54 protein-coding genes (2 of these 54 running past the window's edge) are annotated in these 57,671 nt (G+C 38.7%); 25 read left to right on the plus strand and 29 right to left on the minus strand.

The annotated features are described in order from the left end of the window. Together AAEY68_RS00985 and AAEY68_RS00990 are read left to right on the plus strand one after the other, a co-directional pair. Window positions 1-384: the end of a TonB-dependent receptor gene (locus AAEY68_RS00985; protein ID WP_350585362.1), read on the plus strand. It extends 2,844 nt beyond the left edge of the window; the window shows 384 of its 3,228 coding nt (coding positions 2,845-3,228); its start codon lies off the left edge, out of view; its stop codon occupies window positions 382-384. Between the two features lie 341 nt (window positions 385-725). Further along, window positions 726-3,890 (plus strand): TonB-dependent receptor, encoded by a 3,165-nt coding sequence (locus tag AAEY68_RS00990; protein WP_350585364.1) that lies wholly within the window; start codon window positions 726-728, stop codon window positions 3,888-3,890. A gap of 50 nt (window positions 3,891-3,940) precedes the next feature. Here the strand turns inward: AAEY68_RS00990 and AAEY68_RS00995 are convergent, their stop codons facing one another. After that, entirely contained in the window at window positions 3,941-4,372 is a 432-nt protein-coding gene (locus tag AAEY68_RS00995; RefSeq protein WP_350585365.1) for a MarR family winged helix-turn-helix transcriptional regulator, read from the minus strand. A gap of 152 nt (window positions 4,373-4,524) precedes the next feature. Between AAEY68_RS00995 and hmgA the strand changes: the two genes are divergently transcribed. After that, window positions 4,525-5,826, plus strand: coding sequence for a homogentisate 1,2-dioxygenase (hmgA, locus tag AAEY68_RS01000; RefSeq protein WP_350585366.1), 1,302 nt, complete (start codon window positions 4,525-4,527; stop codon window positions 5,824-5,826). 2 nt (window positions 5,827-5,828) lie between these two features. Beyond that, a complete protein-coding gene (gene maiA, locus AAEY68_RS01005) occupies window positions 5,829-6,458 on the plus strand; it encodes a maleylacetoacetate isomerase (protein WP_350585368.1) in 630 nt (209 codons plus the stop codon). Window positions 6,459-6,469: 11 nt separating this feature from the next. On the opposite strand, the gene AAEY68_RS01010 is transcribed toward maiA, so the two are convergent. Further along, the gene (locus AAEY68_RS01010) at window positions 6,470-6,703 is read right to left on the minus strand and encodes a TIGR02647 family protein (RefSeq protein WP_007582405.1); all 234 of its coding nucleotides are present in this window, start codon (window positions 6,701-6,703) and stop codon (window positions 6,470-6,472) included. Window positions 6,704-6,841: 138 nt separating this feature from the next. On the opposite strand from AAEY68_RS01010, the gene AAEY68_RS01015 reads away from it, so the two are divergent. Further along, window positions 6,842-7,144 carry a DUF1496 domain-containing protein gene (locus AAEY68_RS01015; protein WP_008134362.1) on the plus strand — a complete coding sequence of 101 codons (303 nt, stop codon included), beginning with the start codon at window positions 6,842-6,844 and terminating at the stop codon, window positions 7,142-7,144. Window positions 7,145-7,198: 54 nt separating this feature from the next. Next, entirely contained in the window at window positions 7,199-7,507 is a 309-nt protein-coding gene (locus AAEY68_RS01020) for a VF530 family protein (protein WP_197180195.1), read from the plus strand. 51 nt (window positions 7,508-7,558) lie between these two features. Here the strand turns inward: AAEY68_RS01020 and AAEY68_RS01025 are convergent, their stop codons facing one another. Next, on the minus strand, window positions 7,559-9,178 hold the full coding sequence (locus AAEY68_RS01025; RefSeq protein ID WP_350585369.1) for a diacylglycerol kinase family protein: 1,620 nt from the start codon (window positions 9,176-9,178) through the stop codon (window positions 7,559-7,561). A 350-nt stretch (window positions 9,179-9,528) separates the two neighbouring features. On the opposite strand from AAEY68_RS01025, the gene AAEY68_RS01030 reads away from it, so the two are divergent. The 6 genes from AAEY68_RS01030 to AAEY68_RS01055 all read left to right on the plus strand — a co-directional run bounded on the left by AAEY68_RS01030 (window position 9,529) and on the right by AAEY68_RS01055 (window position 15,193). Further along, complete coding sequence (locus AAEY68_RS01030) at window positions 9,529-10,053, plus strand: sigma-70 family RNA polymerase sigma factor (protein ID WP_350585371.1); 525 nt, start codon at window positions 9,529-9,531, stop codon at window positions 10,051-10,053. Beyond that, window positions 10,050-10,733, plus strand: a complete 684-nt coding sequence (locus AAEY68_RS01035) for an anti-sigma factor (RefSeq protein ID WP_024593134.1) — start codon at window positions 10,050-10,052, stop codon at window positions 10,731-10,733. Before AAEY68_RS01030 ends, AAEY68_RS01035 begins: the two co-directional genes overlap by 4 nt. Before the next feature lie 158 nt (window positions 10,734-10,891). Beyond that, window positions 10,892-12,484, plus strand: a complete 1,593-nt coding sequence (locus AAEY68_RS01040) for a DUF4331 domain-containing protein (RefSeq protein WP_024593133.1) — start codon at window positions 10,892-10,894, stop codon at window positions 12,482-12,484. A gap of 11 nt (window positions 12,485-12,495) precedes the next feature. Continuing rightward, a complete protein-coding gene (locus AAEY68_RS01045; RefSeq protein WP_024593132.1) occupies window positions 12,496-13,005 on the plus strand; it encodes a cadherin-like domain-containing protein in 510 nt (169 codons plus the stop codon). 53 nt (window positions 13,006-13,058) lie between these two features. Then, entirely contained in the window at window positions 13,059-14,084 is a 1,026-nt protein-coding gene (locus AAEY68_RS01050) for a hypothetical protein (RefSeq protein ID WP_024593131.1), read from the plus strand. Then, on the plus strand, window positions 14,081-15,193 hold the full coding sequence (locus AAEY68_RS01055; RefSeq protein ID WP_350585372.1) for a HupE/UreJ family protein: 1,113 nt from the start codon (window positions 14,081-14,083) through the stop codon (window positions 15,191-15,193). Before AAEY68_RS01050 ends, AAEY68_RS01055 begins: the two co-directional genes overlap by 4 nt. A 66-nt stretch (window positions 15,194-15,259) precedes the next feature. Here AAEY68_RS01055 and AAEY68_RS01060 read toward each other — a convergent pair whose 3' ends face one another. The 7 genes from AAEY68_RS01060 to AAEY68_RS01090 form a co-directional block, all read right to left on the minus strand. After that, window positions 15,260-15,886, minus strand: a complete 627-nt coding sequence (locus AAEY68_RS01060; protein WP_101217048.1) for a TetR/AcrR family transcriptional regulator — start codon at window positions 15,884-15,886, stop codon at window positions 15,260-15,262. Window positions 15,887-15,982: 96 nt separating this feature from the next. Beyond that, on the minus strand, window positions 15,983-17,401 hold the full coding sequence (locus AAEY68_RS01065; protein ID WP_197173709.1) for an efflux transporter outer membrane subunit: 1,419 nt from the start codon (window positions 17,399-17,401) through the stop codon (window positions 15,983-15,985). Next, entirely contained in the window at window positions 17,398-20,532 is a 3,135-nt protein-coding gene (locus AAEY68_RS01070) for an efflux RND transporter permease subunit (RefSeq protein WP_007582390.1), read from the minus strand. The genes AAEY68_RS01065 and AAEY68_RS01070 overlap by 4 nt, the downstream gene beginning before the upstream one ends. 12 nt (window positions 20,533-20,544) lie before the next feature. Then, window positions 20,545-21,714, minus strand: coding sequence for an efflux RND transporter periplasmic adaptor subunit (locus AAEY68_RS01075; protein WP_024593129.1), 1,170 nt, complete (start codon window positions 21,712-21,714; stop codon window positions 20,545-20,547). A gap of 289 nt (window positions 21,715-22,003) precedes the next feature. Next, on the minus strand, window positions 22,004-23,305 hold the full coding sequence (gene paeA, locus AAEY68_RS01080) for a polyamine export protein PaeA (protein ID WP_007582388.1): 1,302 nt from the start codon (window positions 23,303-23,305) through the stop codon (window positions 22,004-22,006). A 147-nt stretch (window positions 23,306-23,452) separates the two neighbouring features. Then, window positions 23,453-24,142, minus strand: a complete 690-nt coding sequence (locus tag AAEY68_RS01085) for a transporter substrate-binding domain-containing protein (RefSeq protein ID WP_350585373.1) — start codon at window positions 24,140-24,142, stop codon at window positions 23,453-23,455. Between the two features lie 129 nt (window positions 24,143-24,271). Beyond that, window positions 24,272-25,381: an arginase family protein gene (locus AAEY68_RS01090; protein WP_007582386.1), complete on the minus strand. Its 1,110-nt coding sequence runs from the start codon at window positions 25,379-25,381 to the stop codon at window positions 24,272-24,274. Window positions 25,382-25,835: 454 nt separating this feature from the next. Between AAEY68_RS01090 and udp the strand changes: the two genes are divergently transcribed. Then, the gene (gene udp, locus AAEY68_RS01095) at window positions 25,836-26,591 is read left to right on the plus strand and encodes a uridine phosphorylase (RefSeq protein ID WP_007582384.1); all 756 of its coding nucleotides are present in this window, start codon (window positions 25,836-25,838) and stop codon (window positions 26,589-26,591) included. Between the two features lie 66 nt (window positions 26,592-26,657). Here udp and cdd read toward each other — a convergent pair whose 3' ends face one another. Both cdd and ppc read right to left on the minus strand, forming a co-directional pair. Next, entirely contained in the window at window positions 26,658-27,584 is a 927-nt protein-coding gene (cdd, locus tag AAEY68_RS01100) for a cytidine deaminase (protein ID WP_350585374.1), read from the minus strand. A 136-nt stretch (window positions 27,585-27,720) separates the two neighbouring features. After that, window positions 27,721-30,366 carry a phosphoenolpyruvate carboxylase gene (gene ppc, locus AAEY68_RS01105; RefSeq protein WP_007582382.1) on the minus strand — a complete coding sequence of 882 codons (2,646 nt, stop codon included), beginning with the start codon at window positions 30,364-30,366 and terminating at the stop codon, window positions 27,721-27,723. Window positions 30,367-30,486: 120 nt separating this feature from the next. On the opposite strand from ppc, the gene AAEY68_RS01110 reads away from it, so the two are divergent. The 5 genes from AAEY68_RS01110 to AAEY68_RS01130 all read left to right on the plus strand — a co-directional run bounded on the left by AAEY68_RS01110 (window position 30,487) and on the right by AAEY68_RS01130 (window position 34,327). After that, window positions 30,487-30,885 (plus strand): thiol-disulfide oxidoreductase DCC family protein, encoded by a 399-nt coding sequence (locus AAEY68_RS01110; RefSeq protein WP_197117103.1) that lies wholly within the window; start codon window positions 30,487-30,489, stop codon window positions 30,883-30,885. Continuing rightward, complete coding sequence (locus tag AAEY68_RS01115) at window positions 30,882-31,604, plus strand: SDR family NAD(P)-dependent oxidoreductase (RefSeq protein ID WP_007582379.1); 723 nt, start codon at window positions 30,882-30,884, stop codon at window positions 31,602-31,604. The genes AAEY68_RS01110 and AAEY68_RS01115 overlap by 4 nt, the downstream gene beginning before the upstream one ends. A gap of 9 nt (window positions 31,605-31,613) precedes the next feature. After that, window positions 31,614-32,222 (plus strand): flavin reductase family protein, encoded by a 609-nt coding sequence (locus tag AAEY68_RS01120; RefSeq protein WP_350585375.1) that lies wholly within the window; start codon window positions 31,614-31,616, stop codon window positions 32,220-32,222. A 101-nt stretch (window positions 32,223-32,323) separates the two neighbouring features. After that, the gene (locus AAEY68_RS01125; RefSeq protein ID WP_350585376.1) at window positions 32,324-33,544 is read left to right on the plus strand and encodes a M24 family metallopeptidase; all 1,221 of its coding nucleotides are present in this window, start codon (window positions 32,324-32,326) and stop codon (window positions 33,542-33,544) included. A 123-nt stretch (window positions 33,545-33,667) separates the two neighbouring features. Continuing rightward, complete coding sequence (locus AAEY68_RS01130; RefSeq protein WP_350585377.1) at window positions 33,668-34,327, plus strand: DsbA family oxidoreductase; 660 nt, start codon at window positions 33,668-33,670, stop codon at window positions 34,325-34,327. Between the two features lie 591 nt (window positions 34,328-34,918). Here AAEY68_RS01130 and AAEY68_RS01135 read toward each other — a convergent pair. The 10 genes from AAEY68_RS01135 to AAEY68_RS01180 all read right to left on the minus strand — a co-directional run bounded on the left by AAEY68_RS01135 (window position 34,919) and on the right by AAEY68_RS01180 (window position 44,099). Next, window positions 34,919-35,680 carry a hypothetical protein gene (locus AAEY68_RS01135; protein ID WP_024593124.1) on the minus strand — a complete coding sequence of 254 codons (762 nt, stop codon included), beginning with the start codon at window positions 35,678-35,680 and terminating at the stop codon, window positions 34,919-34,921. 4 nt (window positions 35,681-35,684) lie between these two features. Next, window positions 35,685-36,737 carry an AAA family ATPase gene (locus AAEY68_RS01140; protein WP_024593123.1) on the minus strand — a complete coding sequence of 351 codons (1,053 nt, stop codon included), beginning with the start codon at window positions 36,735-36,737 and terminating at the stop codon, window positions 35,685-35,687. Then, window positions 36,721-37,887 carry a DUF262 domain-containing protein gene (locus AAEY68_RS01145; RefSeq protein WP_024593122.1) on the minus strand — a complete coding sequence of 389 codons (1,167 nt, stop codon included), beginning with the start codon at window positions 37,885-37,887 and terminating at the stop codon, window positions 36,721-36,723. Before AAEY68_RS01145 ends, AAEY68_RS01140 begins: the two co-directional genes overlap by 17 nt. A gap of 735 nt (window positions 37,888-38,622) precedes the next feature. Further along, window positions 38,623-39,585 (minus strand): DUF2971 domain-containing protein, encoded by a 963-nt coding sequence (locus tag AAEY68_RS01150; protein ID WP_024593121.1) that lies wholly within the window; start codon window positions 39,583-39,585, stop codon window positions 38,623-38,625. 135 nt (window positions 39,586-39,720) lie between these two features. Beyond that, a complete protein-coding gene (locus AAEY68_RS01155) occupies window positions 39,721-39,999 on the minus strand; it encodes a peptidylprolyl isomerase (protein WP_008171402.1) in 279 nt (92 codons plus the stop codon). A gap of 102 nt (window positions 40,000-40,101) precedes the next feature. Continuing rightward, window positions 40,102-40,524, minus strand: coding sequence for a thiol-disulfide oxidoreductase DCC family protein (locus AAEY68_RS01160; RefSeq protein WP_024593120.1), 423 nt, complete (start codon window positions 40,522-40,524; stop codon window positions 40,102-40,104). A 27-nt stretch (window positions 40,525-40,551) separates the two neighbouring features. Continuing rightward, complete coding sequence (locus AAEY68_RS01165) at window positions 40,552-41,079, minus strand: response regulator transcription factor (RefSeq protein WP_024593119.1); 528 nt, start codon at window positions 41,077-41,079, stop codon at window positions 40,552-40,554. Beyond that, a complete protein-coding gene (locus AAEY68_RS01170) occupies window positions 41,076-42,317 on the minus strand; it encodes a sensor histidine kinase (RefSeq protein WP_029751212.1) in 1,242 nt (413 codons plus the stop codon). The genes AAEY68_RS01165 and AAEY68_RS01170 overlap by 4 nt, the downstream gene beginning before the upstream one ends. A 61-nt stretch (window positions 42,318-42,378) precedes the next feature. Next, window positions 42,379-42,783: a nuclear transport factor 2 family protein gene (locus tag AAEY68_RS01175; protein ID WP_024593117.1), complete on the minus strand. Its 405-nt coding sequence runs from the start codon at window positions 42,781-42,783 to the stop codon at window positions 42,379-42,381. An 8-nt stretch (window positions 42,784-42,791) separates the two neighbouring features. Next, the gene (locus AAEY68_RS01180) at window positions 42,792-44,099 is read right to left on the minus strand and encodes a metal-dependent hydrolase family protein (protein ID WP_024593116.1); all 1,308 of its coding nucleotides are present in this window, start codon (window positions 44,097-44,099) and stop codon (window positions 42,792-42,794) included. A gap of 153 nt (window positions 44,100-44,252) precedes the next feature. On the opposite strand from AAEY68_RS01180, the gene AAEY68_RS01185 reads away from it, so the two are divergent. Continuing rightward, on the plus strand, window positions 44,253-45,332 hold the full coding sequence (locus AAEY68_RS01185; protein ID WP_010553987.1) for a ketoacyl-ACP synthase III: 1,080 nt from the start codon (window positions 44,253-44,255) through the stop codon (window positions 45,330-45,332). Between the two features lie 70 nt (window positions 45,333-45,402). After that, window positions 45,403-45,798 (plus strand): SMU1112c/YaeR family gloxylase I-like metalloprotein, encoded by a 396-nt coding sequence (gene gloA2, locus AAEY68_RS01190; RefSeq protein WP_350585378.1) that lies wholly within the window; start codon window positions 45,403-45,405, stop codon window positions 45,796-45,798. A 38-nt stretch (window positions 45,799-45,836) separates the two neighbouring features. Here the strand turns inward: gloA2 and AAEY68_RS01195 are convergent, their stop codons facing one another. Continuing rightward, entirely contained in the window at window positions 45,837-47,201 is a 1,365-nt protein-coding gene (locus tag AAEY68_RS01195; protein WP_007582357.1) for a leucyl aminopeptidase family protein, read from the minus strand. An 87-nt stretch (window positions 47,202-47,288) separates the two neighbouring features. Then, window positions 47,289-47,711 (minus strand): hypothetical protein, encoded by a 423-nt coding sequence (locus tag AAEY68_RS01200; protein ID WP_007582356.1) that lies wholly within the window; start codon window positions 47,709-47,711, stop codon window positions 47,289-47,291. Between the two features lie 112 nt (window positions 47,712-47,823). On the opposite strand from AAEY68_RS01200, the gene AAEY68_RS01205 reads away from it, so the two are divergent. The 3 genes from AAEY68_RS01205 to AAEY68_RS01215 all read left to right on the plus strand — a co-directional run bounded on the left by AAEY68_RS01205 (window position 47,824) and on the right by AAEY68_RS01215 (window position 52,570). After that, window positions 47,824-47,994, plus strand: coding sequence for an oxidoreductase-like domain-containing protein (locus AAEY68_RS01205; protein WP_010553991.1), 171 nt, complete (start codon window positions 47,824-47,826; stop codon window positions 47,992-47,994). A 309-nt stretch (window positions 47,995-48,303) separates the two neighbouring features. Continuing rightward, complete coding sequence (locus tag AAEY68_RS01210; protein WP_024593114.1) at window positions 48,304-50,886, plus strand: TonB-dependent receptor plug domain-containing protein; 2,583 nt, start codon at window positions 48,304-48,306, stop codon at window positions 50,884-50,886. A gap of 250 nt (window positions 50,887-51,136) precedes the next feature. Then, on the plus strand, window positions 51,137-52,570 hold the full coding sequence (locus AAEY68_RS01215; protein WP_024593113.1) for a tetratricopeptide repeat-containing sulfotransferase family protein: 1,434 nt from the start codon (window positions 51,137-51,139) through the stop codon (window positions 52,568-52,570). Here AAEY68_RS01215 and AAEY68_RS01220 read toward each other — a convergent pair. Further along, window positions 52,518-53,471 (minus strand): alpha/beta fold hydrolase, encoded by a 954-nt coding sequence (locus tag AAEY68_RS01220; RefSeq protein ID WP_024593112.1) that lies wholly within the window; start codon window positions 53,469-53,471, stop codon window positions 52,518-52,520. The two genes, AAEY68_RS01215 and AAEY68_RS01220, sit on opposite strands and share 53 nt — an antisense overlap. A gap of 128 nt (window positions 53,472-53,599) precedes the next feature. On the opposite strand from AAEY68_RS01220, the gene rlmF reads away from it, so the two are divergent. Both rlmF and ltaE read left to right on the plus strand, forming a co-directional pair. After that, window positions 53,600-54,532, plus strand: coding sequence for a 23S rRNA (adenine(1618)-N(6))-methyltransferase RlmF (gene rlmF / locus AAEY68_RS01225; RefSeq protein WP_024593111.1), 933 nt, complete (start codon window positions 53,600-53,602; stop codon window positions 54,530-54,532). A 40-nt stretch (window positions 54,533-54,572) separates the two neighbouring features. Continuing rightward, window positions 54,573-55,577, plus strand: coding sequence for a low-specificity L-threonine aldolase (gene ltaE / locus AAEY68_RS01230; RefSeq protein ID WP_024593110.1), 1,005 nt, complete (start codon window positions 54,573-54,575; stop codon window positions 55,575-55,577). Here the strand turns inward: ltaE and AAEY68_RS01235 are convergent. The 4 genes from AAEY68_RS01235 to AAEY68_RS01250 all read right to left on the minus strand — a co-directional run. Continuing rightward, window positions 55,551-56,144, minus strand: a complete 594-nt coding sequence (locus tag AAEY68_RS01235) for a thymidine kinase (RefSeq protein ID WP_007582344.1) — start codon at window positions 56,142-56,144, stop codon at window positions 55,551-55,553. The two genes, ltaE and AAEY68_RS01235, sit on opposite strands and share 27 nt — an antisense overlap. Before the next feature lie 82 nt (window positions 56,145-56,226). Further along, on the minus strand, window positions 56,227-57,018 hold the full coding sequence (locus tag AAEY68_RS01240; RefSeq protein WP_350585379.1) for an amino acid ABC transporter substrate-binding protein: 792 nt from the start codon (window positions 57,016-57,018) through the stop codon (window positions 56,227-56,229). Window positions 57,019-57,093: 75 nt separating this feature from the next. Beyond that, the gene (locus AAEY68_RS01245; protein ID WP_007582340.1) at window positions 57,094-57,564 is read right to left on the minus strand and encodes a methylated-DNA--[protein]-cysteine S-methyltransferase; all 471 of its coding nucleotides are present in this window, start codon (window positions 57,562-57,564) and stop codon (window positions 57,094-57,096) included. Further along, window positions 57,564-57,671 carry the final stretch of a DNA-3-methyladenine glycosylase 2 family protein gene (locus tag AAEY68_RS01250; RefSeq protein ID WP_350585380.1) on the minus strand. It continues 1,245 nt past the right edge of the window, so 108 of the gene's 1,353 nt are visible here — the last part of the coding sequence; its start codon lies beyond the right edge, outside the window; the stop codon is at window positions 57,564-57,566. Before AAEY68_RS01250 ends, AAEY68_RS01245 begins: the two co-directional genes overlap by 1 nt.

Raw genomic sequence — 57,671 nt, forward strand, 5'->3', positions numbered from 1 at the left:
TCTTGGAATGAATTAGAAACGCTTCTAAATCGTGCTGGTATATCAGAGCGTGGTGAAATTTTAGGTCGTAACTCAGGAACTCAACCTTGGGTAACTACTATGGATGTAAGTATCAAACAAGAAATACCTGGCTTTGCTGAAGGTCACAGTGGTGAAATTTACTTCATGGTTGATAACTTTGCAAACTTATTAAATAGCGATTGGGGTGTTGAAAAACGTTTAGGTTTTTCTGACCAAGCTGTATATGACTTTGAAGGTCTGGATGCTGAAGGTCGTTACAAAATTGACCCTCGACACGACGGTGCTGACGTTCGTAACTATAGCCAGTATGTAACTAGTTCTTCTGCATGGCAGGCTAAAATTGGTATTAGCTACAAGTTTTAAGTCTTAAAACTGCATCAATAACTTGTTAAGTTATTTGTAAGTTACAATAAACCCATTGCAGATTTGTAATGGGTTTTTTATATTCACCCCTACAATTTCACATGTTTGTCATAAAGCCCACGTAATATATACCCCGATATAGAGTTATTGCTCGAAAAAACACTCAAATAGACAAAAATAGTACTATTTATTAAAAATATATTGCAGTTGTATTTTATTTGTAACGAATAAATAAGGTACACTAGTAACGGATTTTGAATAAATGAACTTCAACTGTTTATTTTGAAAAATTTTAAAATAAAAATATAAAAATTTAATTAATAACTACACGGGAAAATTAAATGAAAACTCAACTTCGCAAAACAGCTCTTTCACTTGCTATCGCAGCATGTGTTGGTGTGAGTGGTGGCGTATTCGCTAGTGACACAACGTCATCAGTTAAAGGGCAAATCTCTGGCCCTAACGGTAATCCTGCAGCAAATACTAAGCTAATATTAGTTCATGAGCCAACAGGTACCCGCAGAGTAGTAACAACAAACGATACAGGTACATACAATGCCACAGGCCTTCGTGTAGGTGGTCCTTACAAAATAATTATTGATTCTGATGTTTACCGAGATGTTCAAATTGAAGATGTTTATCTTTCACTTGGCGAAACTAGACAGCTAGATCAACAACTATCTAGTAACAGCATGGAATCTATTGTTGTAACTGGCTCCCCAGTTCTATTCAATTCATCTGCAAATGACTCTTACTTTGGACAAGAAGCAATAACTACAACACCTAGTATAGGTCGTGATATAAAAGATATTGTTAGAAACAATCCTCTGGTTGTAATTCAGCCTGGTAGCGAAAGTTCAATGACGATCGCTGGGTCGAATCCTCGCACAAATTCAATAACTATTGACGGCATCCCACTAAATGATGATTTTGGTCTAAATGGCAATGGCTACCCTACTCAACGTAATCCTTTCCCTCTAGATGCACTAGATCAAGTTTCAGTATCTGTTGCTCCAATTAATGCAAAATCAAGTGGATTTACTGGTGGTAACGTAGATGCCGTATTCAAATCAGGTACTAATGAACTGCACGGCAGTGTTTTTTATGAAAAATTAAGCAGCGATTGGGCCGGCTCTCCAAAAGATGCTTCTGGTGAAAAGCTTGAATTAGATTTTGAAGAAAAAAACTATGGCGCGTCTTTTGGTGCTCCAATAATTGAAGATAAGTTGTTTATTTTTGCTGCTTATGAAAAATTTGAATCACCGCAACAATTAGAATATGGCGTAGCTGGTTCAAATGTTGGAACAAATAAAACAACTGTAACTACTGCCGATTTAGAGGCAGTTAGAGCCATAGCTAATGATGTATATGGTATTAGTGATATTGGTGAATCAGATGTACAACCTCAGTTAAATGATGAAAAGTACATTGCAAAAATTGATTGGAATATCAATGATTACCATCGTGCTAATTTCGTATATATGCACAGTGAAGGTAATAGCACTCGTAACATGACTAATGGTAATACAGAATTAAGATTGAGTACCCAGTGGTACAACAACGCTCAAAAATTAGACAACTTCAGTTCGACTTTATATTCAGATTGGACTGACGAATTCTCAACGCAAATTAGCGTAACTCAAAAGTCAGTTGAAACTGGTGCTATATCTCTTGGTAATTCATCTAATCTAGGCGATATTACGATTGAAAACCTTGATGAAGATGGTGATGGTGAAGAAGGTGCTATTGCATTTGGCTCTGATGAATTCCGTCATTCCAACACTCTAGAAAACGACTTGTTTACAGTTAAGTTCGATGGTACATACCTTTTAGATGAACACACTATAGAGTTTGGTATCAAATATGATGTACTAGATATTGAGAATCAATTTTTACCTGGTTCAAAAGGTGTTATCTCATTTAATAGTTTACAAGATTTTAATGACCAAATAGCATCTGAATATAGTTATAGTAATGGTACTGGTAATAATCCTGCAGCTGTAATTGCTAAGTTTTCACGAAATGATATCGCTTTATATGTAAATGATACATGGGATTACAGTGACGACTTAATATTGTCTGCTGGCTTACGTTATGAGCGTTTGGGCTCTGACGATAAACCGATTTACAACGCAGGTTTAGAAACTCGTACTGGTTTTAGTAATACAAACAACCTAGATGGCGTAGATATAATACTACCTCGCGTTGGTTTTACTTATACACTCAATGAAGATGTAACCATAAGAGGTAGTGCTGGTCGCTATGCTGGTGGCAACCCTAACGTTTGGATATCTAACTCTTACTCGAACGATGGTATTAGTAGTCAGTCTTATTCAGGCCGTGACATCCCTATACCTACTAATGCATTAAATAATCCTATTGATGCTGCCATAGCAGCAGTAGATTCAGGTACGGAAGGTTCTCCGTCAAACTTCATTGACCCTGATTTTGAAATCCCTTCACAGTGGACATTCATGTTAAACAGTGATGTTAATTTAGATATTCCATACCTTGGTGAAGGTTTTGCTTGGACAACTACAGCTATTTATACTAAAAAGGAAAATAGCGCTGAATGGATTAATGCTGCTATATTAGACAACGATTCTGTAGTTGGTAGCACGATCGACGGCGCATTACCTTTCTATAATACATCTGACCTTGAGATAATGTTAACAAATGCTGATGACGATGGCAGATCTGTTATCTTAAGTACTGGTATATCTAAGTCTTGGGATAACGGCTTCAAGTTTGATGCGTCTTATACAAACCAAGACATTACAGATGGTAACCCTGGGAGTTCATCAACAGCACGTAGTAACTACCGCTTTGGTCATTTTGGAGACCATCAAGAAACTCAAGTTGGTGTTTCACCTTATGAAACTGAGCACAGATTTGTAATCAATCTAGGGTATACAGCTGAATTAATTGAAAATTATAAAACCAAATTTAACTTATTTATTGAACGTAATTCTGGTTCAGCTTATAGCCAGCTAGTAAGTTTAGAGAACTTAACTGGTGGACGTTTCTTTGACCAAGACTTAATTCAACCTTCTGGTGGCACAACATATGGCGGCAACTACTTACCTTATGTTCCAACAGCAAATGATCCAAATGTGATTTATGCTGATGGTGTTAGCGAAGCTGAAGTTTTAGCTCATTTTGATAGTCTAGGGCTTTCAGGTTCTGCTGGCGGTTTTGCTGATAGAAGCCAAGGAAAAACACCTTGGGTGACTACAATGGATTTGTATGTATCACAAGAAATCCCTGGTTTTGCAGATGATCATCGTGGCGAGTTTTATTTCGTTATAGATAACTTATTAAACTTAATTGATTCATCTAAAGGTAAGGTTTACCGCCAGAATAACAACTCAAGAGATGTTGTTGAGATGGATATTGACCAAGCTACTGGTAAATACATCATTGGTAACCCTATAAATGATGACTTTACTTTTGAAGCGGAAGATTCAACTTACAAAATTAAAGTAGGTGTTCGTTACACTTTCTAATTTAGCTTATTAAATTAGTTAATATTTAAAAGCCCACTTTGTGGGCTTTTTTATGCCTTTAATTTGTTATTTAACTTTTCAAAAATACTCACTAACACTTCGTATTCCTCGTTGGTTAAAGTGCTCAGTAATTGTTTTTCCCAATTAAGTGCATCGGGTGCTATTTGCTCATATAAGTTTTGCCCTGCTTTGCTCAGTACAAGTAAGGCCGCGCGTTTGTCTTGCTCATTTAACTCACTTCTCACTAAACCTTTATCTATTAAAACTTTTACCGCTCGCGACACGGTCGATTTATCCATATTTGCTTGTCTGCATAACTCTTTTGCATTGCTTTGCCCATACTGCGCTAAATTAGCAAGTATTCGCCACTGAGGAATATTTAAACCGTATTTAGTTTGATAAACCTCTGCAAAGTCGTTACTTACGCGTGTTGCTATATTTGTTAATTGATAGGGTAAAAACGTTGCTAAATCAATTTTCATTTTTGGTTATCCCTGCTTTATTGGGTTTACTTTGGTGTTCATTAATATTTACGCAGGTGCGCAGTTGCACATTTGATATTAGTCTCACTTGAGAGTATCTTAACTGAAATAAAAATAATATTAAACCAACCCCCCTCTCACAGGAGTCAGTAATGGCGACACAATTAAGTTATATGACAGGTTTTGGTAATGAATTTGAAACACAAGCGCTACCCGGTGCATTACCGATAGGACAATTTAGCCCACAAAAGGTTAAATACGATTTATACACTGAGCAATTTAGTTCGACTGCATTTACGGCTCCTCGTGCTGCAAATCGTCGCACTTGGTTTTACCGCCTTCGTCCTTCGGTAGTGCAAGGTGATTACCAAGCAATTGATAACGGCTTAATAAGAACAGCCCCAATTACTGAAGCCGTAACACCACCAACAATGCTACGCTGGAACCCTATAGATATGCCTTCAGAGCCTACTGACTTTATTGACGGGTTAGTAACGATGGCAGCTAATGGCAGTGCTAATGGGCAATCGGGTATTGGCATTCATGTATATGTCGCTAATCAGTCAATGCAAGGGCGTTACTTTTGCAATGCCGATGGCGAAATGTTGTTTGTCCCTCAGCAAGGTGAGCTATTACTGCATACCGAGTGCGGTAAGTTAAGCATTAAACCTGGTGAAATTGCTGTAATTCCCAGAGGAATTAAGTTCGCTGTTGATTTAATTGACGATACCGCGCGTGGTTATATTTGTGAAAATTATGGTCATGCGTTAGAGCTTGCAGAACGAGGCCCAGTGGGTGCTAATGGCTACGCTAACGACAGAGACTTTCAATACCCCGTTGCTGCCTTTGAAGATAAAGAAGGTGACTTTGAGCTTGTTTCTAAATTTAACGGTAATTTATTTAGCTGTGAAATAAAGCACTCCCCTTTTGATGTAGTTGCATGGACGGGTAATAGCTCACCCTATAAATACGACTTATCGCGTTTTAATGTAATGAATACAGTGAGCTTTGATCACCCCGACCCTTCCATATTCACTGTGCTAACCTCTCCTTCTGCTACTGAGGGTATGGCAAATGTCGATTTTGTGATATTTCCACCGCGTTGGATGGTAGCCGAAAATACATTCCGCCCGCCTTATTATCACCGCAATATTATGAGTGAATTTATGGGCTTGATTGAGGGTGTGTATGATGCAAAAGAGCACGGCTTTGTACCTGGTGGCGCAAGTTTACATAATTGTATGTCGCCACATGGACCTGAAGCCGACGTATTTGAAAAAGCCTCAAACGCAGAGCTTACACCACAAAAATACGAAAACACTTTGGCCTTTATGTTTGAGTCGCGCTATATAATTTCACCAACAAAATATGCATTAGAAGGCAAAGATCGCCAACCAAATTACACCGATTGCTGGCGTACTATTAAAAAACAATTTACAGGTTCACAGGATTAATTATGAAATTATACAGCTACTTTCGCTCATCAGCGGCTTATAGAGTGCGTATAGCGCTTAACTTAAAAGCAATTGATCATGAACTTGCTATTGTTAACCTTTTAAAATCGGAGCAACTAGGGGAAGAATACTTAGCAACTAATCCGCAAGGCTTACTCCCTGCACTTGAAACCGATAATGGTGTATTAGCACAATCGCTTGCAATACTGGAATGGCTTGATGAAACTTATCCGCAATCGCCATTAATTACAGGAACTGCGTGGCAAAAAGCACAAATAAGAAACTTAAGCTTTGCCATTGCCTGCGATATTCATCCTGTTAATAATTTACGCGTGCTGAAGTATTTATCGAACGAATTAGGTATTGATGACGAGGCTAAAAATAAATGGTATCGACATTGGATAGAAGTGAGTTTTGAAAAAATAGAACTGATGCTAAACGAAAATGACGACTACTGTTTTGGTAACCAACCAACACTTGCTGACATTTGTTTAGTGCCGCAAGTATTTAATGCAATTCGTTTTAACGTAGATATGAGCGCTTACCCAAAAATTGCAGCTATTTACGAGCATTGTAATAAATTAGCTGCATTTAATGATGCTGCACCGCAAAATCAACCCGATGCAAATTAAGCTAATTTAGATTAACTTTGTAGCGCGCTATGAATAACCGTAATGTGCTCAATTAAATCTAAGCCCAGATCAGTTAAATACCCGCCATCTGGGCTATCTATGATCCCTTTTTCGAATAAGCGTTGCGCTGCACTAAGCAAGCTTGGCTCTGCGTCTGAATGTAATTTAATACCCTGCATTTTGCTGTCGCGAGGAAACTTTGCTAATAGTGTGAATTCTTCGATCATTGTTTGATTAAATTGCATTGTGTGCACCTTTTTATTTGAATCTAAGTTGTTCTGTGAGTAACTAAGTTTATAATTAAAATCACTTTGTGTACTTTACACTAGCACGTTTTTTAGCTTAATGTATTATTTTTAACCCTCCCTATTTAAAGGCCTCTAATGCGTAACTTTTTAATTCTATGCTTTTGTTTTAGCAGCTTATCGTATTCAATACTTAGTGAAGCTACAACCCTTAAAACCCATTCAATTATTGATGCAAACCAGTTTGTAAATGAAGAATCAAACTGTTGGTACGACAACAAACGCTACAGCGAAGGCGCATTAATACAAATTCACTCATTTACACTTTTGTGCGGTGCTAAAACACCCCAGCACAGTAACAGCCAACTCATTTGGCTTAAAATAGATAAACAAGGTAATGCTATTTACCCAACAGCTCCTAAAACAATCACTGTGAATTAGCGCTAAAAGCTGATTTGAGCTACAATGCACGCAGTTTAAATAAGTAGTATGGCTATGGATAATCAACCTAAAAACCCTTTACATGGGGTAACGTTAGAACAAATACTTGTTGAGTTAGAACAGCGACTTGGCTGGAGAACACTTGGCGAGCAAGTAAAAATTAAATGTTTTACTGATCAACCGAGCATTAAATCGAGTTTAAAGTTTTTGCGTAAAACACCTTGGGCTCGCGATAAAGTGGAAGCACTTTATATTCACACTATAAATAATAGACCTATTCGTAGACCAAAAAGTGCACCAAGAGAAACATCTTCTCAAGCACCGGATACAACAGGGTTTGTTTGGCCATCAATTAAAAAATGATGTAAAAAAAGGAGCTATTTCAGCTCCTTTTTTGATTGCAATTAGCGCGATTTATTGCTCTTTGCAAATCACATGTAATGAGGCCGGCTCAATAGTAATAACGAGTTTGTGAGCTGTTTTAACTTCCCCATCAAGTACGTACTTAAGCTCTCCTTCGCCTGTAACCTCAACTCTTTTAGCATTTGTATGATGCGAATTTATAGCTAAATGTGTTTGCGTTAAGCTACTAAACATCAGCTCCGCGATACTCAATATTGTCGTAGAATTTTCACTATTTGGTGTTAGCCAATTTACATCCAGAAGCCCGTCACTATGATCTGGCTGCCCACCACCTTGAGCCAATAGCGTTGTAAAAGGCGCGGCATTTGCCACAATAAAGCTATTTGTACATATTTCTTTCGGTTCATTATCATCGAGTTTTACACTAAGTAGCTGTGATTTTTGCTCGCCAAAGGCTTCAAAAAAACCGTTTAAATAGGCAAGCTGCCCCGATTTATTTTTAGACTCTCTATCTGCTTTTTCAATCATTGATTGCTCAAAACCAATACCTGCAAGTAACAGTACTAATTCGTTATTACAATAAGCGGTATCTATTGTGCTTGTTTGACCATCTATAATTAAGTCACATGCTTGCTCTACAGGAATAAATTTAGAGCTAATCCCCATCAATACATGCGCAAGTGCGTTTGCAGTGCCCATTGGTATAATACCTAGCTTACATTGTGTATTTACAAGTACGCTTGCAACTTCGGCCACGGTACCGTCTCCCCCACACGCGATAATTATATCTGGATTTTGCTCAATCGCTTTTTTAGCAAGCTCAATACCGTTAATATCTTTTGAGGTAGTGAGTACTTCTAAATCGTAATAGGCCGATAACCGCGCAACAATTAAGTGCTCTTTTTCTTGCCACAAGCGCGTGCCCGATACTGGATTTGCAATTAACACGGCTTTGTTTTTGATCAGTAATTCGCCTTTTTTATGTCGCTTAGCTAAATGGCGAAGTTGATGCTTATTTAAGTTTGCGGTTTCGCGGGTTTCTTTTATTTGTGCGAGAATTTGATGTACATCAGCATCTTTATTTTGACTCAATAAGTAAGCTGCCATTACAAATACCGAGCGTCCGCGCCCTAAAGCACAATGAACAACCACACGGCGGTTTTCTTTAATATGGTGATGTATCCAATTAATAGCCTGATTTAACTGCGAATGGGTAGGAATACTATGATCGAGCACCGGAATGTTTAAGTAATTAATATTCTCTTGTGTTGAACTCCACTCAAGGCCGTCAAACTCACACGTTACGTCTAAAATTGCCGTAATTCCGTTATCTTTTAATGTGTCTATGTCTGAGGGAAATAATCGGCAAGCTAAAAATAGGTTATCGTTTATTTGTTGAATTGGCGGTACTTTGTCGTGCTTACGCGACCAGGCATTATAAATTTGCACACCAAATAAAAATGGTACAAATGCCCAACGTATATAAAAAGGGATCACGCCATTTTCACGCTTTCTGAATATTTTTGCAGCGTTAAAAATATACGCAGTACTCACTAATAAAAGTGACAGTGCAGTCCAATAAAAAACAATAGCAAAATAAACAGAGTTTACTTCCCAACCAATAAAAATAAGTAGTAGCGCTAATAGTAAATAACCAATTGCAGCCCACATAGGCTCTCCTTTGTGAAAATAATTCCGATTTATAAACTTAATTTAAACGGCTTTATGTAGTCTTTTGCAAATATCACGCCATGTAAATGCCATTTAAAATTCAAACTCGAAAAATAAGCCATTGATATATAGTGTTATTAAAAAATTAAAATTAACTACAATCCGCTCTTTGTGCATTTTTTACAAACCTGTGAATAAATTATACCTATACGTTTATATTTCAAACACTGATCGGTTATCGCTTGTACTAACGTATAAAACAGCTAGTCTAAAAAGCAATTGAAGTTTTTTTGCATCCAAATCACGCCCTCAACCGTTTACTCAATGATAATAAGAAAAACAGGACCCTTATGGATAACGATGATTTACTCCCTCTTTTGTGCGCAACAGCTCAAGGAGACAAAAATGCTTTCTCGAGTTTGTATCAACAAACTAGCGGCAAACTTTTTGCGATTAGTTTAAACATGCTCACAAATAGAGCACATGCTGAGGAAGCACTACAAGACGCTTTTATAAAAATTTGGCATAACGCATCTGAATATAACGCCTCTAAAGGCACTGTTATTAGTTGGATGATAAGTATAGTTAGGTATAGAAGTCTTGATTCGCTGCGCTATCACAAGGTACGAAAAGAACAGTCGCTAGGCGATGATGAATATGAGAATGAAAGCATTGACATTAATTACGATGAAGAAACAAAACTAGTTAATTGTATCGAACAGCTTGAGCCGCAACAAAAACAAGCTATTCACTTAGCTTATTATAAGGGGCTGAGTCATAGCGAGTTAGTGGATCATATAGAAACGCCATTAGGTACAGTTAAAAGCTGGATCAGGCGTGGGCTTATGCAGCTACAAAGGTGTTTAACATTATGAATTATAATAAGCCCGAATTATTAGACGCGCTTGCTGGGCAGTACGTGCTTGGCACACTTAGAGGGCTTGCCCGTAAGCGTTTTCAGCGTCTGTTACTTAACTCAAATCAAGCACGTGAAGCAACAAGTCTATGGGAGCAAAACCTAAACAACTTAGCGAGTGCTATTACACCGCAAACGCCACGTGACGATGTATGGGTAAATATACTACAGCGTATTGAAAACAGGCCACAAACAAGTAAAACAGTCATACATACCAAGCCTTCAATTTGGCGTACATGGTCTTTTGTGGCAACTGCTGCGTGTATTGTTTTAGCCTTTTTGGTTATTCAACCTAGTACCAATGTTATGCACACTCAGCAAATTGCTTTGGTTCAAAATCAAGATAAACAATCATTGTGGTTTATTGATGTAAGCGAGCAAGGGCTCTCAATTAAAGCTAGTAGCCAATTGGTTGCTCAAACTAATAAAGATTATGAGCTGTGGATGATTTTAAAAGGTCAAGATGCACCTATTTCATTGGGTTTACTGCCCAAGCAAGGCAGTAAAATATTATTTAAAGATAACCGCTTTAACGCAAGTGATATTGCATTGCTAGCAGTGAGCTTAGAGCCTATTGGCGGCTCGACAAATGGATCTCCTACTGAGGTACTATACACCACAGAGCTGGTACTTTTATAACCCTACTATTATGACCAAAGTTGGCTGCTAACATAAAGCAGCCAACCTTCTTCAAAACTTTTTTAACAAAAAATAAAAATAATTTAACTTTTTTGCATCCAATTTAAATCCTGCCCCGTTATTAGCTATGACTTCAATCAAAACTAAAGGACAAAGTCATGAAAGCTTTAACTCCATCAATACTCGCAGTAGTAATATGTAGTACGTTTGTAAGTGCACCAAGTGAAGCATCAAGCCACAGAGAAGCGCCAAATATAAGCCGTTTCCCGACTTTAGATTCAACCGATTTTTATGTATTTAATAGTTACGAGCAAGGTCGTGATGATTTTGTAACATTAATTGCTAACTATATCCCGCTGCAAGATGCATACGGCGGTCCTAATTACTTTGCAATGGACCCAGATGCTACCTACAGCATTCATATAGATAACGACGGCGATGCTGTTGAAGATATTACATTTGCGTTTAACTTTAAAAGCATGCTTCCTAATGATAACCAAGGTGTGCAATTAACTGTTGGACCTGAAGGTAATCAGCGTACCGTGTCTGTACCGCTTAAAAATGTAGGCGGTGTATCTGCCGGTGATGACAGCGCTGCAAATTTTAGCGAATCATACACAATGAGTATGATTCGCGGCGCGCAGCGTACTGGCGAAACAACGCTACTAAACAACACAGCATCAAACTCAAGTACATTTTCTAAACCACTTGATTATGTGGGCAATAAAACATTTGGTTCAATGAGCGATTACCAAACTTACGCTGACCAATTTGTGTATCAGGTTTCAATTCCTAACTGTGAAAGCATGGCACAAGTTTTTGTAGGACAACGTAAAGACCCATTTGTAGTTAACCTAGGTAAAACATTTGATTTAGTTAACTATGTACCTGTAGAGGGTGATAGCGCCCCTGGTGCTGGTGACGGCGGTGGTTTTCCAGGTGGTATAACACAATCAGCTGATAACGACGACCTTGCAGATAAAAACGTAACATCAATTGCTATCGAAATACCTAAGAGCTGTATTGTTGGTGAAGGTAACGGCGTAATAGGTTCGTGGACAACAGCAAGCCTACCTCAAGCTCGCGTATTAAACCCTAATGCTAAATTTACTAATAACGCCGTTAATGGTGGTGCTTTAACACAAGTTTCACGCTTGGGTAGCCCGCTTGTAAACGAGCTTGTAATTGGCATTAAAGACAAAGACACATTCTCTACTGCTCACCCTAAAGATGATGCACAATTTTTAGATTATGTATCTCATCCAGCACTACCAGAGTTATTAAACATTTTATTTAAAGATGCTGTTAATACGACCCTTGGCGCAAACTTAGAAACACTGGCACCCACAAACTTCCCGCGTACTGATTTAATCACTGCATTTTTAACAGGTTTTGCAGGCGTTAATCAGCAAGCTACGGTAACACCTTCAGAAATGCTACGTTTAAATACAGGCATTGCAGCAACAGCGCAAGCTGATCAATCTGCATTTGGTGTAGCGGGTAATGATTTAGCCGGCTTCCCAAATGGTCGTCGCCCGGGTGATGATGTGGTTGATATAGCACTTCGTGTTGTGATGGGTCGTTTATGTCATCCTATCCCTGTAAGTGGTGAAGACACTGATTTAGGACTTTGTGCACCAGAGGATGCTAATACAGGCACAGTGCCATTTACAGACGGCGCACCTATTGATGCAACAATGATGGATTCATCATTCCCATACCTTGCAACACCGCTTGCTGGCTCTAAATAAGGAGTAAAATAATGCGTAATTTAAAAACTACCCATATTTGTGTTCTCCTCAGTGCATTAACATTGGGAGCATGTAGTAGCGATGACGATAAAAAACAACCTACACCGGTTGTAAACACAGCGCCAACCGCAAGCGATGCAATGCTAACTACACAAACTGAAGTAAGCATTACCGATATGCTTAGCGCAACCGACAATGATGGCGATTCACTTACTTACTCATTAACAAGTGAGCCAACTCTTGGAACTGTTACCGTTAATAGCGATGGTAACTTTACCTATACACCGAATAAAGAAGTGACAGGTTCAGATAGTTTTATGTTTGGTGTAAGTGATGGCGTTAATTCGCAAGTAACTGCAACAGTGAACATTACAATTGACGCACTACAAGTCGACTTTGCTCAATTTGCAACCGATTCATTTAATCAAGCCCCAAATGCAGAGCCGTTAACTGTTAACGGTCGGGTGTTTACAAACACCGATACCGATGTTGATGGATTGATTTCAACAAACGGTAACTAACCAAGTAATTAAGCTGACAGGCCATGGATGGCTTTTTTCAAAGGATATTTATAATGCATTTATCAATTTTTAAGTCCGTCGCATTTATTACTTTATGCCTAACACCCCTTGCGTTAAGCGCTGCGCCTTTTACCCCAAAAGATGATGCAGTTATTGCCAAAAGTAATTCAACGCTTAGTGCTTCCCTCTCTGTTGACGAAATAAATACATTAGTCACTAACAGCCAATATGCAGGCCAAACAGAGCGCTTACAGGGGCTACTTAAAACCCGTTTAGCCCAGCTATATAAACACACACCCTCATCTCAAATTGGTTACTTATATGCTCGCGTTTTACAAAAAGAGCACCTTTTTGACGAAGCTATTGATATTGCTAACAACGTTTTGATTGGAGAGCCAAAACATAGTAATAGCCATTTATTGCTAGCCAATATATTTATGACTCAAGGTAAGTTCGCACAAGCAAAAAAACACTGCGTAGCCTTAATTGGGCAAGTAAGCACTATTACTGCTAGCACCTGTGTACTCGATGTACAAAGCCAACATGAAAGCGTTTTATACAGCTACCAAGCATTAGTAAAAATTATAAATAATAATCAAACTAGCCTAGCTACAAACCATGTTTTAAGTGAAATGAGCTACCGTTTAAATAACTACAAACAAGCGTTGTCTCACTTACAAAGTGTAGATTTAGTTCAAGCCTCTGTGAGCCTTATTGTTTTATGGGCCGATATTCAAATTGCTCTAAATCAACCGCAACAAGTATTAAATACATTAAGCGTACTGCTTCCTGATAAAAGTAATTTAGAGGATGCTATTTTGTTAAGACTTTCAATCGCAGAAAAAAAACTAAATAAACGCGATAAAAAATGGCAAAATACAATGGCGCAAAGAGTTACACTACGAGAGCTTCGCAAAGATTCTTTTCATGCAAGTGACTTAGCTAAATATTACCTTGATGTACAACCAAATCGCGAAAAAGCACTTTACTGGGCTCATATTAATTGGCAACAGGCTAAAATGAGCACCGATGAGCAATTACTTACTCAAGCAAAAGCGATGCAACGAGACACACTATGAAAACGCCTTATCTATTTATACTCACTTTAATGCTTTGCATTTTTTCAACTTACAGCTTTGCCCATCAACTAAGTACAAGTTATATAACCTTAAATAGCGAGAACAATAACGACACCAACATAAACCAATACACGGGTACCTGGCAAATTAATATAGCCGACTTAGAGCACGCAGTACCTCTGGATTTAGATAAAAACGGGCAAATTTCGTGGGCAGAAATAAAAGCAAAACGCAGCTCAATTAATAACTTCATTGAAGAAAATTTAAATATCACGCAAAACGCGCAATCATGCCCTTTAAAAAGTGAAGGTATCTATCAGCTAGATAACCATTTTAACCAGCCTTATTTGGTGATTCCGCTGCTGTTTAGTTGTGATGACAATGAAGCAATCTCCCTTTCCTATTCTGCTTTTTTTAAAACCGATGCCAATCATAAATCCATCGTAAATATAAACGGTGTATCTCGTGTATTTAATATCAACGAGGCACAACAAACGTTCAGCTTTGAGCAAACAAGTTATTTAAGTACGTTTAATCAATACGTGTATCAGGGTGTTTTACATATTTGGATTGGTATTGATCATATTTTATTTTTAATCGCCCTGTTACTTACCTGTGTTTTAAAGCGCAGCGATAAAGCATGGCAAGGTATTAGCTCTAAAAAACACATTATTAAACACACAGCATGGATAGTAACCGCGTTTACACTTGCGCACTCTATTACGCTTACCGCAACAGCTATGAACTTAGTCTCACCAAATAGCCGCTGGGTAGAGCTTGGAATTGCTATATCGGTTTTATTTGCAGCATTAAATAATGTGTGGCCGTTGGTACTTCGTTTAGGTTGGCTTACTTTTGCTTTTGGTTTACTGCACGGGATGGGATTTGCGAGCGTACTTGGCGAGCTTGGCTTGTCGAGCGACTATCAACTGCTTAGTATATTGGCGTTTAATTTAGGCGTCGAAATCGGCCAACTTAGTATTTTACTAGTAGCCTTACCAATACTCATTTATGTAAGACACTACACTTGGTATAAAAAGTGGTTAATGCCAATGGGCTCCGTTGCTATCGCAATCATTGCACTTCAGTGGTCAATCGAGCGCTTTTAAATAGACTAAAATAAAAAAGCTAGCCAAAATATTGGCTAGCTTACTTTTGGTTATTTATTTTGAGCGTTACTGCGCTTCATCAAATGGCATCAGTAATGTTTTCATTGCAGGGCGAAGTGCTATTAGTACCGTTTCTTCGGTTAGCTCAGGGTAAAGTAACTTTCTGAGTAATAACCCCGCCATCATCGAAAAAATAACGTTAATTCGGCTTTCAAGTTCAAGCTCATCAATGTCTTTGAGCGCACTTCGCTCGCTTGTTAAAAGCTGTCTCATGCGCCCTCTTGCTTGAATATCGGTTTCACGCAAGAGAGTTGCTACTTTAACATTTCGACCTGCTTCTGCCATCATGTCTAAATCAATAACACACGAGCCTGTGTCCATGTGCCTTTGCACACCAATATTTAAGCCATCTAAAAGAGCCGCTAAAACATCACCAGGGTGATCTTCAAACTTTTGAAAGATGGAGAACATTTCTTCCATGTCTTTTTCAATAATGCTTTCTATAATGGCTTCTTTACTTTCAAAGTAATTATAAATATGGCCTGCACTCATCCCTGCCGTTTTAGATATTTCAGCCATACCTGCACCGTGATAACCTTTTCGGCGAAAACACTCTGCAGCAGCTGTTAATATTTGCTCACGCCTAGCCAGTGCTATCGCGGGATCTGTTTGCCTTTTTGCTTTAGGCTTCATGTTCAACTCCACTACCAAGTCATAAACCCAGTAAAGCAAGAGCTATAAATAGCCTTGCCATGTAAATATGTAATGCGGCTTTAAAAGCCGCAAATATTATTTCTCTACCTGAGCTGTTTCACTGGTTACGTTCCATCCGCCACCAAGCGCTTTGTACAAGTTAATTTGGCTTGCAAGATACGCTTGCTGACCCGAAATTAACTGTTGTTGTGCGCCGTACCATGTACGCTGAGCATCAAGCACTTGCAAGTAGCTATCTGCGCCTTTTTCGTAACGCATTTTTGATAAATCAAATGTGATTTGTCGGCTACTTATAAGCATATCAAGGGCACTTAATTGCTCTTGGTAACCTTCTCTGTCAGCAAGTGCATCGGCAACTTCGCGAAACGCATTTTGAATTTTTTGCTGATAAGTAGCCACTGCAATTTCTTGATCAGCTTTTGCTACATCAAGATTTGCTTGGTTACGTCCCATATTAAAAATAGGTAAGCTAATTGACGGCACAAAACTCCATGTACCCGAGCCTGAATCAAACAAGCCACTTAAATCACTTGAAGCAGACCCGGCATTGGCTGTTAAGCTAATACTTGGATAAAACGCCGCACGTGCAATACCAATATTGGCATTTGCAGCAAGCATTAAATGCTCAGCGGCTTTAATATCAGGGCGTTGCGATAGCAAATCAGACGGTAAACCAACCGGCACTTCTGGCATGCTGATCAAGTTAGTCAGGTCTTTACTAGGCAGTAAATCAGCTGAAACAGATTTACCCACTAATAAATCTAGGGCACTTTTATCACGCTTTAACAAACGTTTGTACGTTGCTATGTCTACTTTTGCTGTAGCAACTGTACTTCTAAGCTGCTCAAGGGTAATCGAAGACGTCGCACCTAAATCAAAGCTTTTTTGCGTGAGCGATAATGACTCTTGCTGAGAGGTGAGCGTTTCTTTTGCAAGCTCTAGCAGTTGTAAGTCCGTCGCGTAACTAAGCCACGCATTTGCCAACTCTGAAATTAAAGACACCTGCGTACTGTATTGGCTAAGCTCTGTAGAGTATAAATTTTGGAGTGCTTGCGCTGATTGATTGCGTACTTTGCCCCAAATATCTAACTCGTAAGACGTAATGCCCACTGTTGCACTGTATTGCGAGCTAATAGCTGCATCGCCAGTACCCGACAAATCAGCCGGTAAACGCTGGCGCGTACCAGAAGCATTTAAATCAAGCGACGGATACAAAGCAGAATCTTCGATTTGATACAAACCACGAACACGCTGCACATTAAGCACTGCAATTTGCATGTCTTTATTATGCTCAAGGCTTTGCGTAATTAAGGTTTGTAGTTTTTCATCATTAAAAAACTGCTGCCAATTTAATTGCTGCGCAGCGCTTTGCTCAGTACCTGATGCATAAGCATCAGATACTGGTAGAGCAAGGTCTTTTTGCTCTGGCGCTAATTGACAACCACTTAGCACCAATAAAGCAATTGCACTTAGGCTGAATGTTTTAATGCTCATTCTGCGCTCTCCTTTGTTGTCTCGTTAGTTTTACCAGGGAATACACGGCGAACTAACACAAAGAACAACGGTACAAATACAACAACTAATATTGATGATGCGAGTGTGCCGCCAATAATCGAAATACCTAACGCATTTTGCGCACCAGAACCCGCACTTGAGGCTATTGCAAGTGGTAAAACACCACAAATAAAGGCCATCGAAGTCATGAGTATTGGACGTAAACGTAAGCGTACAGCTGCAATAGCCGCATCAACTAAGCCAAGCCCATCATCCATTTTATGAATCGCAAACTCTACAATCAGTATCGCATTTTTAGATGCCAAACCAATGGTGGTCAACAAGCCAACCTGCAAGTAAATATCGTTAGATAAGCCACCGCCTAGCGCTGCCATAATTGCACCAAATATACCCAGTGGCACAATCATCATTACCGCAAACGGTACCGACCAACTTTCATAAAGTGCAGCTAAACATAAAAATACAAACAACAGCGATAAGCCATATAGTAAAGGTGCTTGACCACTACTTGAGCGCTCTTGGAATGAAATACCGGTCCACTCAGACGAAATACCATTAGGCAGCTGTTTAACTAAACGCTCCATTTCATCCATTGCTTGGCCTGTACTGTAACCCGGCGCTGCACTACCTTGAATTTCCATTGCTGAAAAACCATTGTAACGCTCTAAACGTGGCGAACCATACGTCCAGTAAGCACTAGCGAACGCTGAAAACGGCACCATATCGCCATTATCATTGCGCACATACCACTTATTTAGGTCCTCAGGCACCATGCGCGATTGTGCATCACCTTGCATATACACTTTTTTAACTCGACCACGGTCAATAAAGTCATTCACATAACTACTACCCCATGCTGTCGAAAGTGTACTGTTAATATCGTTTTGCGACACACCAAGCGCTTCGGCTTTTGCCAAATCTGTATCAAGTTGTAGTTCTGGCATATCTTCTTGTCCGTTTGGACGCACGCCCGCTAAAATTGGACTTTGGCTTGCTAAACCTAATAACTGATTTCGTGCCGCCAAAAGTGCGTCATGGCCAAGGCCTACACGGTCTTGTAAGAAAATATTGAAGCCATTAGCAGTTCCCAGTTCAACAATTGCAGGTGGCGGAAAGGCAAAAACAAATGCTTCTTTTATCGTTGAAAAGTAGCCCATCGCTTTACCTGCAACACCTTGAACAGATAACTCGTCACGCTGACGCTCATCCCAATGTTTAAGGTTAACAAAGGCAATTGCTGAGTTTTGGCCAGAGCCGGCAAAACTAAAACCAGTAACGGTAAAAATACCATTCACAGCTTCAGATTGATCGTTTAAAAAGTGATTTTCTACCTTTTTAACAACCTCAAGCGTTTGTTGTGTTGTAGAGCCTGCTGGCAGTGAAACTTGGTTAAACAAAATACCTTGGTCTTCGTCAGGTAAAAATGCCGTTGGCAAGCTTGAGAATACATAAACCATACCGCCCACAATCACGCCATAAATAAGTAAGTAGCGTTTAGAGTGTGTAAGCATACGGCCTACAAAGCTTTGTGCACCTGAATTTGTTTTATCAAAACCACGGTTAAAGCCTGTAAAAAATCGGCCAAATAACGTCTCATTGTTATGTACATGGCTTGGTTTTAAAAGCGTTGCACACAATGCAGGCGTTAAAATAAGAGCAACTAAAACAGATAACCCCATCGCCGATACCAGTGTTATAGAAAACTGACGATAAATAATACCGGTAGAGCCACTAAAGAATGCCATTGGGATAAATACCGCAGAAAGCACCATGGCAATACCTACCAGCGCGCCTTTAATTTCATCCATAGATTTACGCGTAGCTTCAAGTGCCGAGAGTTTTTCCTCGGTCATTAAGCGCTCAACGTTTTCTACAACAACGATTGCGTCATCTACCAATAAGCCTATGGCAAGTACCATCGCAAACATCGTTAGCGTATTTATTGAATAACCAAAAGTGTACAAAATACCAAACGTACCTAGTAAAACCACTGGCACTGCTATTGTTGGTATAAGTGTTGCCCTAAAGTTTTGTAGGAACAAATACATAACTACAAAAACAAGTACAACAGCTTCAATTAAGGTGTGAATAACTTTTTCGATAGATAACGATACAAACGGCGTTGTGTCGTAAGGTATAACAGCATCTAACCCTTCAGGGAAAAACGGTTTTAGCTCTTCAATCGCTTTTTTAACTCCAGCGGCAGTATCAAGTGCGTTAGCACCACTGGCTAATTTAATACCTAACCCTGATGCAGGTTGCCCATCGTAACGAGCAACAACGCGGTAGCTTTCACCGCCAAGCTCTACTCTAGCAACGTCCTCTAGACGTACAAAAGAGCCATCTGGATTGGTTTTAACTAATATTTGTTCAAATTGCTCTGGCGTTTGTAATCGACTTTGCGCTGTTACTGTTGCATTAAGTTGCTGACCATCAACGGCAGGCATACCGCCAAGTTGACCGGCAGATACTTGTGCATTTTGCGCACTAATTGATGCACTAATATCAGCAGGTGTCAGCTTATAATTTTGTAACTTTGAAGGGTCTAACCAAATACGCATCGCGTACTGAGAACCAAACAGCTGCACTTCACCTACGCCTTCAACACGCGAGACAATATCTTGCACGTTTGATGAAACATAATCGCCAATATCAATATTGGTCATGCTGCCATCTTTAGACACAAAAGCATAAACCATTAAAAAGTTACGCGCAGACTTTGCAACTACAACACCTTGCCTTTGAACGGCTTCTGGTAATAGTGGAGTCGCTGTTGCTAGTTTATTTTGCACTTGGACTTGTGCAATATCAGGGTCTGTTTCAGCGCTAAATGAAAGTGTAAGCGTAGCAGAACCACTCGACTCAGACGTAGATGACATATAAAGCAGGCCATCAAGTCCTTTCATTTTTTGCTCAATAACTTGCGTTACCGTATCTTCAAGTGTACGTGCAGATGCACCAGGGTACGTTGCAGTAATACTCACTGCAGGTGGTGCAATTGAAGGATACTGCGAAATAGGTAAACTCCTAATCGCCAAAATACCTGCAAGCATCACTACAATAGCGAGTACCCAAGCAAATATCGGTCTATCGATAAAAAATCGTGACATTAAAACTCTCCGTTATTGCGCTTGATCGGCTTTAGCAGACGATTGAATTTCAGATGGATTCACTGGTGCACCAGGGCGGATTTTTTGTAAACCTTCAACTATTAACTTATCGCCATCCAGTAAGCCATCAGTAACAAGCCAATCAGAACCAATCGTTCTATCTACTTTTAATACGCGGCTTTCTACTGTGTTGTCTTTGCTGACAACCATTGCTGTTGGTTCGCCTTTTGAATTACGGCTAACACCACGTTGCGGAGCTAAAATAGCACCCGCCTTAACACCTTCCACAATAGAAGCTCGAGCATACATGCCTGGCAGTAATAATTTTTCTGGGTTTGAAAATTTAGCACGTAGTATTACTGAGCCAGTACTTGGATCAACTGTCACTTCAGAAAACTGCAATGTGCCTTTATGAGGATAAACAGAACCATCTTCCATAATAAGTTCAACGTCAGTTTGGCTAGTCGAATCAACACTTAGAGCACCTGATGATATTGCTTTTTTAAGTTTGGTAAGCTCATTACTTGATTGTGTTAAATCGATATAAATTGGATCTAACTGAGTCACTGTAGCAAGTGCAGTACTTTGGTTAGCACTAACTAGTGCACCTACAGTTACGCTTGATTTACTAATTTGACCACTAATTGGTGACGACACATGGCTGTAATCAAGGTTAATTTGCGCCGATTTTAACTGCGCTTTAGCCGTTAATAATTCTGCTTTTGCTTGTTTGTATGCAGCATCTGCTTCATCAAAGTCTTGCTGACTTACCGCTTTTATTTTTAAAAGCTCGCTAAAACGAGATGCTTTAGCTTTACTACTTGAAATACTCGCCTGAGCACGTGCAACACTTGCTTCACTTGCTGCTAAGTCTGCTTCAAATGTCGCAGGGTCTATTTGATACAGAGCCTGGCCTTGTTTAACCTCTTTACCTTCAACAAATAAACGAGATTGCACAATACCACTTACTTGTGGGCGAATTTCAGCAATTTGAAATGCACTGATACGACCAGGAAGTTCTTTTTTGAGAGTAAGCGCTTGGCTTTTTAATGTAAGTACACCCACTGGTACAGCTTTAGGAGCTGAAGCTTGTGACTGCTCAGCAGCCTGATCGCAACCAGTTAAAGCAACAGAACCGACGAGGGCTGACAATACAAATAAAGCGATGCGGGAACGCTGCATGTTAAATACCTTTTAGTTTAGAGTGAACGATCATTCTAAATTAAAACGCGCTGATAATGAATCTTAATTAGAAGAAATTTACACAAACTTACACTCCTCAGTACAATATACGTCTTAGGTTGCATTTAATGTTAATTAGATGAAAATAGAATCAAGACTGTATGAAAATAAAACAACTTAACATATTGAAATAATATCCCATTTTAGAAACGAAGTTTTTAACAGACACAAAAAAGCCAAGCAAATACAGCTTGGCTATTTATATAAAAACTAAAGCACACACCTTATTTTAAAGGATATTAGCACTCTGCGGGTTAATAACCCTTGAAACTAACAACTGCTCTACCCTAATTCCTTCTACATCAACAACTTCAAACTTAAAGCCTGAAAAAGTTAAATGTTCCGCGCGTTTAGGTATTCGCTTCATATTGTAAATTAAAAAGCCAGCGACCGTTTCATAGTGCATCTGGTCAGGAAATTCTTCTATATCAAGTACTTTTGCTAAATCGGTAATTGGGGTTAAGCCATCTACAAGCCATGAATTTTTATCGCGTTCTATGATTAATTCGTCGCCTTGATGAGTGATTAAATCACCCATAAACCCTTTCATTAAATCTTTTACCGTTACAATACCCACCGAAAGCGCATATTCGTTTACGACAACAGCAAATGGTTTTGCTGCGCTTTTAAACGCATTTAAAGCTTCAGATAAGCTTAATGTTTCGGGTAAGTAAAAAACATCTTTATCAATGAGATCATCGTTTATATTGGCGGCTTCGCCCTTTAGTACTTGTCGTAAAATATCTTTAGATTCAACAGAGCCATGCAACTTATCTAAATTTCCTGACACCACTAAAAAGTGGTTATGAGGATGGTCAATAATTTTAGTCGCAATATCATGGCTAGATTCGTTTAAATCAAAATATACAATTTGGTCGCGTGGTGTCATTACGCTTGATAAAAATCGCGCTTCTAGGTCAAACACATTGCCAATTAATTCATACTCTTGCTTTTGCAAACTACCGTATGCAGCACCTGCTTCCATCATGGCAACAATGTCCTCTGTTGTCACATTGTCTTCTCGCTCAGCGGGCACTTTAAATAAGCGCAGCACAAAGTTAGTTACACCATTAAAAAACATCACCAGCGGGGTTAATGCAAAGGTAACCCAGCGCATTATTGTAACCACTCTAACAGCGACCGCTTCTGGCATGATCATCGCTAAACGCTTTGGCATTAAATCGGCAAACAATATAAACAAGGATGTAATAGTAAAAAACGAGAATAAAAAGCTAATTTTTTCTAAATGCGCACCTTGATAAAACAATACCAACACACTTTCAACATAAGGCGATAAGGCCTGCTCGCCCACAATACCACCCAATATCGCTATCGCGTTGAGTGCTATTTGGATCATGGCAAAAAAAGCCCCTGGATTTTCTTGTAGCTTTAGTACCGCTGCTGCCTTTATATTCCCTTCATCTGCCATTACTCGCAGTTTTATTTTACGCGACGCTGCTATTGCTATTTCTGACATAGCAAACAACGCACTGATCAAGATCAATAAGCTAATCCCGATTAAATCACCCATTTAACGCTCCAAAAAGTTAGTGCTTTTTTAAACAAAAAGCAGCTGGATTATAATCGGTTTTTTAAATGCGGCAATTTATATTTATAAAATATATTTAAGCTATTAATTTTCAATTGGTTGAGAGGTAAAACAGCAAATTTAAAGTGCTTAAATTTTATTAAAGGCGACTTTTAATTGAGAAACTAAAGCCGGATCCATATTTATATTACAGGCAAAAAATAACGGAGACTGAGTTGTATTTAGATTTAGTAATGGTTCGAGTAACTCAAGCTTAGGCTCTGTTTTAACTCGGTAGTTAAATTGCTTTTTGTTGAGGATAACAAAATCAAGTATATGGTGACGAGTGCTTATGAGTTTATCTATTTTATCTAGGCTATCGATGAGTAATAAATGCTTGTTCTCACTAAAGCCCCTCTCAAGCAAATAGTGATGACTAAAGTTATCACGCAGTACTGCTATTTTATATTTTTTAGCATCATTGAGAGTATTTAACTTTATACCTCTGGACTTTAGACCATAAATGGCTGAATCAAAGCTTTCCAGTTCACCTACCCAGTTAAACTTACTTTCTCTATTAGGTAATCGAACAATTGAAAATATACAGGTATTTTTATCGCGTAGCGCTGCATTGTAAGATATGGCCCAACTATGCGCCAACATAGTGTATTTTATACCAGTGCCTTCTAGCGCTTTATAAACTTTATCGACAGAACGGCCAACGAGTTTATTATCTTCATTGAGATACTGAAAGTCCGGAAATACTTCCGTTACTATTGTGATTTCAGTTGCATCAACTTTAATACAGCTAATGAACAATAAAAAGATCAATAATTTCATTCAGCAAGGCCTCAACTAACTCATTATAAGTATTTAATAAATATAGCTGAGGCTTTATGAACTGCTAGTTTTTAGTCATGTAATGCACACTTATACGCTGATAGTGCTAGTATTTATAGCTCATACAGCTTACTTGTTCATCGCACTAATTAAAAAGGCTGAAATTTTAGCGCCTTCTCTAAGTGTCGTTTCAGAGCTTGATTGGCCAACTAAAGAGCTGTCGGTAAATGGCGCTATTTCCATCATATCCGCACCCGTAATCGGAAACTCATCCGCAATGGCTGATAAAATATCAAGCGCATGCTGTGGTGTTAAACCATTATGTTCTGGCGTGCCTGTGGCAGATGCAAACTCTGCATCAAGCGCATCAATATCAAAGCTTACGTATACTTCATCAACGTTATCAGCTTTTAATTGTGCAATAGCGTCGGCAGCAACCGCTGCTGCGCCGCGCTCAATGATTTCATGTGCCCAATGTTGCTTAACGCCAAAGGTACTTTCCCAGTGCGCTTTAGGCTTGCCACTTGAGCGTATACCAAATTGTATTAAATGATGTGGCGCTGGTAAAAATTCTAAAATATGTGTACACCACGAGCCAAAACATAAATCTATGCCTAAGCGCTCAACGAGTAAATCGGTATGCGCGTCAAAGTGAATAATAGCGGTACGCTTACCTTGCTCACGTTTTGCTTTTAAGTACGCTTTGGTAAGTGGGTAACTAATTGAGTGATCGCCACCAATACCAAATATCCCTTTATCTTTAAATGTCGCGTAAAAGCTGTCGCATACATCCTCTGTGATTGATAACGGACTTACGTAATAGTCGTTATCTTCATTACCGTATAGGGCTTTTTGGCAATTAGAAATGGTTGCGTCATTTAGGTATTTATCATGAAGTAAATGTGGGATTACACGTACATCGCCTAAATCAAACGAGTGACACTGCGGTTGCTGATCAATTAAAGCTGAGCGCACAAACAGTGGCCCCCAGTTTGCACCGCGCAAAATACCACCGCCACAGTCTGAGCTAATACCTAACATAACGGCTTTATGTGGAGAATTTGGTAATTCATTTAAAGACTCGCGCCACAAATTATCAACGTTTTCAGTTTGTCCATAAAGTTTATTACGCAGTGCGGCTTTGCGCTCCTTTGCAGTATTTACTGTGTATACGCCATCACCCGGTGCGCACAAACAGTGCTCAACTTTGTTTTTAAATGCTTCAAATTGTGTGCTCATAATAAACTCCTTCGATTTTTATTCTGTACGTAGCTAATTACTTTTGATTAGTTATGCAAAATCACCAAAAGTGCCTAAACTTCAAATAAATTCCACTTTGCTAAATAAGTCTGTACCTAATATAAATAAACACGTTATCTTTTACGTGCTTAATAAAAATTTAAGCCATTGAATTAATTTAATATTAATGAACATTTACCATAAACTATTTAATTGTAGTTACGCGCTTGGTTGATACTTATTATGTCTGCTTGAACATGTCAACAGCACAACAAGCCTACGTATATAAGCACTTGATTGAATATTCATAGTTGATGAATAAATCAAATTAATCCTTAAAATTATTAAGACTTAATTGGAGGAGTTAAGATAAAACGGACAATCGTCCTGTACTTGATAAACGTTTCTAGCAATGATGCTAGATTGACACAATTTATTATAAAAAGGCTTAGCTATGGAAAAGGTATTTCACTTAGGACTATGTATTGACGATCTTAAAGGTGCAAAACTTGCGATTGTACCGGGCGATCCAGATCGTGCTGCACGCATTTCACAATTCCTAGACAACCCAACCTGCCTTGCTCAAACTCGTGAGTTTCATGTTTACTTAGGTCAACTAAACGGCCATTCGGTGGTTGTTTGTTCTACGGGTATTGGTGGTCCATCTACGTCGATTGCAGTAGAAGAATTAGCACAACTTGGCGTGCGTAAATTTTTACGTATTGGTACAACAGGTGCGATTCAGCCACATATCAACGAAGGCGAAATTTTAATTAGCCAAGCGTCTGTACGTTTAGACGGTGCAAGCCAGCATTTTGCTCCTCTTAGCTACCCTGCTGTGTCTGACTTTTATGCAACACAAGCTATGGTACAAGCATGTAAAAACTTAAATATCGATTTTCATATTGGTATTACTGCATCAAGCGATACATTTTATCCAGGACAAGAGCGTTACGATACGCATTCTGGTTACGTTCCTAAATCACTACAAGGTAGCTGCGAAGAGTGGCAAAAACTGGGCGTGATGAACTACGAAATGGAATCAGCAACATTATTTACTATGTGTGCAGCCCTTGGTTTACAAGCTGCATGTGTTGCCGGCGTACTTGTTAATCGTACTCGCCAAGAAATACCAAATGTTGACCATGGTGAAATTGAGCGTAAATCTGTAGCGGTAGTATTAGAAGCGGCTAAAGTATTACTTGATTAATATAGGTTATATTAATAGTGAAATTATAAAGCACAGCTCTGGCTGTGCTTTATTGTTTTTAAGAGGTTATTTTAGCTGAGCGCTAATTACTTCTATTGCCGGTAGATTTTTAAAACTTGCAAGTACAGCACGTGCTACACCCGCTTGGTTTTCATGGCCTGCGGTTTCTAAAAGTGTAATTGATTTTACTGTACTTTCGTTAAAGCTAAGCCCTGCGATAAATAATTGGCTAAGCGCACTTTGTAGTGGCGACAAGCTTGGGCTGTATGCTGCGTTTTCTGCGTAACTTCCGTAAAAATCACCATTTTTAAATGTACTAATTTTTACTGCACTAAAGTTTTTACTATAGGGTACGTATGCGTTTAATGCTGTACTTGCTAGTTTTTCATCTAGTTGATCATTTGAAAATACTTGCTGGTGAGGCTCTGGATTAAACAAGCTAAACGCGTTACCTAAATCAGTCGGCCCAAACGAGTGCGGCAGTAATTCTGCCAATTTAAAGTGTTGCTCTGGCAATAAAATATCAAACTCTTTCGCATCTGCGAGTTCGTTCATAAACTGGCGGCAGTATCCACACGGTGCATCGCTAATCGCTATTTTAACTATTTTTTTAGCGCCGTTTAACCATGCGTTATTTATAGCCGATTGCTCTGCATGAACCACTAAACTCAATGCTTGATGATTAAATTCTACATTTGCACCAAAGTAAAAGTTTACGTGGCCTCTTTCGTCTAGTGCTTTAACAATTGCGCCTACATGAAAATCTGATACCGGCGCAACAGCATACTCAGAAGCCAAAGGTACTAAACCTTGTAATAATGAATCATCAGATACATTGAGTTGTGCGCATAACTGCTTAATATTATTAGAATTTAATATGCCACGTTGTGATTTTAATTGACTACGTAATGACGCTGTTTGCGCTACGTTTAATGTGATGTGCGAATTTGTAAGTGCTGTATCTTGCTGTACAGTAAAAGTTGCTGAAGCCATAACATTTTTTAATTATTCAATGGCTAAGTAGTTTAAAAGGTTAAGGTGTTAAATACCAGCCTATTTAACGCAAAAAAAGGGAGCACATCGCGTGCTCCCTTTTAATACCAATAGGTATACCTAACAAAATAACATGTTAGCCAGTATTACGCATACCTGCTGCAATACCTGTCATCGTGATCATTAATGCATTATCAATGTCACCTTCGTTGCGTTTTTCCTCTGAGCGAGCACGGCGTAAAAGCTCAACCTGTAGTAAGTTAAGTGGATCGGTGTACGGGTTACGTAAACTAATCGACTCCTTAATCCAAGGTTGTTCGGCTAGTAGGCTTTTTTGCGGGCTAAGTGATTGCACCAAGCTAATGGCTTCTTGAAGCTCTTTACGAAGTGTTACACCCAGTGGTTTGTACATATCTTCCACCAGCGCATTATCATAATGCTCACTCAACCAACAATCGGCTTTACTAAATACCATTTCTAGCATTTCTAGGCGCGATCTAAAGAACGGCCACTGTAAGCTCATTTCGTTTAGAGTTTCTGCGCCGTACTTATTAAGCGCAGCTTTTAAGCCTGTTAACGCACCTAGCCATGCAGGAAGCATTAAACGGTTTTGGCTCCACGCAAAAATCCATGGAATAGCACGTAGACTCTCAACGCCACCATTAGGATTACGTTTTGCAGGACGCGAGCCAAGCGGTAACTTAGACAGTTCAAGCTCAGGTGTTGCCATTCTAAAGTAAGGTACAAAGTTTTCATCATGACGAACTACATTACGGTAATGCTCACATGACTCCTCACTTATTAGCTTCATTACTTCGCGCCACTGCGGTTTTGGCTCTGGTGGCGGTAATAAGTTACTTTGCAGAACTGCGCCTGCGTAAATATTTAAGCTTTGCAGTGCTACATCGGGTAAACCAAATTTAAAGCGAATCATCTCGCCTTGCTCGGTTACACGCAACCCCCCTTTTAATGAGCCTGGCGGTTGTGAATGCAGCGCTTGTGCAGCAGGTGCACCACCACGCCCTACAGTGCCGCCTCGTCCGTGGAATAAAACAAGCTCAATACCACGTGCATCAGCAAGTTGTACTAGTTTATCCATTGCTTCGTACTGCGCCCAACCTGCTGCCATCATGCCGGCATCTTTAGCAGAATCAGAGTAACCAATCATAACATTTTGGGTGTTTTTAATGTGCCCGCGATACCAAACATTATCAAGTAATGTGGTAATTACATCACTGCCTGCGTTTAAATCGTCGAGTGTTTCAAACAACGGTGCTACTGGTAAATCAAAGCTACAGCCGCTTTCTTTTAGCAACAGTTGTACTGCTAAAATGTCTGACGCTGTTCGTGCCATCGAAATAATATACAAACCAAATGTTGCTTCGTCTTGCTTGGCAATTACATCAAAGGTATCAAGTACTTCTTGTACATCAGGGCTTGGTTGCCAATGCTTTGGAATAAGCGGTCTGCGCGAGTTAAGCTCTGCAAGTAAAAATGCTTGTTTGTCTTGCTCTTGCCATTGGTTGTAGTCGCCTAAACCTAAATAACGAGTCAGTTCTGAAAACACATCGCCGTGGCGAGACGAATCTTGGCGCACATCAAGTTTAGCTAAACGCAAACCAAAGCTATTTATACGGTGCAGTAAATCAAGTAATAAGCCATCCGCAACTACTTTCATATTACACTTTAATAACGAGCGATAGCACACTTCAACTGGGTGCTTAAGCTGATTAATATTAGTAATTAAATCTTGTGAATCGCTGCGCTTATTTTTAATTTTAGCACCTAAGTGCGCCACTGTTTCTGCAACCTGATTTTTAAGCTTTTTGATCACCGCTCTATATGGTTCAAACTCTTGCCCTGCAAGCTCAACAAGCTCATCACTGGCATCTGACATAGAGAGTTCAGCGCACAACGTTTTTAAGTCTTGAATGTATAAGTTAAGTGCCATCCAACGACCATGATCAAGCACTTCTTTTGTTACCTGCGATGTTACAAATGGATTACCATCACGGTCTCCACCCATCCACGATGTAAACTCAATTGGGCTGTAATCTATTGGCAACTCTAAGCTCAACTGGTCTTTAACATTGGCTGAAAATTCACGTAAAAAGCGCGGAACCGCATGCCAAAGGCTATTTTCTATTACTGCATAGCCCCATTTGGCTTCATCAACTGGCGTTGGGCGAGAGCGACGAATATCGTCGGTATGCCAAGCTTGGCTAATCAGCTGTTCAATACGATTTAAAATATTGTCCCGCTCTTGCACTAAGTTATCTTTTCGCTCTAATGACGCTAAGCAATCACTTAGTTCAACGTGTTTGTTAATAATAGTACGGCGCGTAACCTCGGTTGGGTGAGCGGTCAATACTAAGTTTATGTGGAGTTTTGAGAGTGTTTCGGCCAAATGATTACTGTCTAACTGGCCTTGTTCTGCTTTTGTAGCTAACGTTTTTAATGTTTGAGTGAGAGGGTTTTGTTGACCAAGGCCAACGTCATTAAAACGCGAAACGGTATGAAATTGCTCTGCTACATTAGCAAGGTTTAAAAAATGATTAAATGAACGGGCAACCGGTAAAAGCTCTTCATCACTAAGCGCATGTAAAACATCTATTAGCGCTTGTCTGTCGTCTTCGTTACCACTGCGAGATGATTTTGATAAAGCACGAATTTCTTCCACTTTATCTAAAATCGCTTGACCTTGGGCATCTTTGATTGTTTGTCCTAGTAGTTGCCCTAGTAAATTTACATTACCTCGCAAGGCGGCGTATTGTTCACTCATTTATCAGTCTCCATTTTTTCGTAGGACACTATTAATATCATCATGAAGAGATATTTAATAGATCCATTTGCAATGTCTTGTCGTAAAAAAGTATATATAAAATAATCACAAAGCATTCACATGATCATTTTTTACGATGGTAACTGCCCTCTTTGTAGCACCGAAATGCAGCAACTAAAACACGCTGATAACAAAAACTTAATTACGCTTGAAGATCTTAACGCGGGCGACTTCAGTGAGCGCTACCCGTATATTGATAAAGACAAAGCAATGAACTACCTTCAAGCTCAAAAGCAATCAGGTGAAATGATTTATGGGCTTGATGTAACTTACGAAGCATGGAAAATAGTGGGTAAACACAGCTGGTTGAAAATTTTTCGCTTGCCAATAATTCGCTTTTTCGCTGACTGCGGATACCTATTATTTGCTAAGTATCGGCACCCCATCAGTCGCTTTTTAATGCCAAATACTCAGTGCAGTAACGGCCAATGTGGACTAAAAGCAAAAGGTGATAAATGAAAACTATTGTTTTATTCGGCGCAAGCAGCGCCATAGCAAATGCATATATAGAACATCTACAAATAAACACGCCTACTCATCAGATCGTTTGTATTAGTTCAAAAAGTATTGAATCTGGCTCAAGTGTTGTCCACCTGCATACTGACTACACAAAACAAAGTTTAGCGCGCGTTACTAATTACCTAAAAGAGCAAAATGCCGATATACAACAAGTTATTATATTCAATGGTACACTGCACAACGAAACCCATATGCCTGAAAAAAAGCTGGAGGATTTAGACGCTGAGTATTTTAGCCAACTTCTAAATTCAAACACCCTAACTCCCCTACTTTGCTTACAGAGCGTATTGCCGCTGTTAACCCACAAAACGCAGTGTACTATTACAGCACTCAGTGCGCGTGTGGGCAGCATTAACGACAATAAATTAGGCGGTTGGTATACTTATCGCGCATCTAAAGCGGCGCTTAACATGCTATTTAAAACTGCCGCTATAGAGCTTGCTCGTCGTGCTAAAAATACCAAACTCATTCTGTTTCACCCTGGCACTACCGATACAGCACTTTCAAAGCCCTTTCAAAAGAATGTACCTGAAGGCAAATTATTTACGCCTGAATTTGTAGCCAAGCAACTATTTGAATTAACAAACAATAACCCTGATTTAAAACTCAACGGTGAGCCTGCTTATTTAGACTGGCAAGGCTCAACCATACCGTGGTAAGGATTTTTAATGCATTTTACTAAAGCGCGTATAGACGCACTTGAAAAACATACCCGTACACATTTAATTAATTCTCTTTCGGGTTTTAAAAGCGCTAATTTAATTGGCACGCAAGACTTACTCGGCAATACCAACTTGTCGATTGTAAGTTCAGTTATTCACCTTGGGGCTAACCCACCGTTAGTCGCAATGATTATGCGCCCTCACAGTGTGCCGCGTCATACATTTGAAAATATTTTACAAACGGGCACTTACACCATTAATCAAGTGAATAAGTCAATTTACAAACAAGCTCATCAAACTTCAGCCCGTTACGATAAAGACGAGTCTGAGTTTGATGCTACAGGGTTAACGCCTGGATACTTAAACGACTTTGCAGCGCCTTTTGTAAAAGAAAGCCGCTTAAAGTACTCGGTTAAATTTGTAGAAAACCAACATTTAGCCATCAATGGGACTGAGCTCGTTATTGGCGAAATTATGGATGTTTTTGTTGATAAAGCCGCGCTGCAAAGCGATGGTTTCCTAGATTTACAAGCAATAGAAACAGTGGCAGTAACCGGGCTTGATAGCTACCACACAAGTAATAAACTCACGCGTTTACCTTACGCTAAAAAATAATATGACCTTTTAAGAGGTTATTATTTTATAGCCTCTTATCGCATAACATTGAATTTTACCTTGGTATTAATCACACTAGCTAAAAATCCAAGGAGAAAAACATGACCACTACGGGCATAGGTACACAATCAAGCGAGCAAGCGCTGGCAAGCCTAAGTAATATGACGCAAACGCTAACCCCTATTGCAGCTGACGAACATTTAGAGCGCATAGCCAAAGCGCAAGCTTATATGCTTGCAAACAACATAGATGCAATTTATTTAAACGCTGGCACCAACCTAACCTACTTTACAGGTATGAAATGGTACGCGAGCGAGCGCATGGTTGGCGCAATATTACCGGCCCTTGGTGAAGTACAATACATTGCGCCTTATTTCGAAATTGGTTCACTAAACGGGTTTAAAGTAATAGAGGGACCTATTCATGGGTGGCAAGAGCACGAAAATCCTTATGCACTTTTTGTCGAAGTACTAAAAAAGTTAAATATTAATGAAAACGCAACCATTGGCATTGATGAAAGCGCACAATTTTTTATATTCGACGGCATTAATAAAGCGCAAACGGGTTTAACACTCATAAACGCACAACCTGTCACTGCGCATTGTCGTATGCATAAATCAGTTCACGAGCTTAGCTTAATGCAGCGCGCTATGGATATGACCTTAGCCGTACATCAAGCCACAGCAAGCATGCTTTATGAGGGAATAACCACCACCGAAGTAGAAGCCTTTATTAAGCAAGCACATCAAAAAGTAGGCGCGCCAGGTAACTATTTTTGTATTGTTTTATTTGGTGTTGCAACGTCTTTTCCGCACGGTGTTAAAGACGCCCAAGTACTTAAAAAAGGCGATATGGTATTAATAGATACCGGCTGTAAAGTACACGATTACCTATCAGACATAACCCGTACCTATGTATTTGGCGAACCAACCATACGCCAACGAATGTTTTGGGATCATGAAAAAGCAGCGCAAATGGCGGCATTTAATGCAGCTAAAATCGGTGCTACGTGCGAAGACGTAGATGCTGGCGCACGTACTTATTTAGCGGCGCAAGGGCTAGGACCGCAGTACCAAACACCGGGTTGCCCGCATCGAACTGGCCACGGCATTGGGCTAGACATTCATGAATGGCCATACTTAGTTGGCGGTGATAAAACCCCACTTGCCCCAGGCATGTGCTTTAGTAACGAGCCAATGTTAGTTATACCTGATGAATTTGGCGTACGTTTAGAAGATCATTTTTACATGACCGACAACGGCCCTCATTGGTTTACACAACCAAGTTATAGCATTGACGACCCATTTGGGCTTAACGCCTAAAGATTAGTACCTTCTAAAAGAGCAGCTGTATAGCTGCTCTTTTTAGTTTGGTATTGATAAAGCTAAATTAATCCCAATATCCTTTTTTATACTTAGTTATAAGCAATCCTCAAAAGGATAAATATGAAAAAATTTAAAATTGATATCGTTTCAGACGTAATGTGCCCTTGGTGTGTAGTGGGTTATAAAAACCTAGAAACTGCACTAGAGCAACTTAAAGACGAAATGAGCGCAGATATTACATGGCATCCTTTTGAACTAAATCCAGATATGCCAATTGAAGGTCAAGACTTAAACGAACATTTAATGCAAAAGTACAACCTAAGTGAAGAGCAAGGCGACGAAAATCGTAAAAACATGTTCGAAGCCGGTCAACGTGCTGGATTCACCTTTAATTTTGATGGCAAACGCATCATGATCAACAGCTTTGACTTGCATCGCTTATTAATGTGGGCACGTGAAGAAGGTAAGCAAACAGAGTTAAAACTCGCCTTTTTCGAAGCGCACTTCACAGATTTAAAATACTTAAATCAAGAAGAAGCATTGCTCGACGTAGTTGAAAAAGTGGGTCTTGATAAAGAAACTGCGCGCGGTATTCTACATTCAGACAAATACGTACAAGACGTACGCCAAGAGCAAGACAACTTTAAACAAATGGGTATTACGTCAGTACCTACGTTTATCATAAACGATAAGTATGCACTTACTGGCGGACAACCAAGCGACTCATTCATTCAAGCACTAAAACAAATTAGTGAAGAAGAAGCCAAGCAAGACGCTTAACGAGTAAAACTGTTGTTTAACACTTATAAAAGGCTGCGCAATGCAGCTTTTTTTATTACGTATAAGTAAGCGAACAATAATCACCTTACTATAAACTTATTTGATATTTTATCGTCAAAATACAGCACTGACATACGTGTGGTTATTCGTAACACCACAAGCGATTTATCTCTAACACAGCCTCTAAGATTCTCGTAAATGAACTTCACCATATAAAATTAGGCTGGGTATCTGTAGTGCTCAACTAATTTCGGCTGAAAGGCACAACGCTCAGGCAACGCGATTATCGTCTGCGTAAAAATTTAAGTTAAACACGTAGGTGAGTAGAGCGTAGCGAAACCCAACGAATATTCAATATTAGACAACTAGCCTGGCAGAGAGGGGAGAAGGTAACCACCACTCTTCAAATATATTTAAAAACGGTGGTCGGATAAGCAAAGCGCCATCCGACACAGTAACTTATTTGAGTGTCGACGCACATAAATAGCTAATTTATATAGCAAGAAAAAGTAAGACAGGCATCTTAATTGAACAAGCAAAGCTATCCCAATTAAGATGGGTGTCACGTTAATTCTGTTTTTCTAAAACTTTTTATGATGAGGAGTTTAAATACCTTTTGATTGTACAAGAAATCTCTTTATTTTTATTCCAAAGATAATAAAAACCACTTGAAAGCATGACTTCTATTTTGTCGTCTATAATTAAATAACGATCATGACAAGTCTGAAATTTAGGCTCATTGTTTCTTATTACGCTCCAATCTGCATGCATCAAACTCCTATCAGAGAAAATATCTGAATTAGTTTTTCCATCATCGTTATAGTTTTGTACGAACTCTATATTTAATGGTGAACTTGGTAATAATGAAAATAAATTAGGAGCGATACAGTCATGATATGAGAGGTACATATCTTGAATTAATACTTTTTTAGCATTTGATAGCAAACTTTTCAAATATGCTATTAAATAATCTCTACTACCGTTAATTTCGCATGAGATACTATAAATTTTATCAATATCATCTTTATTGATATTGAAATATGGAAAAGCTTTATGCTCATCATTAGTCGTTAATATCAGCTTGTAATATGTCGATTGTGATAAGGCCTCCAATGAATCATAGTTTCCTGCGCTTAATAGTGGAGCAATAAGGTCATCGTATATATGTTCAGGTAAGTTATGTTTTTCTTTGCAGTTAATGATCTGAAGAGCATTTGTTTCAATGGGAAAGCTAACTTTATTTAAGAGTTTTTCATATACAAGCACCTGCTTTCTTGTGGGAATAATTGAATAAAAACTTTGATACAAAGAAAATAACTTATCACTCAATACAAGCTCTTTAATCTCAGACACAATACTACCTTATACTCATTAGATCATTAACACTGGAGTCAAAAAAGCCTTTAGGGAATGAGATAACTTCATCATTTGTATTTGTATACTTCCCATTACTGTTAATACTAATAATTTTAAAAGGTTCTCTGATAGCATTTTTATACAATATAGTGATGTCAGATGCTTGTATTTTATCATTGTATACTTGATATCTAATTTTATTTATTAGATGTTCACAGTGGGTTTCTATTATTAACTGTATTCCCGCATTAGCTATAAAAGAGAAAAAAACACCTAATTGTGCTTGAGATTTTGGGTGTAAATGTATTTCTGGATTCTCAATTATGACGACATCATCTTTTTTAGCTAATAGACATAAAATGATGATTTTTGCAACATAACTAACGCCAGCACCTAGGTTTGAAGGGGCTATTTCTATTAAACCATCTGTATCAAACATGACTCTTACATTCACATCTGTAATTTTTTCAGTTTTTAGTTTCGTTTCTATCGAAATTATTTCACTTAACCACATATTTACTTGATAAGATAGATCTGAAGCGTTATCAAAATTACATAGATAATCTGGTAGTATTGATGACTTTAAATTTTCAAAAGTACCAAATAAAAACTCCCCAGTCTCGCCAACTTTCATACCTGACATTTGGGCGATATCTTCTTGACCGTCCCGATTAGCGTTGAGGTAAAATAACTCTGATTTATAACTGCTATTTGCTTCATATCTCAAGAATTCGTTATTACTCTCTAAGTTAGATATTTTACATTCTCTCGTCGTGGAAAAACCCATTTTTTTATTATCGATGGCTATACTTATTTCAACAGTCTTTGCGTTCTCGTATTTATTTCGAATAGTTTCAAAATCAGAATACCTACTTACAAGGCGTTGCATAATATATTCATTTGCAATATTACAGTTTCTAGCCACAAGTAATAAACTCTGTATAACTGATGATTTTCCCGTTGAATTTTTCCCAGTTAATATAGTTAGGGGTTTAAAACTCAGCTGTTCTTCGTTAATACTCTTAAAGTTGGTTATTTTAAGACTTTTTAGCATGATTTACCTTTATATATTTTTCAATTAAAGATTCAGCGTAGGCGAAACGAATATCAACAACCGTTTTACTATCGGCTCCTGTTGCAAATAACTTATCACTATCAATTGTCTTTTTTATTGAATTAACTTCACCTTTAAACTCTATTAAATGGCATTTATCAGGAGTACCTTCCATTAAGCAGTATGAAAGCATTTCAAATAAACCTATATTTATTGGTCGTTTAGTTTTCGTTTTTGTTTCAAACCTGAAAACTTCATCGCCTAATATATTGTGAATATTAATCATTGCATCATTGAATAAGCCTTCAAGCTCTTCATTTAAATCTTTACTGTCTTGTTTATTAATAAAATCCATGACTAAAGCTAAGAAGTCATCAATGTCCGATCTGTATTGGTATTTAGTTGTTTCACCATTTTTAATAATTGATAACCGATTCTTCTGGTATAAATAAAATCCTATCAGCCTAATTATAAGATACTTATCTCGCATTCTTTTAGGGCTTACTGTATTCCCTGTTACTTTTTTAAATGCTTCATTTTCTGAAAGTACCTTTAGCAAATCAGTTGCCTTACCTTGATAAAGCGCATGCCTCATTTCTTGTTTGTTTAATTGTACGCCACCACGATTAACTCTATCAAAAATATTGAATTTAATACTCTCAGGTGTTGGAGGCTGTATAACATAGGTATTAATTTGATAGTCTTCGATTTTACTTTGGTAAAAAGGGTCTAGCTCACCAAAAGATTTGCCATTGAGTTTGGTTAGTACTTTAAGTTTTGTAAATTTAAACTTTCCATCATAAAATTTCTGTAAAGCTGTTATTCTTTGACGACCATCAACAACCTGACGAACGCCGTTTTTATCTTCAAAAAGATAAATTAAAGGTATAGGTATTCCCAGTAGGATAGATTCTAATAATTCGGCTCTTTGCGGGTTCTTCCAAACATCAGCTCTTTGAAATTCTGGTGCAAGAATTAATTGCTTCTTTTGAATTTTTCTCAACAATTCAAATACGCTATACTGTTCCTTAGCAATGCGTACTTCTTTAGGCTTAGTAAGAACTGTTTGCTCATCGGAATATGAGTCGAGCTGTGATTGATCTTCTAGCTCAATATCTTCATTTTTATCTCGAGATTTAGATGTAGTCATATTATATATCGCTGGTGATTTCTTAATTTCTATTTCTGTATCTTATTATAAGTACAGATAATTATATACATAAAGACTACTTAACTATAGCTGTAGTCTCATATTTAATTCGAGCACCTATTCTGAAAGAAATGTTATGCTATTTGCATACAAAATAAATTAAGATGACACCCATCCTAATTATTATTTCGTCAAAGTGTAAAATTTAGGATGGGTTATGAGATGGAAGCTCCCCAATACGACGTCAATTTGCCAAACTGCTTAAGTAAATTAAGTACGATAAAGCACTTTAATTACATGCCAGCCGAATTTTTTTTAACAGTTAAGATGGGTGTCACGTTAATTTACGCTATTTTCGTCTGCGTAAAAATTTAAGTTAAACACGTAGGTTGGATAGAGCGTAGCAAACCCAACGAATATTCAATATTAGACAACTAGCTTGGCAGAGAGGGTAACCACCACCCATCAAATATATTTAAAAACGAAGGTCGGATAAGCAAAGCGCCATCCGACACAGTAACTTATTTGAGTTCGATGATCATAAGCAGCTAATTTATATAGCAAAATCAAGCAGGGAACCCGTCTTAATTGAACGAGCAAAGCCACCCCAGTTAAGATGGGTGTCACGTTAATTTACTTTCTAAACTTAGAGCTCATCTTTTTCCATTTTTCGCTAAAAAATTGGGATGGGGGTCAGTGTTATTTAAATTTTAGTGAATCACTCTAAATTGTTTGTTATATTTTTAGTTGCCACCCAACTCTTTTATATTGGTGAACCACCACTTTTTCATTAGGCAGCCTCCTTTTTATTAACTTAGTAAGGCGACTTGCTCTCAAAGGCGACACGGAAGAACCAATGATAATACTTTCAATATCATTCTCATTTACTTTAACTACATCTAGATTACTATTGATGTTCCTTACTTTAGCATTCGATTCAGAGCAAACAATTCTATATTCATTTTCATAACTCCATTCCGACATTTTCATAAAGAAGTACTTCTGCATAATATTTAGAGTAATATCAGAAAATATATCTGAGTGTTTGTCATTGAAACCACCTTTTGCTTCCATTTCCACAACAACTGAAGCCATAAAGTTGAAGGCATTGTTTAAGCTTTGATGACCATTTTTATAATTTACTTTTTGTGGAGAGCCAAATGATGGATTTTTCTTGAACTTAACAACAACACCTCGATGTTCGTCTGCATAATGTGACCACATGAGCAAGTTATCTGGCTTAGTCGTTAATGATAGGATTCTGAAATGGCTAATAATATCCGACCAACTATTTAATAATTCGTTACTAATTACTTTAAATTCTTTCTTCCAATTTCTTTCTTCAGCACTTAAGTGGTTTTTAAACTCAGACTGAAAGTCATTAAACTCCGGATAATATTTCGCGACAGCACTTATCATTGTGTCCTGTAGACGTATGACATTTAATTCTAGCTCAGGAACTGTCGAGTCCATAGGATCATTGAACTTTAATGGATCTGTGAACTTTATTGTTTTGTATCTTAGTAATAACCTTAAAGTACTTTGGTTCATATATTTATAGTAAGCTTCAGGTGTCGATTCTTTATGTTCTACTGTAGCTGAACTTTCATCATCTTTACTTCTAACCCTATTTTTTATCTTTTTATTCAAAAAGTTAACTCTTCTTTTGAGTTTTTTTATTTGTTTGAATCTACTCATATCTTCCCAAAAAACATCGCCAAATTAAGATGACACCCATCCTAATTCTTAGTTCGTCAAAATATAAAATTTAGGATAGGTGATGAGACGGACGCTCCCCAATACGGCGTCAATTTGCCAAACTGCTTTAGTACATTAAGTACGATAAAGTACTTTGATTACATGCCAGCCGAATTTTGTTTTAACTAGGTGGGGTTCTAAAATTGCACCTTTAAATGCAATTTTGTCAAACTGTGGGACCATTTGGCCACGTCCAAATTCACCTAAGTCACCGCCTTTTTTGCCCGATGGGCACGACGAATATTTTTTAGCTAAGGTTTGAAACTTTGCACCTTTACCTAATTGCTTAATAATATCTTCTGCAATCTCTTTGTGCTTAACCAAAATGTGAAGTGCATGTGCTGTGTTTGCCATGAAAAAAGCCTTTTATACCGTTAGCTAAAATTAAACGCGGCGATTTTAACACAACCCCATAAACCTAGCATCTACTTATACTGCAGTGTATTAACGCCTAATTTATAAATAATGTTTGGCTTCCTCTGGGTTGGGTATTCTGCAGTACTGATATTTTCCAAATAAGGTATAGCGGTTTAAAGCAACCCTATCGTATAACCAATTATTAAACCTATTTGGCAAAATACTAAATACGTTTGCTAGCTTGTATGGGTAACCTAGCTGCTTAACAACATTAAAAAAAGCATGACATTGCGTATACGCTTTACCGTTTTCTAGGTAAACCATTGAGGCATATTCAATTGTTGAAAAACCAAAGTGTGCTAACAACAGTTCTCCTTTTGGAGATTGCACGCTGCATAATTTAAAAATAGTATTAGTGTCGTGAGCAATAATAAAGTTACACCACGCGCTGCAAAGCTTACATTGCGCATCAAATAATATAATTTTTTGATTTTGCATTATAGTCACTGCATCATCGCTCATAATACCTTCCTTAAATTAAGTACTAAACTACTGCTGCACCGGCTTTTTTTGTAACTTGCGCTGTAACGTGCGCCTGTGCATATTAAGTTGCCGCGCGGTAACCGACACATTGCCATTATTGCTGTGAAGCACTTGTTGAATATGCTCCCACTCTAAACGCTCCGGCGACATAACCGCATCATCAATAGCACTCGATGCCGATGCCACAGGCTCAGTGTTAAGCGCTTTTAATAAAGTTGCCATATCAACCGGCTTAGTAAGGTAATCGTTTGCGCCTAAACGCATTGCCTCTACTGCGGTTGCTATACTTGCAAACCCAGTTAGTAAAACAATATGAGCCTGAGTGAGCAAACTACGCAGCGGCTTTATGAGTGCAAGCCCGTTGTCGTCACCTAGTTTCATGTCTAATAAAACAAAGTCGGGCAATAGTTTACGCGCGGTAAGTAACGCATCACTTTGATTATGCGCCACCTCGCAGATAAAGCCTTGTTTAGTTAAGCGCCTTGCCAGTGTGCTGGCTAAATTTATGTCGTCTTCAATTATAAGTAACTTCATGAGGCGTTATTCTCAGTGTTTACAATAGCGAGTTTAACTTTGGCGACAGCGCCGCCATCTGCATGGTTAAACAAGGTAAGTGAGCCATTTAAACGCTCAAAAGTAACGTTTGATAAAAGCACAGCAAGCCCCATTCCTTGATCGCTTGGCATAAGTTGCCCGCCCAGCTCTGCTAATTGCGATGATGAAAAGCCAGGGCCAAAATCGCGAATTAACAAGTAAACGCATTCACTATGTAAGTTATCTTGCTGCCAACTCAGCTCTAATTGAGTTTGACCTTGTTTTTGATTAGCGAGCGCGGCGTTTTGCAATAAATTTAAAATAGCAGGCAATAACATCGCATCACTTATCAATGTTGCTGCAATAGGTGGCGTAATCCATTTAATGTGCTGATCAGGGTATTGCAGTAAAAGCGTATCTGTAATTTGTGTTTGCAGTTGCTTTACGGTGGTATGCTCTTGCGAATTTTTAAGGCGTAATTGCTCTGAGAGTTTTCTAAAGTCATTAAGTTGCGTACTACACTGAGTAAGCGGCGCTTGCATGTGCTTAACAATGGGGTTGTTTGGTTGGTCTTCTAATAACTCTTCAAACAATAGCTGTAAATTTGCAATTGGGGTCGCTAGTTGATGGGTTATTTGTGCAGCGGCCCCATCAAGGGTAACAAGCTGTTCATTACGTAATTGTTTTTCACGCACGTTTGCAATAATTCGCTCTCGCTCTTTAAGTGCCCTGCTCATTGCGCCAATAACAAGTGCGATTACGCTGGCACTTAAAACAAAATTGACCCACATGCCAATAAAGTGACCACTCATATTCATTTGATGCATACTGTGATCGGGCATCTTAATCAGTAAAAAACTGTATGCGGCAATGGCTAATACCGCAATATAAGCTAATCCTTTTTCTCGCATCGTAACAGCAGCTATCATTATTGGGAGCAATAACAGTGATACAAATGCATTGGTTGCACCACCGCTTAGTGAGAGCAAAACCGTTAAAAATAATACATCAGCGGTTAACTGCATCAACATACCCAAAGGTTTAGCGCGGCTTACATTACGATAGGCAAACAGGCTAATAAGCTGAAACACAGCCTCAACGGCAATAACAATCAGTAATGGCAGTAATGCGATTTGATGTTCTAGCAAAAAATAAACGCTAAGGACAGCAATTAATTGCACCGCAATAGCGCCGCTTCGCAGCATTAATAGTCGACTAATGGTGGGGTCGGTTTGCATTAACAAGAGGTAATTGCCCAATCAAATGTTTAATATGGTTATTTTAACGGTTATGTAATTTTTAATCATCATCCATCGAAATTGAAAACGGTGCACAAGGCGTTCCTTGATGAAACACCATTTTCCATTGTTCGTTAGTTTGGCGCCAAAGCGACATACGCAATGAATAATTAAATTCACTGCGAGCAGAGCGCCTATAAGCAGCTTGATAACTAAGTTGCACTACATCATCGCTCAGCATTCGGCCCTTAAAATGCTGATTATAAAACTGTGGCACAACCTCGGTAGGTAAGCGGGTAAGTACTTGGTATTTATTAAATGTAGTGCCATTGGCAGCAATTTCGATAAATTCATCATCGAGTAAAGCATCTAATGCGCGCTCAGATTGGCGAACTTCTGGGTCTAGTAACTGGCGCTCAGCGTCAATCAAATGATTAAACAACGACACTTTTATTTTGCTGCTCATAACCTTCCCTATTGTTTATAAACTTGCCCGGCTTTCATAACAAATTGCACGTTTTTAAGTACGTCGATATTTTTAAGCGGTGAGCCATTCACACTGATAATATCTGCTTGTTTACCAACACTCAAGTCGCCAATGAATGCGCTTTGCCCCAGCAGTTTAGCTGCATGTATGGTTGCTGATTTAATAGCTTGGGCTTCGCTCATACCATTGTTTACCATTAAACTAAATTCGTTAGCATTGAGCCCATGACGCGACACCCCAGAGTCTGTTCCAAAAGCTATATTAACCTTGTTTTTCAGTGCAAGTTTAAACGAAGCCTGCATTTTTGGAGTAACTTCACGCACTTTGTCGGCTATTGCCGGTGGCATATTTGGATTTGTAAGCACCTCTTCACTTACCGTTGCACCCGCTAAAAGCGTCGGTACTAAATAAGCTCCCGTTTTTTTAAATAACTTTATTGCCTCTTTATCTAAATAAGAGCCATGCTCAATAGAATCTACACCGGCTTTTAAGGCCGCTTTTATACCTTGTGTACCGTGTGCATGCGCTGTAACTTTACGCCCTAAGTGATGAGCAGTATCAACAATTGCAATCAGCTCTGCATCTGTAAGTTGTTGGTTAACACCAGCAGCGGTATTACTTAGTACTCCACCCGTGGCAGTAATTTTAATTACATCAGCGCCACTTTTAATTACCTCGCGTACCGCACGGCTACAATCATCCGCGCCATTACATATACCAATCCCGCCTGTAACCGCATCTGTAATATCTTTTCGATAACCGTGCATATCTGCGTGTCCACCGGTAGGCGATATTGTATTACCCGCTGCAAAAATGCGAGGGCCGTTAATATCATTTCGGTCAATAGCACGTTTTAGCGGAAATATAACTTTGTGATCGCTACCTAAATCTCGCACTGATGTAAAACCCGCATCGAGCGTACGTTGTAAATATTTAATTGAGCGCAAAGCATAATCGGCGTCATATTCTGTTGCCCAGCGGTGAGGGTTTACTTTAGCATCTCGCTCAAACGTCACGTGAACATGCATATCAATAAGGCCAGGCATTACAAATTGATTTTTAAGATTTATAATATCGGCATCAGGTAGGTTAAGTTCTGCTTTTGTGAGATAGCCGTTTTTAATGGCTGTTATTGTATTATCTGTTATGACTAACGTTTGCTCTGTTTTTACTTTTTGATCCTCGGATGCAAGTAAACTGCCCGCATAAATAATTTTATGCTGTTGAGCAAAAGCCCCATTTGCTATTAATGCCAGCGTTATTGCAGTGAATGTTGTTATTAGTGTTGTTTTCATACTTGCTCCTTTTTTATACTAGCATTACCTTAAATAACCTGTAATTGCGAATATTTACGACACAAAGCATGCTATAAACTAGTCTTGAAAGCCGTTTTTTGGTATAACTCACCCATTAGTAATACATGTCAGACCACCTTAAGAGAACATACTATGCCTTACGCACATATCACTGGTTGGGGTAAATGCATTCCACCAGCAAGCATTAGCAACGATGAAATTAGTGAAATAGTTGATACCACCGACGAGTGGATAACCTCGCGTACAGGCATTAAATCTCGCCGAGTGAGCCATGTAAGTACCGCCGAGCTGGCAACCGTTGCTGCTAAGCATGCTATTGCGTGCGCAGGCGTTGATCCTAAAGATATTGATTTAGTAATATTAGCAACCTGTACACCTTCTACTGTTGTGGCAAATACCGCCTCACAAGTGCAAAAAAACATTGGTGCAACAGGCGCTGCCGCAATGGATACAAACGCGGCATGTTCGGGCTTTTTATATGCATTGCAAGCTGCTACAGCACAAATTCAAGCGGGTATGATCAAAAAAGCAGTGGTCATTGCCGCTGAGCGTATGACCTGGTACGTAAACTGGGCACGTCGCGATAGCGCTGTTTTATTTGGCGATGGCGCAGGTGCAGTAGTACTTGAAGCGGCAGATACGCCAGCTGGTTTACTAGCAACCAAAACTGGTTGTGACAGTGAAGACCGCGATATTTTACACATCACTAACTTTGGTAGTGATTTAAATAAATATGAGCCAATTGGACCATCTGATTTATTATTTGAAGGTCGTGAAATTTTCAAACGTGCTGTTAAAGGCATGAGCGAAGCGTGCGACGATGTACTTAAACAAGCCGATTTGAGCCTTGATGACATTAATGTACTCGTTCCACACCAAGCTAACTTACGTATTATTCAAGCTATTCAGCATCGTTTAAAAGTACCTGACGAAAAAGTAATGGTTAACATTGGTGAGTATGGTAATACCTCTGCTGCTACGATTGCTATTGCGTTATGTGAAGCCGTTGAGCAAGGGTTAATTAAACCGCATTCAAACATTATGTCTGCTGCATTTGGTGCCGGCCTTACCTGGGCTGCAAGTTACATAAAATGGGGCGAACGCGTAACGCCTATTAGTGTAAGCGATGCCGCTTTACCGCCATGTGATAAAACCGGTTTAGAACTTGTAGCACCGGCCGTTAAAGCATGTAAAGAAGCGCAGCCAAGCTAACACAACATGTAGTAAGCAACATATAAAACGCACTTCATTAAGTGCGTTTTTGCTTTTTAAGGAATTAAATTTGAAACTTTTAGGTATTCACCACGCTGCGATTATTTGTAGTGACTATGCACGTTCTAAACACTTTTATAGCAATGTACTTAAACTTAACGTTATTAATGAGCACTTTAGAGCTGATCGTAATTCATATAAATTAGATTTAGCCATGCCAGATGGTAGCCAAATAGAGCTATTTTCGTTTGATGGAGCGCCCGCAAGACCAAGCTATCCCGAAGCACAAGGCTTAAGACATTTAGCTTTTAAGGTAGCGGATGTACAGATTGCAAAAACGTATTTAGAGTCGTGCGAAGTAAACGTTGAGGATATTAGAGTGGATGAAATAACCGGCAAAAAATTTACCTTTTTTGCCGATCCAGATAACTTGCCACTTGAGCTTTATGAGGTTTATGAGGTTTAAAACTCATAAGCTCAAGTTCTTACTATTGAATCAAAAACTTATTTATTAAAACGATTTTGTAAGTAGTTAAATACAGCACGAATACCTAATGCTTCACCACCCGTTGGACGACCTGGTAATGCACGTAAGTTCCACGCCATTACATCAAAGTGTACCCACGGTGTTGTTGGCTCAACAAATTCTTTTAAGTAAAGCGCCGCAGTAATAGCACCACCAAACGGTGTGCTTGCGCAATTTGCCATATCGGCTACATCACTTTTTAGTAAGTTTTTATATTGCTCAAACAGCGGAAGTTGCCAAACAGGATCATGTACACTTAAACCTGCATCAATAATACCGTTTGCTACATCGCGCTCTGTTGAGAAAAAGCCCGGAAGCTCCGTGCCTAACGCAACACGACATGCACCCGTGAGGGTAGCAAAATCAATAATTAGCTCAGGATTATCGTTTTGTGCTTCGCTTAATGCATCACACAATACTAAGCGCCCTTCTGCGTCTGTATTATCAATTTCGACCATAATGCCTTTGCGTGTTTTAACAACATCGCCAGGGCGAAATGCATTGCGCGATACTGCATTTTCAACAGCGGGTACAAGCACTCGTAATCTAATTGGTAAGTTAGCTGCCATAATAAGCTGTGCTAGTGCAATTACATGCGCGGCGCCGCCCATGTCTTTTTTCATGTTACGCATGCCAGAGCTTGGTTTTAAATCAAGTCCGCCTGAGTCAAAACATACGCCCTTACCTACTAGTGTAATTAATGGAGCATCTGTCGCGCCCCATTTTAAATCAAGTAAACGCGGTTTATTTTCGCTTGCACGACCCACCATGTGAATAGTCGGGTAGTTTTGCTCTAGTAACTCATCGCCAATCCACTGTGAAAATTCGCCATTGTAAGTTGCAGCTAAATCTTCCATTACTTGCGATAAATGTTGCGGCATCATATCTACCGCTGGCGTATTAACTAAATCACGTGCAAGTGTAATGGCATCAGCTTGTTGGCTAATACGGCCAAACAACGCTTTATCGCTAATGGCTAATTGCGCTTTTGCTGTTGGTTTTTCTTTATATTCACTAAATTCGTAACCACCAAGCACAAACCCTAAAGCAACTTGCTCTACAAAAGCGCTCTCGCCTTGAATTTGATAAGTACCAGTAGGAAGTGTATTTGCTAAATTACCCGCAGCCCAAAAATCATCGCTACTTTGCATTAAACAAAATACCTGGCTTAACTCGCCCGTTTTAGCATCAGGGATTAAAGCAACACCTTGCTTTTCGAAACCTGTATTAGTTAACCAATTTTGTATAAATGCAGGCTGCTGTGCTTGCCAGTCAGATAATTCGTTTTTAAGAATAAAAGATAAAGGAATACCAGAAGATGTATGACGTAGTAATGCACTCATTAAAAAGCTCATATAATATAAAAATGGTACTTAAGAGCATATCAATAAGCGCACCTAAAAGGTATCGCTAATTTGAAGGGATTTTAGCTACTTTTTTAAGCTATTTTTGGATTCTTGCTTTTGATTTTCTTGATCTATTTTAGCATCAAGTTCTTTAATCGATTTGTTCATATTAAACGAACTTGGCAGTACATCAACTCCCACTAAACTCCCTAATTTAACAACTAAAGGAATTGTAAGCGGGGCAAAAGGTAATACTGCAAACACACCGAGCCCTAACCCTTTTAAAATATCAACAAACTGTTCATTAGCGCGTTTTAACTCTTCTTTACTTGTTTGACCTTGAGTGTAGCGTCTATAAATAGAGAGCATTTCTTTGGTTTCTTGTTTTTCTTGCGCAAGTGCAATTTTAAGCGCCACCATAGCACGGCGAAAACGCAGCTGTTGGCGTTTCTTACTAATTTTAACTACCCGCCAAGGTGCACGGTGAATAACTTTATATAATCGCATAACTTTTATTTTCACACAGCAGCACGGGTTCACAAAGAATAATTTACTTACAACATCCTTTAACTTATCCTTTGCACCAAATTAGTATTAAATACATACAACAACACTGAATATGACAAACCAACTACCGCAAAAACCTGAAAAACCAAAATCTGATGAATGTTGTGGTGGTGGCAGTTGCTGCCCCTGCGTGTGGGATGAATATAAAGAAAAATTAGCAACTTGGCGATGCGCACAAAACATTGAAAATCCCACCAAAAAGAAACAAATAAATAACATTTAAATACTGATAACGCATTAATTTTCCTCTCAACAACCCTATTTGCACTTATTTAGTTCATTTTAGCTTTACTTTGCACCATTGTTGCATTTTTTCTTAAATTGAATCTTTTTGTTATCAAATGGTTAATTAGTAATTGCCCTTCCCGTTTTTTACCTATAGTCTGTAAATAGGACTTCACAAAAAGTAAGCTTAATTGATTAGGCTTTTGAGCTAAACCCTCAAACTTATGTGAAACAAAAAATTAAGTTAAAAATAAATGATGTGAAATTAGCATCAAAATAAGAATTATTCTAACTGGGGAAAATTAGAATGAAATTAAAAAATAATGCGCTAAACCAAGCAATCAAATTTGCTTTAGCTACAACCACTGCAGGGTTGTTTTTTTCGGGTTCTGCTATTGCAGCAGACGAGCAACAGCAAACTAAAGTAAATAAAAACGTAGAGAAAATTGCCGTAGTAGGTACGCGCTCAGCTCCACGTTCAATCGGTGACTCACCGGTCCCAATCGATATTATTGGTGGCGAAGAATTAGAAAGATCAGGCAATACCGACATGCTTGAACTTTTAAAAGGTGCCGTGCCATCTTTTAACGTACATCAAAATCCTATTAGCGATGCGGCCTCTCTTGTTCGCCCAGCTAACTTACGTGGTTTACCATCAGACAGCACATTGGTTCTTTTAAACGGCAAACGTCGTCATCGTGCTTCTGTAATTGCATTTTTAGGCGGTGGTATTAACGATGGCGCGCAAGGCGCAGATATTTCAGTTATTCCAAGCATTGCTATTAAACAAGTAGAAGTACTTCGTGATGGCGCGGCTGCACAGTATGGTTCTGATGCAATCGCGGGTGTAATGAACTTCCAACTAAAAGACGCTTCTGAAGGTGGTAAATTAGAAATCCGCCATGGTCAATTTTATGAAGGTGATGGCGATACAACACAAGTGTCGGGTAACGTGGGTTTACCGTTTACCGACAATGGCTTTGCTAATTTAAGCTTTCAATATAAAACAGCCGATGCAACAAGCCGCTCAGTTCAACGTGCTGATGCCGCAGCACTTTCAGCTGCCGGTGTTCCTGATGTATCTTCGCTAGCACAAGTATGGGGCGCACCAGAAGTAAACGACGATATTACAATTTTTGGTAACGTGGGTTTAGAGCTAACAAACGATTCTGAATTTTACATGTTTGGTAATTACTCTGAACGTGATGTACGCGGCGGCTTTTACTACCGTAACCCGCAAACACGTTCTGGCGTTTACTCAAATGATGGTGGCGAAACACTACTTGTTGCAGATTTAACACCTGATATGAGCGCTAACTGTCCTACTATTGCAATAACAGATGGCAACGTATTAGATGATCCTGCTTATATAAATGGTGTAGCGAACAACCCAGATTGTTTTGCCTTTAACGAAACGCTTCCAGGTGGCTTTACACCTAACTTTGGCGGCAACATTACTGATACTTCTTTAACTATCGGTACTAAAGGGCGATTCACTGGTGGTTTCTTAAAAGATACTTACTATGACTTAAGCGGTACTGTGGGTTTAAATGAATCACGTTACTTCATTTACAACACGGTTAATGCTTCTTTAGGTGCAGATACGCCACGTGACTTCAGTCCGGGTAAATATGAACAGCTAGAGAAAAACTTTAACTTTGATTTATCAAAGGGTGTCGACTTTGGTTTAGCTTATGATGTAAACGTTGCCGGTGGTTTTGAATGGCATGAAGAAACATTCACTATCATTTCTGGTGATGAAGAATCTTACACAGCAGGCCCTTTAACAGCACAAGGTTTTGGTATTGGCTCTAACGGCTTCCCTGGTTTTAAACCATCACAAGCAGGTGAGTTTTCTCGTCGTAACTATGCAGCGTATGTTGATGTTGAAGCACCATTTACTGAAGACTTTTTAATGGGCGTAGCGCTTCGCTTTGAAGACTACGACAGCTTTGGTACTACAACTAACTACAAAGTAATGGCTCAATACCATTTAACTGAAGATTTAAATATTCGTGGTTCTGTAAGTAGCGGTTTCCGTGCACCTACAGTTGGTCAAGCTAACGTAAGTAACGTACAAACAAGCTTAGACAGCGGCGTGTTACAAGATTCAGCGCTTCTTCCACCAACAAACCCTATTGCAGTGCAATTAGGTGGTACAGAGCTTGAGCCGGAAGAATCACAAAGCTATACACTTGGTGCTGTATACACAATCGGCGAGTTATTTTTAACGCTTGATTACTACAACATTCAAGTAGATGACCGTATTAGCCAATCAGATAAAATCAACTTAAGCCAAGCAGATAAAGATACACTTACAGCGGCTGGAGTTCCTAATGTACAAGGTCTTGCTCAAGTAAGCTTTTTTACAAATGACTTTGATACAACAACTCAAGGTATCGATTTAGTTGCAAACTATACTGCTGAATTAATGGGTGGTAGCTCTACATTTAGCCTTGCTTATAACTGGAATGATACTGAAGTAACTCAATTTAGTGAGATTACAGGTGCGTTTAAAGTTAAACGCTTAGAAGAAGATTTACCTAACCATCGTGCAACGTTCACATTGTCTCAACAATGGGAATCAGTTTCTGCATTTGCTCGTGCAAACTACTACGGCGAATACCAAGGTGTTCACGTTGATTATGATGCAACAGCTAAAACAGCAGATGCTGCAGTCACTATTGATGCTGAAGTAACTTACTTCTTAAATGAATCAGTTAGCTTCTCTGTAGGCGCTCAAAACTTATTCGACCAAGATGCTGAAAAACTTGATTTTGCAGATGCAACGGGTATCCCTAATAACAACTGGGGTGGTCAGTTCTACGAAACATCTCCGTTTGGTATTAACGGTGGCTTTTACTACGCTAAAGCAACATATACTTTTTAAACTATTTTCATGAAGAACCAAAGGCGAAATGTTAAAGACATTTCGCCTTTTTAATTTTATAGTTAATAAAAATAATAATGAACAATACCAATTGCATTGAATAAGTGTTCTATTATAGCGCTCAGAAAATAGCGTAATAACAAGGCGAAAACTATGATATATAGTTGCTCTATATGAATAATTTTTAACGCAGTGAGTACGCTATTTAATGCGATAGAATGATTATTTTTTTAATAAAATTGGTATAACTATGCTACTTAATAAAGCCAACCAACTACTGCAACAAAATAAACTCAAAGAAGCTGAGTTTCATTTTAAAACGCTATTAAATAGTAATCCCGAAAATGGTGAAGCTTTATTTGGCTTAGGCAGAATTGCCCTACGATTAGAGCGTTATGACGCTGCCGTGTACTTACTCCAAAAAGCGTGTGAGCGCATGCCTCATATGCTTGAACCATTACATGCCCTTGCTGATGCATTTAACGGTGTTAATTCGCCAAACGATGCGTTAACGGTGCTCGAATACGCAAAAAAATTAGCAAGTCATAACCCAGAGCCTCATTATTACTTAGCACAGCACTATTTAACACATGGCGAGTTAGATAAAGCTCATACAACCTTTGCTCATGCACTCAGTATTGGGGTATACCCTGTAACAGCTTATATTTTATTTGAACTTGTGCAGTTAGGCCGCTTTGATAAAGAGCATAATTATGTAAGTAATTTGCACCACTTACTAACTCAAACGAGCAATTTACGTTTAAAAATGGTGTGTTACTACGCATTAGCAAACAGTTACGATGCACTTGAAGATACCGAGCAAGCATTTAATTATTTTATATTGGCAAATAAATTACAAAAAAAAATAAGTGAATTTAGCACTAAAGATTTAATCCCTTTTTACGATGAAATAATAAAATACAACACCGAGGAATTTATTGCCTCTGCCGATAAAAAATTTACAGGTAATATTACGCCTGTCTTTATTATTGGTATGCCTCGTAGTGGCTCTACCCTCCTGGAGCAAATGTTGGCAAGCCATAGTCAGTTTTCGAGCCTAGGAGAAAGTACGAGTATTAGTAATAACGCGGTTGCTTTTATCGAACAAAAAACGGGAGTTGCTTACCCGCAATGTTTAGCGCATTTAACGCCTGACTTAATCAAAAAAGCCCGCGAGCTTTATATCGCAACATTAAAAACAGCATCGCCCATCAGACCTTTTATAATAAATAAACTGCCGAGTAATTATCAGTCGCTCGGACTAATATATATCCTATTTCCAAATGCCAAATTTATAAACTTAAGTCGTAACTTTAATGCTACTGCGTTTTCTATTTTCACTAATTACTTTGCCGAAAACGAGCCTTATTTTTGCTCACTACCTGAGTTTAAGCTTTACCATAGTGTGTATGAAAAACTGATGAGCCATTGGCACTCCTTTAAAGGTATGCCAATTTATGATGTCAGTTACGAAGATTTAGTGAGTAACCCAAAAGAGCAGCTAACGCAGTTACTTGGTTTTTTAAACTGTCATTTTGAAGAGCGTTGCTTAGCTTTTTATAAACAAAAAACACCGGTAACCACGTTGAGTAAACATGCTATTCGCCAACCTATTAATAACGCCGCAATCGCTAAGTGGGAGCGTTACAAAACACCGCTTTTAAAGTTACTTGATGAGAATTAATCGGACGTGCTTTAAACCAATTAAGTAAATCTTTAAATTGATCATCACGCGCACTTGGGTGGGTAAGCATATTAATATGATCGTAATCAAAATTATGCCCGTGTTTACGACCGTAAATTCGCATTTGTTGAATGCCAGGCCCTGATTCGTCCATAAACTTTTGAATATCGATTGGTTGCGCTAATGCTTTATCTTTTACCGCAGCAATATGAAGCGTTGGCGGTAAATGCAGGTTGTTTAGAGCTTTTGCATAATCAAAATTATCATCAGAATCTATCCATGGCTTCTTTTTAGCCCATTGCATACTTTGATAATGCGACTTTTGAGTTTCGTTATCGCTTCCCCACTTATAACCTTTAGCATTTAAATAGCCGTGTTTTTTAGCAAGTAAAGGTGCCATAAAATACCAAATTAAATTGGCTTGTAATAATTTTTGAGGATGATTATTAAATAAAGAACGCTTAGAGCCAAAATACACACACGCTTTTACATCATTAATATATTCTGGAAAACGTGCAAACGCGCTGTTCATCAATACCCCGCCCCAAGAGTGAGCGACCCAGTAGTCAGGCTTCTTGCCTTCAATCAACTCTATTTGCTTAATAAAGGCTGGAATATCTTCTAAAATGGCCTCGGTTTGCCCGTACTTAGCGTCACTTGAAATAATCGGCTTACTATCACCTCGGCCACGTAAATCAGCCACATAGCATCGGTACCCATGCTCAGCCAAAAAAGGGGCAAGCCCTTTATTAGAATGGGTGTAAAAAATTTTACCGTTTTCTACAGCTCCATGCATAAAAAATACGACAGGCCCTTGCTGATTATCATCGCTGATTCGACGTAAATGAAGTGTTTGGTGAGCGTCTAAATTGATAATTATTGATTGCTGAGAAATCGCCACAGTTATTCCTTTTTATTATTTTCAACTCATCCTACCAGCAATATTAAATATACCAAAGGAAATGTCTGCACTTTACTCATCAGCATTTGTTACAATCACCACATCATATCTGTTGTTAAAATGAAGCCATGAAAGAAAATAAAGCACGTTCAAAATTACACCCTCGTAACCTACATAAAAATGGGTACGACTTCGATTTATTAACAACAGAGCACCCTGCTCTACTGCCTTTTGTTATAACCACACCTGCAGGTACTAAAAGTATTGATTTTAGTGATAACAAAGCCGTTAAAACACTCAATCAAGCTCTTTTAAAAGCACATTATAATATTGATTTTTGGGATATTCCTGAGCACAATTTATGTCCACCTATACCTGGGCGTGTTGACTACATTCATTACTTAGCCGACTTATTAAGTGATGATAACCAACAACAAATACCTTTAGGTAAGCAAATTAAAGTGCTTGATATTGGTACTGGCGCTAATTTAGTTTATCCGCTTACTGGTACAAGTGAATATAAGTGGCATTTTACAGGGACTGATATTGATCCAGCTTCGGTAAAAATAGCAAAGCAAATTGCTCAGTTTAATGGTTTAAAAATAATCCTAAAACAACAAAAAAACGCATCACATATTTTTAAAGGCGTTATAAATCAAAAAGATCTATATCATTTAACGCTCTGTAACCCTCCGTTTCATGCAAGCGAAGAAGAGGCGAGTAAAGGCAGTGAACGTAAGTGGAAAAACCTAGGAAAAACACCCAGTAGCGCACTTAATTTTGGTGGTCATAATAATGAATTATGGTGTGAAGGCGGTGAAGTACAGTTTATCTCTAACATGATTAAAGAGAGCGAAGACTTTGCAGAGCAAGTACTGTGGTTTACGTCGTTAGTCTCTAAAAAAGATAATATTGCAGCCCTTGAAGAAGTATTAAAAGCCCACCCAATAGCACAATATAAAATAGTTGATATGGCACAAGGTCAAAAAATTAGCCGCTTTATTGCATGGAGCTACTTTGATAAAGAAACTCGTGAACAAATTTGTAGCGAGCTGGCTTAGTACCAATTTTATTAAAAACAATAAAAAGGATAAGGCAATCATGATAGATTTTCGCTCTGATACAGTTACAAAACCAACAAAAGAAATGCGCGATATTATGTACAACGCACCGGTTGGTGACGATGTATATGGCGATGATGAAAGCGTTAACCAGCTAGAAGCTTATGCGTGTAAGCGTTTTAACTTTGAAGCTGCTCTTTATTGTAGCTCAGGTACACAAGCCAACTTACTTGCAATAATGGCGCATTGTGAACGAGGTGACGAATACATTTGTGGCCAAAATGCTCACAACTATAAATTTGAGGGCGGCGGAGCAGCTGTTTTAGGGTCTGTGCAACCACAGCCTATTGAAAACGATGCTGATGGCAGTATACCTTTTAGTAAAATAGCTGCAGCAATAAAACCAGACGATTGCCATTTTGCAAAAACGCGATTACTTAGCTTAGAAAATACCATAGGCGGAAAAGTACTCCCGCTTGAGTACTTAGCCCAAGCTCGTGACTTTGTTGACACACATAATTTAGCGCTGCACTTAGACGGCGCACGTGCTTTTAATGCCGCTGTTGAGCTAAATGTTGATATCACTGAAATCACAAAGCACTTTGACTCAATTTCTATTTGTTTATCTAAAGGTTTGGGGGCGCCCGTAGGCTCTTTATTATTAGGCTCACCAGCACTTATTAATAAAGCAAGACGATGGAGAAAAGTACTTGGTGGCGGTATGCGCCAAGCCGGAATGCTTGCAGCTGCCGGGCAGTTTGCACTTGAGCACAATGTAGAGCGCTTAAAAGACGATCATGCAAATGCACGTTATTTGGCTCAACAATTAAGTGAAATCAGTGGCTTTACTGTAGATATGAGTAACACCACTAATATGGTTTATGCAACATACACTAGCAGTATAAATATTGAAGAGATTGCTGAGGCACTTAAACAACAAGGTATACTATTTAGCCCAAGCAAGCAGCTTAGGCTAGTAACGCATTTAGATATTACGCGCGAAGATATTGATACATTTTTAAATGCTTTGTCGGCCCATATTTAACGCGGCTTTATAATGTTTGCGGCATACCGAAACATATCGGTCATTGCCGCCAATTTCTACTTGGTTACCATCGGCTATTGCTTCACCATTTTCATCGGTACGCAGTACATGGTTTGCTTTACGTCCACAGTGGCATACAGTTTTAAGCTCAACTAACTTATCAGCCCACGCAAGTAAGTATTGCGACCCTATAAATAGCTCACCTCTAAAGTCGTTACGCAAGCCATAACACAGTACCGGTATACCTAATTCATCAACCACATCGGTTAATTGCATTACTTGTTCTTTTGATAAAAATTGGCATTCATCAACTAACACACAATGGCGTTTTTTGTCGTTGTTAAGCGATTGAATAAGATCAAAAACATCTTTGCTAGCATCAAATACATGCGCATCTGCTTGCAAGCCTATACGAGACGATACTTTACCCACGCCTTGTCTATCATCAATGGCAGCAGTAAGGATCACAGGTTCCATGCCACGTTCTTTATAATTAAATGCAGATTGTAATAACGTGGTTGATTTACCTGCATTCATTGCAGAGTAGTAAAAGTATAATTGAGCCATTGTGGTGCCATTTTATAAAAAGTGCGCTTATGCTACCTTAATATTAAATTAATACCAATTTACAAACGCGAATTTAACGAGGTTATTTAAGTGTTTGTAAATATTTAATATAGATAGGTGCACTTTCAAATTTTGATAGCCATTGCCACATTTCCCAACTTAGAGTGTTATTTTCTTCGTAGAATTTTTTTGAAAAAACAAGATAACCATGGCTGGTTTCGTAAGGGGGATAAATAGGTTTAACATTATTACCCTCATACGGATAACTCGACACTTTTAAGCCATCAACTTGGCATAGATCAACGCTCGCCTGCACCACGCCCTTATCTAGCAACTCAAAAGCTTTGCTTTTAGAAAACGTATTATGAATAAAAAATGGCTCTTCTTTTAACGCGCTATTTAGTCCATAGCCATTAGGAATGGCTATAGTAAATGCTTTATTTTGAAATACTTCGCGAGTCTCCCATTCTTTATGAAATTTATAACGCCCTATAAGGCAGCTACTAAATTCACTTACTGCATAGTCATCTTGTAACTTACCTTGCTGATCAACAGGGTAAACAGCAACGTTTTCTCGTCCTTTGCGGTAACTGGCAATAACAGCATTAACTCGATTAAATTCTAAATCGCTTAAGCATCTACGCCATGGTTTTCTAACAAACTTAATCTCAACACCATCAATCGCTTTATCTAATAAACTTAAAACCTCAACTGAGGCATCAGGTTGATCAATAGGTATAGCCTTATCAACACCTAAAAATAGTGGTGCTGCGTTTTTATCTTCATAACAAAAAAGTAATTCTTTGGCCGTAACGCCATCGCAAAAAACAATACACTTCAAAACAAAAATATAAAGTAACGTTCTAATTTTCATAGTGATTTTTATTTATAAACTAAATCTACAGTGTAGTATGTAGAACTAAACATACAAAATATTCGTTACATTAATTTACATTAATCCTTCGTGTTTCAGCAACCAAAGTTTCCTATCAAGCCCACCAGCATAGCCCGTTAACTTTGCATTTGCGCCAATAATTCGGTGGCAAGGCACTATAATACTAATCGGATTTTTACCATTCGCGGCGCCTACTGCCCTCACTGCTTTTGGGTTATTGAGTTGGTTTGCAATATAGCCGTATGTTTGCGACTGTCCAAAAGGTACCGTTAATAGTGCTTGCCATACGCTTTGTTGAAATACTGTACCGTTAGTATCAAGTGGTACATCAAAAGTAGTGCGTTTTTTTGCAAAGTACTCATTTAACTGCGCAGCGCAAATAAGCACCGCCTTGTTAGCGACTTGCTCAAATGGCGTATGAGGGTGTTCAACTGGTGGATAAAACCCAACGTAACTCACTCCTTTATCTGTCGCTTGAATAATTATGTCGTCTATAGGGCTCGAAATTGATGTTTGAATGATCATTATAATTGCTGCCAAAGTTGAAAAGTTAAGTAAGAGCGAAAAGGAGCGCTGTTAGCAGGTACGAAAGGGTTTGCCGCCGCTTGAGCTTTTTTAACACCTAAGTCGCC

This window comes from Pseudoalteromonas sp. RB2-MNA-CIBAN-0110 (genome assembly GCF_040309305.1).
GTDB classification, from domain to species: Bacteria; Pseudomonadota; Gammaproteobacteria; order Enterobacterales; family Alteromonadaceae; genus Pseudoalteromonas; species Pseudoalteromonas arctica.

Coding starts and splice junctions, on each gene's coding strand:
- AAEY68_RS00990 (WP_350585364.1), top strand. CDS start 726: ATGAAAACTCAACTTCGCAAAACAGCTCTTTCACTTGCTATCGCAGCA.
- AAEY68_RS00995 (WP_350585365.1), bottom strand. CDS start 4,372: ATGAAAATTGATTTAGCAACGTTTTTACCCTATCAATTAACAAATATA.
- hmgA (WP_350585366.1), top strand. CDS start 4,525: ATGGCGACACAATTAAGTTATATGACAGGTTTTGGTAATGAATTTGAA.
- maiA (WP_350585368.1), top strand. CDS start 5,829: ATGAAATTATACAGCTACTTTCGCTCATCAGCGGCTTATAGAGTGCGT.
- AAEY68_RS01010 (WP_007582405.1), bottom strand. CDS start 6,703: ATGCAATTTAATCAAACAATGATCGAAGAATTCACACTATTAGCAAAG.
- AAEY68_RS01015 (WP_008134362.1), top strand. CDS start 6,842: ATGCGTAACTTTTTAATTCTATGCTTTTGTTTTAGCAGCTTATCGTAT.
- AAEY68_RS01020 (WP_197180195.1), top strand. CDS start 7,199: ATGGATAATCAACCTAAAAACCCTTTACATGGGGTAACGTTAGAACAA.
- AAEY68_RS01025 (WP_350585369.1), bottom strand. CDS start 9,178: ATGTGGGCTGCAATTGGTTATTTACTATTAGCGCTACTACTTATTTTT.
- AAEY68_RS01030 (WP_350585371.1), top strand. CDS start 9,529: ATGGATAACGATGATTTACTCCCTCTTTTGTGCGCAACAGCTCAAGGA.
- AAEY68_RS01035 (WP_024593134.1), top strand. CDS start 10,050: ATGAATTATAATAAGCCCGAATTATTAGACGCGCTTGCTGGGCAGTAC.
- AAEY68_RS01040 (WP_024593133.1), top strand. CDS start 10,892: ATGAAAGCTTTAACTCCATCAATACTCGCAGTAGTAATATGTAGTACG.
- AAEY68_RS01045 (WP_024593132.1), top strand. CDS start 12,496: ATGCGTAATTTAAAAACTACCCATATTTGTGTTCTCCTCAGTGCATTA.
- AAEY68_RS01050 (WP_024593131.1), top strand. CDS start 13,059: ATGCATTTATCAATTTTTAAGTCCGTCGCATTTATTACTTTATGCCTA.
- AAEY68_RS01055 (WP_350585372.1), top strand. CDS start 14,081: ATGAAAACGCCTTATCTATTTATACTCACTTTAATGCTTTGCATTTTT.
- AAEY68_RS01060 (WP_101217048.1), bottom strand. CDS start 15,886: ATGAAGCCTAAAGCAAAAAGGCAAACAGATCCCGCGATAGCACTGGCT.
- AAEY68_RS01065 (WP_197173709.1), bottom strand. CDS start 17,401: ATGAGCATTAAAACATTCAGCCTAAGTGCAATTGCTTTATTGGTGCTA.
- AAEY68_RS01070 (WP_007582390.1), bottom strand. CDS start 20,532: ATGTCACGATTTTTTATCGATAGACCGATATTTGCTTGGGTACTCGCT.
- AAEY68_RS01075 (WP_024593129.1), bottom strand. CDS start 21,714: ATGCAGCGTTCCCGCATCGCTTTATTTGTATTGTCAGCCCTCGTCGGT.
- paeA (WP_007582388.1), bottom strand. CDS start 23,305: ATGGGTGATTTAATCGGGATTAGCTTATTGATCTTGATCAGTGCGTTG.
- AAEY68_RS01085 (WP_350585373.1), bottom strand. CDS start 24,142: ATGAAATTATTGATCTTTTTATTGTTCATTAGCTGTATTAAAGTTGAT.
- AAEY68_RS01090 (WP_007582386.1), bottom strand. CDS start 25,381: ATGAGCACACAATTTGAAGCATTTAAAAACAAAGTTGAGCACTGTTTG.
- udp (WP_007582384.1), top strand. CDS start 25,836: ATGGAAAAGGTATTTCACTTAGGACTATGTATTGACGATCTTAAAGGT.
- cdd (WP_350585374.1), bottom strand. CDS start 27,584: ATGGCTTCAGCAACTTTTACTGTACAGCAAGATACAGCACTTACAAAT.
- ppc (WP_007582382.1), bottom strand. CDS start 30,366: ATGAGTGAACAATACGCCGCCTTGCGAGGTAATGTAAATTTACTAGGG.
- AAEY68_RS01110 (WP_197117103.1), top strand. CDS start 30,487: ATGATCATTTTTTACGATGGTAACTGCCCTCTTTGTAGCACCGAAATG.
- AAEY68_RS01115 (WP_007582379.1), top strand. CDS start 30,882: ATGAAAACTATTGTTTTATTCGGCGCAAGCAGCGCCATAGCAAATGCA.
- AAEY68_RS01120 (WP_350585375.1), top strand. CDS start 31,614: ATGCATTTTACTAAAGCGCGTATAGACGCACTTGAAAAACATACCCGT.
- AAEY68_RS01125 (WP_350585376.1), top strand. CDS start 32,324: ATGACCACTACGGGCATAGGTACACAATCAAGCGAGCAAGCGCTGGCA.
- AAEY68_RS01130 (WP_350585377.1), top strand. CDS start 33,668: ATGAAAAAATTTAAAATTGATATCGTTTCAGACGTAATGTGCCCTTGG.
- AAEY68_RS01140 (WP_024593123.1), bottom strand. CDS start 36,737: ATGCTAAAAAGTCTTAAAATAACCAACTTTAAGAGTATTAACGAAGAA.
- AAEY68_RS01145 (WP_024593122.1), bottom strand. CDS start 37,887: ATGACTACATCTAAATCTCGAGATAAAAATGAAGATATTGAGCTAGAA.
- AAEY68_RS01150 (WP_024593121.1), bottom strand. CDS start 39,585: ATGAGTAGATTCAAACAAATAAAAAAACTCAAAAGAAGAGTTAACTTT.
- AAEY68_RS01155 (WP_008171402.1), bottom strand. CDS start 39,999: ATGGCAAACACAGCACATGCACTTCACATTTTGGTTAAGCACAAAGAG.
- AAEY68_RS01160 (WP_024593120.1), bottom strand. CDS start 40,524: ATGAGCGATGATGCAGTGACTATAATGCAAAATCAAAAAATTATATTA.
- AAEY68_RS01165 (WP_024593119.1), bottom strand. CDS start 41,079: ATGAAGTTACTTATAATTGAAGACGACATAAATTTAGCCAGCACACTG.
- AAEY68_RS01170 (WP_029751212.1), bottom strand. CDS start 42,317: ATGCAAACCGACCCCACCATTAGTCGACTATTAATGCTGCGAAGCGGC.
- AAEY68_RS01175 (WP_024593117.1), bottom strand. CDS start 42,783: ATGAGCAGCAAAATAAAAGTGTCGTTGTTTAATCATTTGATTGACGCT.
- AAEY68_RS01180 (WP_024593116.1), bottom strand. CDS start 44,099: ATGAAAACAACACTAATAACAACATTCACTGCAATAACGCTGGCATTA.
- AAEY68_RS01185 (WP_010553987.1), top strand. CDS start 44,253: ATGCCTTACGCACATATCACTGGTTGGGGTAAATGCATTCCACCAGCA.
- AAEY68_RS01195 (WP_007582357.1), bottom strand. CDS start 47,201: ATGAGTGCATTACTACGTCATACATCTTCTGGTATTCCTTTATCTTTT.
- AAEY68_RS01200 (WP_007582356.1), bottom strand. CDS start 47,711: ATGCGATTATATAAAGTTATTCACCGTGCACCTTGGCGGGTAGTTAAA.
- AAEY68_RS01205 (WP_010553991.1), top strand. CDS start 47,824: ATGACAAACCAACTACCGCAAAAACCTGAAAAACCAAAATCTGATGAA.
- AAEY68_RS01210 (WP_024593114.1), top strand. CDS start 48,304: ATGAAATTAAAAAATAATGCGCTAAACCAAGCAATCAAATTTGCTTTA.
- AAEY68_RS01215 (WP_024593113.1), top strand. CDS start 51,137: ATGCTACTTAATAAAGCCAACCAACTACTGCAACAAAATAAACTCAAA.
- rlmF (WP_024593111.1), top strand. CDS start 53,600: ATGAAAGAAAATAAAGCACGTTCAAAATTACACCCTCGTAACCTACAT.
- ltaE (WP_024593110.1), top strand. CDS start 54,573: ATGATAGATTTTCGCTCTGATACAGTTACAAAACCAACAAAAGAAATG.
- AAEY68_RS01235 (WP_007582344.1), bottom strand. CDS start 56,144: ATGGCTCAATTATACTTTTACTACTCTGCAATGAATGCAGGTAAATCA.
- AAEY68_RS01240 (WP_350585379.1), bottom strand. CDS start 57,018: ATGAAAATTAGAACGTTACTTTATATTTTTGTTTTGAAGTGTATTGTT.
- AAEY68_RS01245 (WP_007582340.1), bottom strand. CDS start 57,564: ATGATCATTCAAACATCAATTTCGAGCCCTATAGACGACATAATTATT.